This is a genomic window from Acholeplasma sp. ORD1043, assembly GCF_057808485.1.
Window position 1 is genome coordinate 1 of record NZ_JAQLOJ010000008.1, and the last position, 54,681, is coordinate 54,681.

General features: G+C 33.5%; 77 protein-coding genes, 2 tRNA genes and 1 other annotated feature (1 of these 80 only partly in view). Of the genes, 4 read left to right on the top strand and 75 right to left on the bottom strand.

Annotated features, from left to right (window positions below; genetic code table 11):
• Positions 1 to 47: 47 nt before the first annotated feature.
• The 7 genes from PG914_RS03670 to rplM all read right to left on the bottom strand — a co-directional run bounded on the left by PG914_RS03670 (position 48) and on the right by rplM (position 5,207).
• A complete protein-coding gene (locus PG914_RS03670) occupies positions 48 to 1,622 on the bottom strand; it encodes a hypothetical protein (RefSeq protein ID WP_488822357.1) in 1,575 nt (524 codons plus the stop codon).
• A gap of 3 nt (positions 1,623 to 1,625) precedes the next feature.
• Positions 1,626 to 2,966 carry a glutamate--tRNA ligase gene (gene gltX / locus PG914_RS03675; RefSeq protein WP_488822358.1) on the bottom strand — a complete coding sequence of 447 codons (1,341 nt, stop codon included), beginning with the start codon at positions 2,964 to 2,966 and terminating at the stop codon, positions 1,626 to 1,628.
• A 162-nt stretch (positions 2,967 to 3,128) separates the two neighbouring features.
• A complete protein-coding gene (locus PG914_RS03680) occupies positions 3,129 to 3,608 on the bottom strand; it encodes a hypothetical protein (protein WP_488822359.1) in 480 nt (159 codons plus the stop codon).
• An 82-nt stretch (positions 3,609 to 3,690) separates the two neighbouring features.
• Positions 3,691 to 3,939 carry a hypothetical protein gene (locus tag PG914_RS03685; protein WP_488822360.1) on the bottom strand — a complete coding sequence of 83 codons (249 nt, stop codon included), beginning with the start codon at positions 3,937 to 3,939 and terminating at the stop codon, positions 3,691 to 3,693.
• 132 nt (positions 3,940 to 4,071) lie between these two features.
• The gene (locus PG914_RS03690; protein WP_488822361.1) at positions 4,072 to 4,224 is read right to left on the bottom strand and encodes a helix-turn-helix transcriptional regulator; all 153 of its coding nucleotides are present in this window, start codon (positions 4,222 to 4,224) and stop codon (positions 4,072 to 4,074) included.
• A 151-nt stretch (positions 4,225 to 4,375) separates the two neighbouring features.
• Positions 4,376 to 4,774 (bottom strand): 30S ribosomal protein S9, encoded by a 399-nt coding sequence (gene rpsI, locus PG914_RS03695; RefSeq protein WP_488822362.1) that lies wholly within the window; start codon positions 4,772 to 4,774, stop codon positions 4,376 to 4,378.
• A 4-nt stretch (positions 4,775 to 4,778) separates the two neighbouring features.
• Positions 4,779 to 5,207, bottom strand: coding sequence for a 50S ribosomal protein L13 (gene rplM / locus PG914_RS03700; protein WP_488822363.1), 429 nt, complete (start codon positions 5,205 to 5,207; stop codon positions 4,779 to 4,781).
• Positions 5,208 to 5,419: 212 nt separating this feature from the next.
• Here rplM and PG914_RS03705 point away from each other — a divergent pair, with 212 nt between their 5' ends.
• Positions 5,420 to 5,800 (top strand): hypothetical protein, encoded by a 381-nt coding sequence (locus tag PG914_RS03705; RefSeq protein WP_488822364.1) that lies wholly within the window; start codon positions 5,420 to 5,422, stop codon positions 5,798 to 5,800.
• Between the two features lie 83 nt (positions 5,801 to 5,883).
• Here the strand turns inward: PG914_RS03705 and PG914_RS03710 are convergent, their stop codons facing one another.
• The 10 genes from PG914_RS03710 to PG914_RS03755 form a co-directional block, all read right to left on the bottom strand.
• Positions 5,884 to 6,858 (bottom strand): YitT family protein, encoded by a 975-nt coding sequence (locus PG914_RS03710; RefSeq protein WP_488822365.1) that lies wholly within the window; start codon positions 6,856 to 6,858, stop codon positions 5,884 to 5,886.
• Between the two features lie 6 nt (positions 6,859 to 6,864).
• A complete protein-coding gene (gene metG / locus PG914_RS03715) occupies positions 6,865 to 8,415 on the bottom strand; it encodes a methionine--tRNA ligase (protein WP_488822366.1) in 1,551 nt (516 codons plus the stop codon).
• Positions 8,416 to 8,453: 38 nt separating this feature from the next.
• Positions 8,454 to 8,654: a binding site (T-box leader), on the bottom strand.
• 42 nt (positions 8,655 to 8,696) lie between these two features.
• Positions 8,697 to 9,542, bottom strand: a complete 846-nt coding sequence (gene rsmI / locus PG914_RS03720; protein WP_488822367.1) for a 16S rRNA (cytidine(1402)-2'-O)-methyltransferase — start codon at positions 9,540 to 9,542, stop codon at positions 8,697 to 8,699.
• Positions 9,539 to 10,255: a tRNA1(Val) (adenine(37)-N6)-methyltransferase gene (locus PG914_RS03725; protein WP_488822368.1), complete on the bottom strand. Its 717-nt coding sequence runs from the start codon at positions 10,253 to 10,255 to the stop codon at positions 9,539 to 9,541. Before PG914_RS03725 ends, rsmI begins: the two co-directional genes overlap by 4 nt.
• On the bottom strand, positions 10,252 to 11,196 hold the full coding sequence (locus PG914_RS03730) for a hypothetical protein (protein ID WP_488822369.1): 945 nt from the start codon (positions 11,194 to 11,196) through the stop codon (positions 10,252 to 10,254). The genes PG914_RS03725 and PG914_RS03730 overlap by 4 nt, the downstream gene beginning before the upstream one ends.
• Entirely contained in the window at positions 11,193 to 11,798 is a 606-nt protein-coding gene (gene tmk / locus PG914_RS03735) for a dTMP kinase (RefSeq protein WP_488822370.1), read from the bottom strand. Before tmk ends, PG914_RS03730 begins: the two co-directional genes overlap by 4 nt.
• Before the next feature lie 29 nt (positions 11,799 to 11,827).
• The gene (truA, locus tag PG914_RS03740; RefSeq protein WP_488822371.1) at positions 11,828 to 12,553 is read right to left on the bottom strand and encodes a tRNA pseudouridine(38-40) synthase TruA; all 726 of its coding nucleotides are present in this window, start codon (positions 12,551 to 12,553) and stop codon (positions 11,828 to 11,830) included.
• The gene (locus PG914_RS03745) at positions 12,543 to 13,538 is read right to left on the bottom strand and encodes an energy-coupling factor transporter transmembrane component T family protein (RefSeq protein ID WP_488822372.1); all 996 of its coding nucleotides are present in this window, start codon (positions 13,536 to 13,538) and stop codon (positions 12,543 to 12,545) included. The genes truA and PG914_RS03745 overlap by 11 nt, the downstream gene beginning before the upstream one ends.
• A complete protein-coding gene (locus tag PG914_RS03750) occupies positions 13,535 to 14,377 on the bottom strand; it encodes an energy-coupling factor transporter ATPase (RefSeq protein WP_488822373.1) in 843 nt (280 codons plus the stop codon). The genes PG914_RS03745 and PG914_RS03750 overlap by 4 nt, the downstream gene beginning before the upstream one ends.
• Positions 14,353 to 15,162, bottom strand: coding sequence for an energy-coupling factor transporter ATPase (locus PG914_RS03755; protein ID WP_488822374.1), 810 nt, complete (start codon positions 15,160 to 15,162; stop codon positions 14,353 to 14,355). The genes PG914_RS03750 and PG914_RS03755 overlap by 25 nt, the downstream gene beginning before the upstream one ends.
• A gap of 96 nt (positions 15,163 to 15,258) precedes the next feature.
• Between PG914_RS03755 and PG914_RS03760 the strand changes: the two genes are divergently transcribed.
• Genes PG914_RS03760 through PG914_RS03770 form a run of 3 tightly spaced genes read left to right on the top strand, consistent with a single transcriptional unit; the run spans position 15,259 to position 16,833 of the window.
• Positions 15,259 to 15,570, top strand: coding sequence for a thioredoxin family protein (locus PG914_RS03760; protein ID WP_488822375.1), 312 nt, complete (start codon positions 15,259 to 15,261; stop codon positions 15,568 to 15,570).
• Positions 15,567 to 16,439, top strand: coding sequence for an NAD(P)/FAD-dependent oxidoreductase (locus PG914_RS03765; RefSeq protein WP_488822376.1), 873 nt, complete (start codon positions 15,567 to 15,569; stop codon positions 16,437 to 16,439). Before PG914_RS03760 ends, PG914_RS03765 begins: the two co-directional genes overlap by 4 nt.
• A complete protein-coding gene (locus PG914_RS03770; RefSeq protein ID WP_488822377.1) occupies positions 16,420 to 16,833 on the top strand; it encodes a DUF1801 domain-containing protein in 414 nt (137 codons plus the stop codon). Before PG914_RS03765 ends, PG914_RS03770 begins: the two co-directional genes overlap by 20 nt.
• A gap of 30 nt (positions 16,834 to 16,863) precedes the next feature.
• Here the strand turns inward: PG914_RS03770 and PG914_RS03775 are convergent, their stop codons facing one another.
• From PG914_RS03775 to hprK, 58 genes are all read right to left on the bottom strand, one after another.
• On the bottom strand, positions 16,864 to 17,784 hold the full coding sequence (locus PG914_RS03775) for a carbohydrate kinase family protein (protein ID WP_488822378.1): 921 nt from the start codon (positions 17,782 to 17,784) through the stop codon (positions 16,864 to 16,866).
• A 3-nt stretch (positions 17,785 to 17,787) separates the two neighbouring features.
• A complete protein-coding gene (locus PG914_RS03780) occupies positions 17,788 to 19,482 on the bottom strand; it encodes a M3 family oligoendopeptidase (RefSeq protein WP_488822379.1) in 1,695 nt (564 codons plus the stop codon).
• Positions 19,483 to 19,497: 15 nt separating this feature from the next.
• The gene (locus tag PG914_RS03785; RefSeq protein WP_488822380.1) at positions 19,498 to 20,067 is read right to left on the bottom strand and encodes a DNA-3-methyladenine glycosylase I; all 570 of its coding nucleotides are present in this window, start codon (positions 20,065 to 20,067) and stop codon (positions 19,498 to 19,500) included.
• Between the two features lie 86 nt (positions 20,068 to 20,153).
• Positions 20,154 to 20,909 (bottom strand): hypothetical protein, encoded by a 756-nt coding sequence (locus PG914_RS03790; protein WP_488822381.1) that lies wholly within the window; start codon positions 20,907 to 20,909, stop codon positions 20,154 to 20,156.
• 122 nt (positions 20,910 to 21,031) lie between these two features.
• Positions 21,032 to 21,391, bottom strand: coding sequence for a 50S ribosomal protein L17 (gene rplQ, locus PG914_RS03795; protein WP_488822382.1), 360 nt, complete (start codon positions 21,389 to 21,391; stop codon positions 21,032 to 21,034).
• 6 nt (positions 21,392 to 21,397) lie between these two features.
• The gene (locus PG914_RS03800) at positions 21,398 to 22,390 is read right to left on the bottom strand and encodes a DNA-directed RNA polymerase subunit alpha (protein WP_488822383.1); all 993 of its coding nucleotides are present in this window, start codon (positions 22,388 to 22,390) and stop codon (positions 21,398 to 21,400) included.
• Between the two features lie 28 nt (positions 22,391 to 22,418).
• Positions 22,419 to 22,817 carry a 30S ribosomal protein S11 gene (gene rpsK, locus PG914_RS03805; protein WP_488822384.1) on the bottom strand — a complete coding sequence of 133 codons (399 nt, stop codon included), beginning with the start codon at positions 22,815 to 22,817 and terminating at the stop codon, positions 22,419 to 22,421.
• A 2-nt stretch (positions 22,818 to 22,819) separates the two neighbouring features.
• Positions 22,820 to 23,194 (bottom strand): 30S ribosomal protein S13, encoded by a 375-nt coding sequence (gene rpsM, locus PG914_RS03810; RefSeq protein ID WP_488822385.1) that lies wholly within the window; start codon positions 23,192 to 23,194, stop codon positions 22,820 to 22,822.
• A gap of 15 nt (positions 23,195 to 23,209) precedes the next feature.
• Positions 23,210 to 23,326 carry a 50S ribosomal protein L36 gene (gene rpmJ / locus PG914_RS03815; RefSeq protein WP_035368597.1) on the bottom strand — a complete coding sequence of 39 codons (117 nt, stop codon included), beginning with the start codon at positions 23,324 to 23,326 and terminating at the stop codon, positions 23,210 to 23,212.
• Between the two features lie 14 nt (positions 23,327 to 23,340).
• Complete coding sequence (infA, locus tag PG914_RS03820; RefSeq protein ID WP_205735255.1) at positions 23,341 to 23,559, bottom strand: translation initiation factor IF-1; 219 nt, start codon at positions 23,557 to 23,559, stop codon at positions 23,341 to 23,343.
• Between the two features lie 2 nt (positions 23,560 to 23,561).
• Positions 23,562 to 24,317 carry a type I methionyl aminopeptidase gene (gene map / locus PG914_RS03825; RefSeq protein WP_488822386.1) on the bottom strand — a complete coding sequence of 252 codons (756 nt, stop codon included), beginning with the start codon at positions 24,315 to 24,317 and terminating at the stop codon, positions 23,562 to 23,564.
• Positions 24,318 to 24,968, bottom strand: a complete 651-nt coding sequence (locus PG914_RS03830) for an adenylate kinase (protein WP_488822387.1) — start codon at positions 24,966 to 24,968, stop codon at positions 24,318 to 24,320.
• A 3-nt stretch (positions 24,969 to 24,971) separates the two neighbouring features.
• Positions 24,972 to 26,264, bottom strand: coding sequence for a preprotein translocase subunit SecY (gene secY, locus PG914_RS03835; protein ID WP_488822388.1), 1,293 nt, complete (start codon positions 26,262 to 26,264; stop codon positions 24,972 to 24,974).
• Between the two features lie 7 nt (positions 26,265 to 26,271).
• Complete coding sequence (rplO, locus tag PG914_RS03840) at positions 26,272 to 26,709, bottom strand: 50S ribosomal protein L15 (protein WP_488822389.1); 438 nt, start codon at positions 26,707 to 26,709, stop codon at positions 26,272 to 26,274.
• A gap of 11 nt (positions 26,710 to 26,720) precedes the next feature.
• On the bottom strand, positions 26,721 to 26,897 hold the full coding sequence (gene rpmD, locus PG914_RS03845) for a 50S ribosomal protein L30 (RefSeq protein ID WP_488822390.1): 177 nt from the start codon (positions 26,895 to 26,897) through the stop codon (positions 26,721 to 26,723).
• 10 nt (positions 26,898 to 26,907) lie between these two features.
• A complete protein-coding gene (rpsE, locus tag PG914_RS03850; RefSeq protein ID WP_488822391.1) occupies positions 26,908 to 27,417 on the bottom strand; it encodes a 30S ribosomal protein S5 in 510 nt (169 codons plus the stop codon).
• A 14-nt stretch (positions 27,418 to 27,431) separates the two neighbouring features.
• A complete protein-coding gene (rplR, locus tag PG914_RS03855) occupies positions 27,432 to 27,782 on the bottom strand; it encodes a 50S ribosomal protein L18 (protein ID WP_488822392.1) in 351 nt (116 codons plus the stop codon).
• A gap of 12 nt (positions 27,783 to 27,794) precedes the next feature.
• Positions 27,795 to 28,334 carry a 50S ribosomal protein L6 gene (rplF, locus tag PG914_RS03860; protein WP_488822393.1) on the bottom strand — a complete coding sequence of 180 codons (540 nt, stop codon included), beginning with the start codon at positions 28,332 to 28,334 and terminating at the stop codon, positions 27,795 to 27,797.
• A gap of 16 nt (positions 28,335 to 28,350) precedes the next feature.
• Entirely contained in the window at positions 28,351 to 28,746 is a 396-nt protein-coding gene (gene rpsH, locus PG914_RS03865; RefSeq protein WP_488822394.1) for a 30S ribosomal protein S8, read from the bottom strand.
• Positions 28,747 to 28,758: 12 nt separating this feature from the next.
• On the bottom strand, positions 28,759 to 29,028 hold the full coding sequence (rpsN, locus tag PG914_RS03870; RefSeq protein ID WP_488822395.1) for a 30S ribosomal protein S14: 270 nt from the start codon (positions 29,026 to 29,028) through the stop codon (positions 28,759 to 28,761).
• Between the two features lie 11 nt (positions 29,029 to 29,039).
• Positions 29,040 to 29,579, bottom strand: coding sequence for a 50S ribosomal protein L5 (gene rplE, locus PG914_RS03875; protein ID WP_488822396.1), 540 nt, complete (start codon positions 29,577 to 29,579; stop codon positions 29,040 to 29,042).
• On the bottom strand, positions 29,579 to 29,995 hold the full coding sequence (gene rplX, locus PG914_RS03880) for a 50S ribosomal protein L24 (protein WP_488822397.1): 417 nt from the start codon (positions 29,993 to 29,995) through the stop codon (positions 29,579 to 29,581). Before rplX ends, rplE begins: the two co-directional genes overlap by 1 nt.
• Positions 29,996 to 30,009: 14 nt before the next feature.
• Positions 30,010 to 30,378, bottom strand: a complete 369-nt coding sequence (gene rplN, locus PG914_RS03885; RefSeq protein WP_488822398.1) for a 50S ribosomal protein L14 — start codon at positions 30,376 to 30,378, stop codon at positions 30,010 to 30,012.
• 14 nt (positions 30,379 to 30,392) lie between these two features.
• Positions 30,393 to 30,656 carry a 30S ribosomal protein S17 gene (gene rpsQ, locus PG914_RS03890; RefSeq protein ID WP_488822399.1) on the bottom strand — a complete coding sequence of 88 codons (264 nt, stop codon included), beginning with the start codon at positions 30,654 to 30,656 and terminating at the stop codon, positions 30,393 to 30,395.
• A 14-nt stretch (positions 30,657 to 30,670) separates the two neighbouring features.
• On the bottom strand, positions 30,671 to 30,859 hold the full coding sequence (rpmC, locus tag PG914_RS03895; RefSeq protein ID WP_488822400.1) for a 50S ribosomal protein L29: 189 nt from the start codon (positions 30,857 to 30,859) through the stop codon (positions 30,671 to 30,673).
• Entirely contained in the window at positions 30,856 to 31,272 is a 417-nt protein-coding gene (gene rplP, locus PG914_RS03900; RefSeq protein WP_488822401.1) for a 50S ribosomal protein L16, read from the bottom strand. Before rplP ends, rpmC begins: the two co-directional genes overlap by 4 nt.
• Before the next feature lie 5 nt (positions 31,273 to 31,277).
• Positions 31,278 to 32,036 carry a 30S ribosomal protein S3 gene (gene rpsC, locus PG914_RS03905; RefSeq protein WP_488822402.1) on the bottom strand — a complete coding sequence of 253 codons (759 nt, stop codon included), beginning with the start codon at positions 32,034 to 32,036 and terminating at the stop codon, positions 31,278 to 31,280.
• A gap of 7 nt (positions 32,037 to 32,043) precedes the next feature.
• A complete protein-coding gene (gene rplV / locus PG914_RS03910; protein WP_488822403.1) occupies positions 32,044 to 32,379 on the bottom strand; it encodes a 50S ribosomal protein L22 in 336 nt (111 codons plus the stop codon).
• Positions 32,380 to 32,389: 10 nt separating this feature from the next.
• Positions 32,390 to 32,671: a 30S ribosomal protein S19 gene (gene rpsS / locus PG914_RS03915; RefSeq protein ID WP_488822404.1), complete on the bottom strand. Its 282-nt coding sequence runs from the start codon at positions 32,669 to 32,671 to the stop codon at positions 32,390 to 32,392.
• A 12-nt stretch (positions 32,672 to 32,683) separates the two neighbouring features.
• Positions 32,684 to 33,514: a 50S ribosomal protein L2 gene (gene rplB / locus PG914_RS03920; protein ID WP_488822405.1), complete on the bottom strand. Its 831-nt coding sequence runs from the start codon at positions 33,512 to 33,514 to the stop codon at positions 32,684 to 32,686.
• Between the two features lie 32 nt (positions 33,515 to 33,546).
• Positions 33,547 to 33,849, bottom strand: coding sequence for a 50S ribosomal protein L23 (gene rplW, locus PG914_RS03925; RefSeq protein WP_488822406.1), 303 nt, complete (start codon positions 33,847 to 33,849; stop codon positions 33,547 to 33,549).
• Positions 33,849 to 34,472 (bottom strand): 50S ribosomal protein L4, encoded by a 624-nt coding sequence (gene rplD, locus PG914_RS03930; protein WP_488822407.1) that lies wholly within the window; start codon positions 34,470 to 34,472, stop codon positions 33,849 to 33,851. The genes rplW and rplD overlap by 1 nt, the downstream gene beginning before the upstream one ends.
• Before the next feature lie 11 nt (positions 34,473 to 34,483).
• Positions 34,484 to 35,122: a 50S ribosomal protein L3 gene (gene rplC, locus PG914_RS03935; RefSeq protein ID WP_488822408.1), complete on the bottom strand. Its 639-nt coding sequence runs from the start codon at positions 35,120 to 35,122 to the stop codon at positions 34,484 to 34,486.
• A gap of 42 nt (positions 35,123 to 35,164) precedes the next feature.
• Complete coding sequence (gene rpsJ, locus PG914_RS03940) at positions 35,165 to 35,473, bottom strand: 30S ribosomal protein S10 (protein ID WP_045749857.1); 309 nt, start codon at positions 35,471 to 35,473, stop codon at positions 35,165 to 35,167.
• A gap of 492 nt (positions 35,474 to 35,965) precedes the next feature.
• Positions 35,966 to 36,403: a MarR family winged helix-turn-helix transcriptional regulator gene (locus PG914_RS03945; protein ID WP_488822409.1), complete on the bottom strand. Its 438-nt coding sequence runs from the start codon at positions 36,401 to 36,403 to the stop codon at positions 35,966 to 35,968.
• A gap of 10 nt (positions 36,404 to 36,413) precedes the next feature.
• The gene (locus PG914_RS03950) at positions 36,414 to 37,262 is read right to left on the bottom strand and encodes a DegV family protein (protein WP_488822410.1); all 849 of its coding nucleotides are present in this window, start codon (positions 37,260 to 37,262) and stop codon (positions 36,414 to 36,416) included.
• Between the two features lie 117 nt (positions 37,263 to 37,379).
• Entirely contained in the window at positions 37,380 to 38,237 is an 858-nt protein-coding gene (locus tag PG914_RS03955) for an NAD(P)-dependent oxidoreductase (RefSeq protein WP_488822411.1), read from the bottom strand.
• 11 nt (positions 38,238 to 38,248) lie between these two features.
• Positions 38,249 to 38,605, bottom strand: coding sequence for a YccF domain-containing protein (locus PG914_RS03960; RefSeq protein WP_488822412.1), 357 nt, complete (start codon positions 38,603 to 38,605; stop codon positions 38,249 to 38,251).
• Between the two features lie 12 nt (positions 38,606 to 38,617).
• Positions 38,618 to 39,454 carry a hypothetical protein gene (locus tag PG914_RS03965; protein ID WP_488822413.1) on the bottom strand — a complete coding sequence of 279 codons (837 nt, stop codon included), beginning with the start codon at positions 39,452 to 39,454 and terminating at the stop codon, positions 38,618 to 38,620.
• 18 nt (positions 39,455 to 39,472) lie between these two features.
• Positions 39,473 to 39,949 (bottom strand): hypothetical protein, encoded by a 477-nt coding sequence (locus PG914_RS03970; protein ID WP_488822414.1) that lies wholly within the window; start codon positions 39,947 to 39,949, stop codon positions 39,473 to 39,475.
• 21 nt (positions 39,950 to 39,970) lie between these two features.
• Positions 39,971 to 40,480, bottom strand: coding sequence for a hypothetical protein (locus PG914_RS03975; protein ID WP_488822415.1), 510 nt, complete (start codon positions 40,478 to 40,480; stop codon positions 39,971 to 39,973).
• Between the two features lie 10 nt (positions 40,481 to 40,490).
• A complete protein-coding gene (locus PG914_RS03980) occupies positions 40,491 to 40,994 on the bottom strand; it encodes a hypothetical protein (protein ID WP_488822416.1) in 504 nt (167 codons plus the stop codon).
• 127 nt (positions 40,995 to 41,121) lie between these two features.
• Positions 41,122 to 41,532 (bottom strand): SRPBCC domain-containing protein, encoded by a 411-nt coding sequence (locus tag PG914_RS03985; protein WP_488822417.1) that lies wholly within the window; start codon positions 41,530 to 41,532, stop codon positions 41,122 to 41,124.
• Positions 41,533 to 41,544: 12 nt separating this feature from the next.
• Entirely contained in the window at positions 41,545 to 42,282 is a 738-nt protein-coding gene (locus PG914_RS03990; RefSeq protein ID WP_488822418.1) for a sugar nucleotide-binding protein, read from the bottom strand.
• A gap of 136 nt (positions 42,283 to 42,418) precedes the next feature.
• The gene (locus PG914_RS03995) at positions 42,419 to 43,633 is read right to left on the bottom strand and encodes a DNA glycosylase AlkZ-like family protein (RefSeq protein ID WP_488822419.1); all 1,215 of its coding nucleotides are present in this window, start codon (positions 43,631 to 43,633) and stop codon (positions 42,419 to 42,421) included.
• Complete coding sequence (locus tag PG914_RS04000) at positions 43,630 to 44,268, bottom strand: DUF1810 family protein (protein WP_488822420.1); 639 nt, start codon at positions 44,266 to 44,268, stop codon at positions 43,630 to 43,632. The genes PG914_RS03995 and PG914_RS04000 overlap by 4 nt, the downstream gene beginning before the upstream one ends.
• On the bottom strand, positions 44,261 to 45,106 hold the full coding sequence (locus tag PG914_RS04005) for an HNH endonuclease (RefSeq protein ID WP_488822421.1): 846 nt from the start codon (positions 45,104 to 45,106) through the stop codon (positions 44,261 to 44,263). The genes PG914_RS04000 and PG914_RS04005 overlap by 8 nt, the downstream gene beginning before the upstream one ends.
• Before the next feature lie 111 nt (positions 45,107 to 45,217).
• Positions 45,218 to 46,156 (bottom strand): VOC family protein, encoded by a 939-nt coding sequence (locus PG914_RS04010; RefSeq protein ID WP_488822422.1) that lies wholly within the window; start codon positions 46,154 to 46,156, stop codon positions 45,218 to 45,220.
• Positions 46,157 to 46,280: 124 nt separating this feature from the next.
• Complete coding sequence (locus PG914_RS04015; protein ID WP_488822423.1) at positions 46,281 to 46,808, bottom strand: hypothetical protein; 528 nt, start codon at positions 46,806 to 46,808, stop codon at positions 46,281 to 46,283.
• A gap of 101 nt (positions 46,809 to 46,909) precedes the next feature.
• A tRNA-Glu gene (locus PG914_RS04020) sits at positions 46,910 to 46,985 on the bottom strand.
• Between the two features lie 4 nt (positions 46,986 to 46,989).
• Positions 46,990 to 47,081, bottom strand: a tRNA-Ser gene (locus PG914_RS04025).
• Positions 47,082 to 47,145: 64 nt separating this feature from the next.
• Positions 47,146 to 49,320 (bottom strand): Tex family protein, encoded by a 2,175-nt coding sequence (locus PG914_RS04030; protein ID WP_488822424.1) that lies wholly within the window; start codon positions 49,318 to 49,320, stop codon positions 47,146 to 47,148.
• A 55-nt stretch (positions 49,321 to 49,375) separates the two neighbouring features.
• Complete coding sequence (locus PG914_RS04035) at positions 49,376 to 50,086, bottom strand: hypothetical protein (RefSeq protein ID WP_488822425.1); 711 nt, start codon at positions 50,084 to 50,086, stop codon at positions 49,376 to 49,378.
• 64 nt (positions 50,087 to 50,150) lie between these two features.
• Entirely contained in the window at positions 50,151 to 50,507 is a 357-nt protein-coding gene (gene acpS / locus PG914_RS04040; RefSeq protein WP_488822426.1) for a holo-ACP synthase, read from the bottom strand.
• Between the two features lies 1 nt (position 50,508).
• Positions 50,509 to 51,429: a DNA-binding protein WhiA gene (whiA, locus tag PG914_RS04045; protein ID WP_488822427.1), complete on the bottom strand. Its 921-nt coding sequence runs from the start codon at positions 51,427 to 51,429 to the stop codon at positions 50,509 to 50,511.
• A gap of 4 nt (positions 51,430 to 51,433) precedes the next feature.
• Entirely contained in the window at positions 51,434 to 52,345 is a 912-nt protein-coding gene (locus PG914_RS04050) for an NAD(P)/FAD-dependent oxidoreductase (protein WP_488822428.1), read from the bottom strand.
• An 8-nt stretch (positions 52,346 to 52,353) separates the two neighbouring features.
• On the bottom strand, positions 52,354 to 53,883 hold the full coding sequence (lgt, locus tag PG914_RS04055) for a prolipoprotein diacylglyceryl transferase (RefSeq protein WP_488822429.1): 1,530 nt from the start codon (positions 53,881 to 53,883) through the stop codon (positions 52,354 to 52,356).
• Positions 53,876 to 54,681 carry the 3' portion of an HPr(Ser) kinase/phosphatase gene (hprK, locus tag PG914_RS04060; RefSeq protein ID WP_488822430.1) on the bottom strand. Its footprint extends 145 nt past the window's final position, so the window shows 806 of its 951 coding nt (coding positions 146-951); the start codon falls outside the window, past its right edge — the gene reads right to left on this strand; it ends in the stop codon at positions 53,876 to 53,878. Before hprK ends, lgt begins: the two co-directional genes overlap by 8 nt.

Below are 54,681 nucleotides of genomic sequence, written 5' to 3' on the forward strand. Positions count from 1 at the left end.
GGAGGTTAATACCTCCATCTATTTTAAAGGGCCAAAATTTATTGTTATTAAGCTACGTAAGCTTTGACGAAGTCTGATGTTAAGAATGAAGATGCATCAGCAATTACTTCATATTGTGCTAAGTCAACTGCAACATCATTGAATTTAACTGATGCAGCACCGTTTAACTTAACGTTTGCTGCTTTATTCCAAGCACCAAATGATAAGTAGTTGTAAACATCAATAGTGTTTAAGAATGATTCGGGTGCAGTGATTTGGATTGAACCTTGTGCAACAACTAAGCTAGCTGATCTAGTTGTGTTTGCAACGATTAATGCTGATTGGATTTCAGCAATTTTAGCGTCTAATGTAACATCAATAGAACCATAATAATATACGTTAGAGATTTGAGCCTTTAATAATGAACCCATGATACCACCAACATAGATTTTATCTAGTTTTTCAGCTTCAGTGTCGGCATGTTTCTTATAATCGATTGTGATAACTGCGTTTGATACTAATTCTGAAAGGTTTTTATCTGAACGGTTCGCACCAAAGATACCACCAACATAAAGTAAGCCTGAACCTAATGATTTCTTATCTTGGTTAACGTTTACGTTAATTTGAGTGTCAATTACTGCTAATTTAGAAGTACTAACACCTTTATCTTGTTCGATTAAACCTGCGATACCACCGATATATGTACCAGCAGTTGACATATCAGTACCAGAGTAAACACCATTTACACCATTTTGAGTAACGTTTAATGATGAGTCAACAACAGTAATGTTTGATAATTTACCTTGTAGTGAACCACCTACTAAACCAACATAAAGGTTTCTGTTTAATGCTGATTGATTAATGTTATGACGTAATGTAATTTCTGAGTTAGAAATTGTTACGTTATCTAATACGAAATCATTGTTTGAAACTTTAGATACAACAATACCTACATAATGAATACCTGTATAGGGTCTTGCATCATTATCGATTGTAATGTTATCAAAGTTTACATTCATAATCTTACTCTTTGATGCATAACCAAAGATTGATAAATATGATTTATAAACATCATTTGATTCAGTAAGTTGAATATTTTTGATTGTATGACCATTACCATCAAATGTACCATTGAATGGCGTACCTGATGTAAATAATGGAGATAATGAAGCATTATTGAAATCTAAGTCAGCACCTAGTTTGTAATGTTTCTTAGCATTCATATCCTTGAATTGGTCAACAGAAACGATAGTGATTGGATCTGATTCCTCATCACCTTGTGCTAATGTCTTAAATGCTGTTGCTGATTTATATAATTGTAAGTCAACACCATCTTTAGTACCAACAACTGTGATGATGTACTCAGTTGAACGAGCAAGACCGTCAACTGTAACTGTCTTAGTTACATTTTTGTTAATTGTCTCCGTTACTTCTTTTGAAAAATCATCATTTGCAATAGTGATTCTAACTTCTCTTGTATCAAGTTCAGTATCTGGGTCTCTGACTTCGATCTTGAATGATACGCTACTTGTTGTAGGATTGATTGCTGATACAACTGCTCTTGCATTTGTTTGCACAGTTTCTGTACAAGCAACAAGAAGTAATGTAGCAATCATTGATAATAATACGAGTACTTTTTTCATGCGTTAACTCCCTTTTTTCTCTAGAATTTGATTTAGTCGAGCGAGCACTTTTTCTTTACCTAGTAATAGTAGAGAAACTGGTAAGCTTGGACCGTGTGCCTCACCTGTAGTTGCAATTCTCACTGGCATGAATAGTCCTTTACCCTTAACCCCTAATTCTTTGCCAACTGCTCCAATGGTTTGATTAATTAAATCAGCATCATTGAAGTCTAAGTCTTCAAACTTTTGTTTTAATAAATTCAATACCGGTAGGTAATCAAATTGTTCCATTTCTGCCATCACTTCTTCGCTGATAACAAAGTCATCATGGAAGAATTCTTGGTAGTATTTAACAATTTCTTTACCATATGATAATCTATCTTTTAATACACTTAATAGATTTTCAAACCATACTTCGCTTGGAATTTCAATTCCTGCTTCAATAAAGAATGGTCTTGTTAAGTCTTTCATTTGTTCCATAGATAAATTCTTTAAGTATCTTGAGTTAATATAAGCTAACTTTTGTTTATCAAAGTAACTTGGTGCAGCTGATAATTTGTTTTCATCAAATAACTTAACTAATTCATCATGAGATAGAATTTCATTCTCACCAGATGGTGACCAACCAAGTAAACTTAAGAAGTTTAACATCGCTTCTGGTAAATAACCCATCTTGTGATACTCACCAATAAATTGGATTGTTCCTGTATCACGTTTAGATAATTTCTTCTTGTTTTCGTTAACAATGATTGTCATATGACCAAAAGTTGGGATTTCCCATCCAAATGCTTCATACACCATAATTTGTTTTGGAGTATTTGTAATATGTTCTTCACCACGGAATACGTGAGTGATTTCCATAAAGTGGTCATCAATAACAACTGCGAAGTTATAAGTAGGAATACCATTATCTTTCATGATGATCCAGTCTTCAACTTCTTTTGATTCAAAAGAAAGTTTTCCACGGATTACATCATTGAATGCATAAGTTTTACCTTGTGGCACTTTAAATCTGATTGCGTATTTATCGCTACCTTCTTTAAAGTCCTTATAGGCTAGTCCCATGTCTAATAACTTTTGAGCATATTCGTTATATAAGTCTAATCTCTTTAATTGATGATATGGGCCGTATGGTCCACCAATATCTGGACCTTCATCCCAGGTAATACCTAACCATTTTAAATATTGTAATTGTGATGCTTCTCCACCAGGAACGTTTCTTGCAATATCGGTGTCTTCAATACGGATAATAAAGTCTCCGTCATTGTGTCTTGCAAATAAATAATTGAATAATGCAGTTCTTGCATTACCGATATGTAGAAGTCCGGTTGGTGAAGGCGCGTATCTAGCACGGATTTTTTTCATACTATTCCTCTTTTCGCAAGTATAATTATAAGTTATTTATACTAAATAAACAAGTTTATTTTAATCAAACACATCGTATAGCACATATAAAAAAGAAAGTTTGGTATTTTTCAACCAAACTTCCTTTTAAAGTTATACTTTAATCAATTAATTAAAAATATTTTATTTCTTGTTGTAAACTTCAGCAATTAAGAACATTGATGCACTTGTCAATGTAATTAAGAAAGTCAAAACAACGATTGGTTCGGTGATTAAATTAATTGAATCCCCATCTGTTGTAACAACATAATTAGATGAAGTAATAACAATGATTGATGCAGCAACTAATAATATGAATGCTAAATAGGATGTTAATTTTAGTTTTCTACATGATTTAACAGCTAACTTCATAATAGCTGAAACGATACCTAATCCAACAAAGACAACTCCAAGCAAATTAACCCAACTTAGTTCAAGTAATTCACGATTGGCACCTAATACATACTTCGTTGAACCAAATGAGATATCCATGAAGGTAAAGTGTATTTCACCAAAGATAGACAAATCAACCTTATAGTATGTTAATGAATACATAAAGGTCAATGCTATAAACGATAGAATCAAAGAAACGATCCATGGGATTTGCATCTTAGTTAAATTCATTTAGTGATCCTCCTATTAGTTTTATTACCTTCATTATACCTATATATAAGAAAAGATGCTAGTACTTGCGTACTAACACCTCTTATTGATCTTTCTTACTTAATAAGTAAATAACTAATTTTTTTACTGTTTTACTATCCATAAATGGGTAGAGTGAATTCACATTAACATGTTGATATTGACCTTTAATATAATAATCAACAAATTTATCAAGTGCTTCTTCACTTAAGAATGGTGCAATCGATGAAATACTCGTTGTTTTTCCTGACTTATCTTTTTCAAGTAAAGTTAAGAACACTTTTTCTGCTTGTTCATTTGATAAGAAAGGCATTATTGATGATAATGATAAATCATTAAAATTATCTGGATTACTAATTAAAGCATCTACAAACTCATCTAAATCTTCTTCATCTAAACATAATAGTTCTTCAAATGAAGTATTAAATAGTTTCGCAAGGTCTAGTCATGCGCCAATTGTTGGAAAACCTAACCCTAACTCCCATTTAGAAACAAGTTGTCTTGTGATTGAAAGTTTATCAGCAAGATCGTCTTGAGTCATACGAAGTTGTTTTCTATAATGTGTAATCTTTTTCCCAACAGCTATAAAATCTATCAAGTCTATCTCCTCCTTACACTTTCAATTTTAGATGAATAAATAAACGATGTCACTCAACTATTTGTTGCATATTCATGAGTTAATTTTAGCAGTTTTATTTATATTCTTAATTAAAACAAAAAAAAAGAAGCCGAAGCTTCTTTTTAAAACATTATCTCTTAGAGAATTGTGATGCTCTACGAGCTTTCTTAAGACCGTATTTTTTACGTTCTTTAGCACGTGGGTCACGTGTTACTAAGCCTGCAGGTTTTAATACTTTACGTAAATCTGCATCGACTTCCATTAATGCGCGAGTGATACCTAAACGGATAGCACCAGCTTGTCCTGTTAAGCCACCACCATTAACGTTTGCTGACACATCAAATTTACCTTCGTTTGAAGTTAAAGTTAATGGTTGTAAAACGTCTAAGCGAGTTGCAGCTGATGGAAGGTAATCTTCGAATGTTCTACCATTGATTGTGAACACACCTTTACCTGGAGTTAATACGACACGAGCAACAGAAGACTTTCTGCGACCTGTACCGAAATATTGAACTAATTCTTTTGCCATCGGATTACACCTCTAAACTTTCTGGTTTTTGTGCTTGATGTTTATGTTCAGAACCAGCATAAACGAATAGCTTTCTTAAAACTTCTGCACCTAATCTATTGTGAGGAACCATACCTTTGATTGCTTTTTCAACAATCGCAGTTGGTTTCTTAGCCATTAAATCTTTAGCAGCAGTTTCAGATAAACCACCATTGTAACCTGAATGAGAATAATACATCTTATCATTCCATTTGTTACCTGTTAATTTAATTTTGTCTGCATTAATGATAATTACATAATCACCAGCGTCTACATGTGGGGTGTAAGTTGGTTTATGTTTACCACGTAAAACTGATGCAACCACAGTTGCAAGACGACCTAAAGTTTTACCTTCAGCGTCTACGATGTACCATTTTCTTTCAATGGTAGCTTCATTTGCCATAAATGTTTTCATTGTTCGTTACCTTCTCCTTATAGTTTTGTTATAAGGGCTGTGTGGAAAATAAGGTTAATACTGTACCGCAAAATATCTTACTATACTTTAGTATATAAGTCAATAACTTTAACAAAAATATCTGTTTGATTATGATTTGGAATGAATTTCAATAAAACTCCCATAAACTACGTTTAATATGCTACAATTAGTGCATAAAGGAGATTACTTATATGAAAGTTCTAAATACATTAATCCAAACTAAAAAGGTTTCAATTGTAAACCATAACTTAAAGGGTAACTTCCAGATGCAACCAATCTATACGAAACAATTAGAAAAGTTATCAAATACTGAGTATGTTGTCTCAATCACATTTGCAGTCTTTTCAACTCCTGAACATCCATTCCCAATTGACTTATCAGCAACTATTTCTGGTAACTTCACTTTTGAAGCGTCCGTGCCTGATATTGAGGCAGAAAACTTCATGGCAGGACCGGCCATTCAAATACTTTATCCACACTTAAGATCCGTTGTTGCATCACTTACTGCAACTTGTTATCTACAGCCATTATTACTACCACTTGTTGATCCTAGAATCTTTAAAGATGTTTAATCATTAAATTATAATAAACCGCTTAATAAGGCGGTTTTTATTTTTAATAATTAATATAAAACCCCTCAAATGAGGGGTCGTTGTTAAGCGATTGTTTTCTTTTTAAAGTTACCGTAAACGTGTTTAACTGGTTGCGTTGAAATAAATGCTTTAGGGTCTACTTGATGAATCATTTGAACTAAACTTGTCAGCTCATATGATGAGATAATAACTAAAATTAACGTCTTATCTTTTCTTGTATAACCACCTTGAACATTGATCATTGTAACCCCACGATAAACCTTGACTAAAATATCATTTACGATTTCATCTGGGTTTTCAGTAACAATATCAACCTTTAAGAATTGATAACCAGTATGTAGACGATCCATCACGACTGTTGAGACGATAATTCGTAAGATTGTATAAGAGATGACAACCCCTGCAACAATCATCATATTGTTCTCATCAAAGATATGACCGTTTGTAATTAAGCCACCTAATACAGCAATTGAGAGGTTCATAATCAGTGATATAAAACCAACTGATTGACCTTTTTTAAGTGATACATATTGTGCAATAATATCTAGTCCACCGGTTGATGTACCATAACGAAGTGCACCACCTGCACCAATACCAACTAGAATACCACCAAGGATTGTTGCTGTTAATGCTTGAGCAGGACTGGTTAAGCCTAAATCAATTTGTGGGATGTAACCAAGCATAGTTGCTTGAATTAGGACTGAAATTAATGAGTAGACAACAAACTTTTTAGAAACACCAAACCAACCTAGGATAAGGATTGGTATATTGGCTGCAATAACAAATCCACCTAAGAATAAGTCTTGCCATTGATCAACATTAGGGATTCCTAATGTGTATTTCATAAAGTCACGGATTAACTGTGCAATACCTGGAATACCACCTGTATACATTGGAACAACTGAAGCTTCTAAGAACCACTTAACACCAAATCCATAGAGCACAGTGAAAAATACAACTGCGGCAGTTCTCTTTACTTCCGGTAAAACTTTTTGTTTAAATGCATCAGACTTCAAATAGTCCATTAGTCTTTTCATTTTAACTTATCCTATAATTTCATTTAATTTTTTGATTGGATCAAATCTTTCAAATAGAACTTTAGCAACACCAATTTTGCCTGATTTGTAAACACCCCAAGTTTTAACTGTTTCAAAATCTTTATCATTTGAATTTAATTGTTCAAAGATTGATTCTGCAGTCTTAGGAATAAATGCTTGTAAGTAAACTGCTAGCACACGGATTGTTTCAACAAGTGAGTATAACACATGGCTTAACTTTTCTGTTTCACCATTTTTATTTAAGTTCCAAGGCTCTGATAAGTCGATATACTTATTCGCTGCTCTTGCTACTGAAATAAGTTCTTCTAGTGCATCGCCCACTTTTAATTCATCCATTAGCTTTGTTACTTTTTGTTCTAATGCTAAACATTTATCTTTTAGACTATATTCGAATGGTTCATCAATTTCTACTTTAATGACATCTCCATTTTGATACTTATTAATCATACCAATTGTACGATTCACAAGGTTTCCTAATGTGTTGGCAAGATCTGAGTTTGTGCGTTCAATCATTAACTCATATGTGATGTTACCATCTTGAGCAAAAGGAATCTCATGTAATACGTAATATCTTACCGCATCTACACCAAAATGTTGTACTAATTTATCAGTATACATAGTGTTTCCCACAGATTTACTCATTTTGTTCTTATCAACTAAGACCCAAGGATGACCAAAGATTTTCTTTGGTAGTTCAACCCCTAAAGCCATTAAGATGATTGGCCAGTAAATAACGTGGAATCTAATGATATCTTTACCAATTAAATGGACATCAGCTGGCCAATATTTACTAAAGAAATCACCAGGGTTATCTAGATTATACCCTAAACCAGTAATATAGTTAGATAATGCATCAACCCAAACATATACAACGTGTTTTGGATCAGTTAATACTGGAATACCCCATTTAAATGAAGTACGTGATACGGATAAATCTGGTAATGTATCTTTTAAGAAGTTTTGAATAACTTCATTTTTTCTTGATTCTGGTTGAATGAAATCTGGGTTTTCTTCAATGTGTTTCATTAATCTTTCTTGATATTTTGAAAGTTTTAAGAAATAAGCATCTTCACTCATCCAAACAGGGATATCACCTGATGGACCTTTGCCATCAACAATTTCATCTTCACTTAAGAATGCTTCATCGGCAATTGAATACCAACCTTCATATTTACCTAAATAAATATCACCTTGAGCAAGTAGTTTTTCAAAGATTTGTTGAACGACTGCTTTATGGTTAGTGTCTGTTGTTCTAACAAATTTATCATATGAGATATTAACTAAATCGTAAATACGTTTGATTTCAGATGAAATCATATCCACATAAGCTTGTGGAGCTAAATCTTGTTGACCTGCTTTATTTTCAATCTTCTGACCGTGTTCGTCAGTACCTGTTTGAAAATAAACGTCAAATCCAGTTAAACGTTTATAGCGTGCAATAGCATCCGCTAAAATTGCTTCATACACATTCCCAATATGTGGAATGGCTGATGCGTATGCAATTGCTGTTGATATATAGAATGGTTTCTTTTCCATAATTTCCTCCAATAAAAAATCCTTAGATTAAAAAATAATCTAAGGACGAATATAATCCGCGGTACCACCTTAGTTCTAGATTGCTCTAGCCCTCTTAGCTTGTAACGTAAGCAACTACGTCTTATTCTACTTATCGAACAAGATACTCAAAAGCCATATGTATATTCCATATATCTCTTCTCACCCACCAGAGACTCTCTTAAATACTTCCTATACGACCTCTTTATCATCGTATGATTGAATTCATGTTTATTATATATTAAATATTTATATTTATCTAGTTATTCTTTAACGATTTTGTATGCTTTATAGATTTCTGATTTATGAACACCTAAGACTTTTGCTACCTTTTTCATAGCATCTTTCTCAGATAATCCTGCTTCCATATAAATATTTACTTGAGAGACGATATCTAAGATTAATTCCTCTTTTTTGAATTCACCTTCTAGGATAATGACGTACTCACCTCTAGTATCAAATTCGAGTGTATACATTTCTTTTAGGTTACCTCGATAAAAGGTTTCAAATTTTTTAGTTAACTCTCTGCCTAATGATAATCTTCTATCACCTAAGACATCATACATTAACTCTAATGTTTTTGAAACTCTCAAAGGGGATTCGAAAAATATAAGTGTTTCTGATCTACCTTTATAAAACTCTAGTGTCGTTCTTGCTTCACTTTGTTTTCTTGGTAGAAAACCAATAAAGGTAAATGGCTGTGGCAAAAGTCCTGATGCAACAAGCGCAGTTAACATTGAAGATGCACCTGGAATTGGTACAACTGGAATATCATTTGCAATACATTCTTTGACCAAAATAAACCCAGGGTCATTAACTAGTGGTGTACCAGCATCAGATACTAATGCAATTTTTTTACCTTCTTTTAAGTAGGCGATAATTTCATCTAACTTTTCTTGTTCGTTAAACTTTTGATAACTTTCAAGTGGTGTTTTGATTTCATAATGAAAGAATAGTTTTGAAGTGACTCTCGTATCTTCACATAAAACTAAATCGGCAGTCTTTAAAATTTCAAGCGCACGAAAAGTTATATCTGATAAGTTACCAATTGGGGTTGAGACCACATATAGTCCGATAGATTCATCTTTAAAACTTTCTTGTACTTTCATTTCTTATAACTTCTTCCTTCATAAATTGAATTCATTTCCTCACTATAAGTTTGACCATCATATTGGAATAAAGGTGGCATAACGGTTAATTGTCCATTTCCTTTATATCTTGCTTCAACCAATACTTGATTAGGTTCTGCTGATGCATTAGGGTGAATGAAACGAATTCTTTTAACTTTAAAATCATATTTATTTAAAGTGATGATGATCTCTTCTAATCTGTCAGCTTTATGAACCATGAAGAATAAGCCACCATGTTTAATATTGTTTTTTGCAGCTTCTACTAATTTTTCTAAATTAAGCGTTAACTCATGTTTAGCAATTTCCATATCTAAATCAATACTTCTTTTAGTTTCATTATTAACTTTAAAGAACGGTGGGTTAGATACGATAATGTCAAAAACTGGTTTATGTCTTAACGTTTTTACATCACAATTGAAAACAGTAAGTCTATTTTCTAAGTTATTATCTTTAATGTTTTTAAGTGCTAATTGGTATCTAGATTCTTGAATTTCGGCACCATAAATTAAACCTTCAAATTTTTGTGATAAATAAAGCATAATCGCCCCATTACCACATCCTATATCAAGAATTGATTTTGTCCCTTTAGGGATTCTAACAAAATCACTAATCACAATTGTATCTAAATTAAAGGCTTTACCAACATCACTTGTTATTAAAAGGTTCGTTCCTAGTAAATCGCGTGTTGTCATTTAATAATTTCCTCTAACCTTATCGCTAGACTTTGTAGTGTCATAGAAATATTAACAGGTAATCTAAATGTTTTGGTTGTATCATGGAGTATTCTAATAACCGTTTCTGCTTTTTCAAGCGAGAACTTTGGAACCAGTTGTAGAATTTTTTCTTTATGAACTTCAAAATCTAACTTTTGATTCATATGGGTATGAATGACATCTAGCATGATTCTTGATAATAATTCAAAAATATAGATTAACCAATCTTTTTCATTATAAAAGTTTTTCTCTAAGTCAAACATTAAAAGCGATAACGGCAGTTTTGGTTCAACAAGATACTGAAGTAGCCCCTCAAACGATGAAGATGCCTTCTGATAATTTGGATCTTCAATAAGTAGCGTTGCTTCTTCAAAGTCTTTAGTTAATGTCGTTAAATAATATGCATCTTTTAATGCAATATCATGTTCAAGTAATAATTCAATAAACTCTTTATCCGTATCTTCTTCAAGTAAAACCACTTGAGCACGAGAACGTATCGTAGGTAGGATCAATGATTGGTCTTCAGTTAATAAAAAACCAATGGTTTGACCATCTTTTGGTTCTTCTAGAAATTTAAGTAAGGAATTAGCAGCAGCATTACTCATCGTTTCAGCTGCTTCGATAACATAGATTCTATATCCTGCAACTAAACTTGATTTACTAAACTCTTCTTGAAGTGCCAGCACTTGTTCTTTTTTAATTGAAAGACCATCTTTAGCAATATATAAAAAGTTAGGGTGATTGTCGTGCTCTAACTGAGTTTTAAGTTGCGGATAATCATTATCCGCCTTAAAAATCATGTAGGCTAATTCCCTAACAATTCTTTTTTGACGAAGACTTGAGCCACCACTCAAAATATATAAGTGGCTTAAGCGTTTCTTTTCAATTGTATAGCTAAAGTTTCCAAGGATATCTTTCATAGTCTCTCTTTAATAAAGCCTAAAATTTCTTGATAAATTGTTTCAATATCTCTATTACCATTAATAACAATAAATCTGTTTGGTTCTTTAAATGCAATGTCTAAATAACCATTTCTAACTTTATGGTGGAAATCATTTTGTTCAGAATCCAATCTGTCTTTCTTATGACTTCTACCTTTTGATACTCTGGCTAAACCAACCTCTGGTTCAAGATCAATATAGAAAGTTAAATCAGGCATATGACATAATGCATAATCATTTACCTTTTTAACAAAATCCATACCTAAGTCTCTGCCATATGCTTGGTAGGCAAAGGATGAATCAATATAACGGTCACATAAAATAACCTTATCTAAATTAGGGATAATCACTTCATCTAAGTGTTGGGCACGACTAGCAGCAAAAAGTAATGCTTCAGTATGTGCTTTTAAATCCGTATTTTTATTATCAAGTAGAACATTTCTGATTTGTTCTGCAATTGATGAACCACCTGGTTCTCTTGTTGTTACGACTTTGACACCTTGATTTTCTAAGGTTTCTTTAAGTTTGGCAATAATGGTAGTTTTACCGCTACCTTCGCCACCTTCAAATGTGATAAACATGAATGATTCCTCCCTATATAATAATCATATCATCTGTAATATATGTGTGTTAAGTAGAGACCACAGGCAGGTGCAGTCTTTGCTGTTAGTAATCTATTCTTAGTTTCTAACATGGTTTTTAAATGTCCTTTAGGTTTTTTATCGGTAGCAATTGCTATCACATTCCCCATGATTGAACGAACCATATAACGTAAGAAATGATTACCATGAATCTTAAATATATAATGTGTTCTTGTTTCTTTGTAATCAAAAGCGTAGATCGTTTTGATTGTTGGTTTGTCTTCTTTGTTTGGAGAGAATGCAGTAAAGTCATGTTCTCCAACAAGATCATTTAGTTCATTTTTAACTAAATCGATATTAAAGTTGGGTACATAGACTTCATGATTTGCTTCAAACGCTGAAACTGGCTTCTTAGCTATCTTATATGTATAAATCTTTGATTTAGCATCAAATCTAGCATGGAAGGTATCTTTTACTTTGGTGACCTTTATAAATCTTATATCACCTGGTAAGCGAAGGTTTAAACCATATAACCAACGCTCATTAGGAATATCCATTGGAGCATCAAAATGTAATACTTGATGCATCGCATGTACACCTTTATCCGTTCTACTTGCAGCAAATGTAGGAATATCAAGCCTTGTCATTAAACGTAATGCTTTTTCAATTGTCCCTTGAATAGTCTTTTCGTTTTCTTGGATTTGATATCCAGAATAATTCGTACCTTCATAGGCGATAATCGCTTTATATCGCATATATCGTCACCACAATTCCCACTAATAATAAGGCAACTAAGACTAGTGTTACGATGTCTTTAGTACCAATCTTATAAGTGTCAATCTTAGTTCTTGGCTCTCCAATAATATAGCCTCTTGCTTCCATTGCATTAGATAAATCTTCTGCTCTTGTAAATGAGATAACAAATACTGGAACTAAAAGTGCAATAATCTGACCAATCTTATCTTTAAAACTTGATTCATTAAAGTCAGCACCGCGTGATGTTTGTGCTTTTAAGATTTTTTCTGTTTCTTCTAAAAGTGTTGGAATACTTCTTAATGTTAATGAGATCATCATTGAAAATACATAAGTTGGTACTTTGATTAAACGCAGTGGTTTAAGTAATGAATCAAGTCCATCATTAAGTTCAATGGTTGATGTTGTAAAGGTTAGTAGTGATGCAATAATCATCACTGCAATAATTCTAATAAAGATAAATCCAGCTCTTAATAAACCAGAAGGTTTAACAATGAACTGATAATCAAAGTCTAACCCTGTTCTTGGTAGGTACATGACTCCAAACTGTATAGCAAATGCTAAGATAACATAAATGAAGAACCATGTTGTTTTCCATTTAATCTTACGTTTAACGAGTTGATAAACAACTGTTAATAAAATGATTAATGGAATCGAGATAATTGATAATGTCATCGGTAAATCAACTAATGCAGCTTCTTCTGGTGGTTGAATCGTAAATAATTGAATTACAAATGTAAAGGTTAATAAGAAAACAATACCTTTAATACCTTGCATCACTTTACCTAGTGGTACACCAGATAAATAAGTTAATCCAAGTGATAGTACGAATAACCCTATCATCCAGTAAATGTATGCTGATTTTAACTCTACTGGTATAACAAAGATTGTAATAATTAAGAGTAACATTGAAAGAAGTTTAATTCTTGGATCTAGCTTATGTAAGAAAGAATCTCCTGGTATATATTGACCAATTCTTATATTCATTTTGCTGCCTCCTTAAGATGCTTAAGCAGGCTATCTTTATCAAGTACTAATTTTTCTTTAGTACCTAAAGTCTTGTTCAAGTGCTTCATAATCTTCATTGGTGTTGGATAGTCTAAATGGAATTTTTCAACATCTTGTGAGAATAACTCTTCTTTAGTACCATCAAAAACAATTTGTCCTTTATCTAAAACAACGACTCGTTTTGCATATTTTGCAACAATATCCATATCATGAGTGATTAGAACAATTGATTTATTTTCTTTTACATGAATATCATTAAATAAATCCATGATATCATCTTTACCTTGTGGATCTAAACCTCTGGTTGGTTCATCAAGCACTAAGATTGAAGGTTTCATTGCAAGAATCCCTGCAATTGCTACTCTTCTCATTTGACCACCTGAGATTCTAAATGGTGATTCTTGCCATAATGATTCATCTAGCCCTACAGTTTGTAGTGCTTCTTTTGCATATGTTTTAGCAAAACTTTTGGTTTCTTTGAAATTAGTTGGACCAAACTCAACGTCTTTTTCAATTGTTATTTCAAATAATTGGTATTCAGGAAATTGGAAAACAAGACCAACCTTTTGTCTTAAATGGTTGACCTTAGTCTTTTTCTTACTAGGTAGAATCGTACCTAGAATATCAACTGTACCTGAGGTTGGTTTAAGTAGTGCATTCATGTGTTGAACTAAAGTAGATTTCCCACTTCCAGTTTGACCCGTGATTGCTACAAACTCTCCTGTTTCAGCAATATCTAAATTGATATCTTTTAATGCGTGATAAACTTTTTTGAAGCCTCTATAGCCGTAACCTACTTGGTTAAATTGAATGCCCATAATGCCTCTTGTAGTTCTTTATTTTCTTTTAGTACCGGATCTTTTAAAACGTCTAGGTAAACTTGTAATCCTTCTGGAATATTTAGCTTTGAACTCTTTAATAGGGCTTCATCTAAAAAGAGTTCAGAAGGTTTACCTTCGCCGATTAATTCGCCTTCTTTAAGAATGAATGCATAGTCACTCTTTAAGGCAAAGTCAAGATCGTGCGTAATTGTAATAATCGTTTGATTAAAATTAGTGTTTAAGTTTTTGATCAGGTTTGTAACTTCTCTAACCCCTTCTGGGTCTAACATTGAAGTCGCTTCATCAAAGATGATAACATCTTTGTGCATTGCAAGTGCCCCTGCAATAGCAACTCTTTGTTTTTGTCCACCAGATAATTGTTGGGGTTCTTTTGATAGATATTCACCCATACCAACAAGTTTGGCATATTCTTCAACTCTGTTTACAATCTCTGGTTGAGGTAACTGCATGTTTTCTAAACCAAAAGCAATATCATGTTTAACTGTAACACCAACAAATTGGTTATCTGGATTTTGGAAAACAATACCGATTTTTTTTCTAATTTGATGTACATTTTGTTCATTCATCTCAATGCCATCAACAAAAATCTCGCCACCTTCTGCTTTTAATAATCCTACAAGCAGTTTGGCAAGGGTAGATTTTCCTGAACCATTATGACCTAAAATAGAAACCCAATGACCTTTTTTTATCTCTAAACTTAGGTTATTTATGACTTCTTTTTTATCATCATATTGAAATTTTAAATTATTTATCTTAATCAAAATTACTCACCTGTCTTATCTTTACTATTATATCATTATTAAATGATATTTTAGAAGCAAGATAAAGTATAATAAATAGTTGAGAGGAATACAATTATGCTATTTGAATTAGATAAGGAATCTTTCCAAAATTTAGTACTGGATGAAAGTATTCATGTATTAGTAGAATTCTTTGCACCTTGGTGCAGAGGATGTGATTCTTATGAAACAATCTTAGAAGATATTTCAGACGAATATTTTGGAAAATTAAAAGTATATAAACTAAATGTCGAAGATAATAGTGAGATAGCCGATGCCTATGATGTCTTCAGTCTACCAACTTTACGATTATTTAAAGATGGTAAAGTTATCAATGAACTTGATGGTTTACAAAGTGAAAATTCTCTAAAGAAATGGTTAAAATTATGAAGGATACAATCATTGTAGGGGTTGGCCCTGCTGGCATAAGTGCCGCAATCTATTTAAATCAATTAAATAAAGATGTTTTAGTTTTAGGTAAAGACTTAGGTCAATTAACGACTGACGATGTCATTACTAACTTTTATGGACAAGACCCTATACGTGGTCAAGACTTAATTCTTAAAGGCATTAAGCAAGCTCAAGACTTAGGCATTGACGTAAGAATGGAGGCAGTCTTATCTGTCCAAAAGATTGGTTCACACTTCGAAGTTAAGACAATTAGAGAAGTTTATGAAGCTAAAACTGTCGTACTTGCGACCGGTAAAAACAGAATTCCATTAAAGGTTCCAGGATACAGAGAATTTAAAGGTAAAGGCATACATCTTTGTGCGACTTGTGATGGCTACTTCTATAAACATAAGAAAGTTGCTATTATCGGTAGTGGTTCTTATATGGAACAAGAATTATCTATTCTAGAAAACTATACTGATCAATTCGTTATCTTTACCGAAGGAGATTCCTTCCAACACCCAACCTATCAAACAGTTTCATCTAGAATCACTTCATTTAAAGGTGATAAGAGAGTACGTCAAATTGAAACAATAGATGGCAATGTATATGATGTTGATGGTGTTTTCCTAGCAATTGGGTTCCCTACAGCATCTGAGCTTTCATTAAAGTTAGGTGTCGTGATGGAATACTCCAATATTTTGATCGATGAAAATATGTCCACAAACATTAAAGGGATTTTTGCTGGTGGTGACTGCACTGGTGGTAAACTTCAAATTGCTAAATCTGTGCACGATGGCTTAAAAATATCTGATGGTATCATTAAATATCTAAGAGGGCTAGCCAAAAATGGAAATAACCAATCATAATATTACTGAATTTCTAGCATCAATAAAAGAACCAAGAAAAAGTGAAATCTCAACTATAGTTGATTTAATGCATGAAGTCACAGGCAAAGCACCAAAACTTTGGGGTTCAATTATTGGGTTTGGAAATCTACATTATAAGTACGAATCAGGAACAGAAGGCAATATGCCTTTGCTTGGGGTTGCTAATCGTAAACAAGCAATTACACTCTACATCACTTATTCGATTGATAAATACCAAGAAGAGTTTAGTAAACTCGGTAAGTTTGCGTCTGGTAAGAGTTGTCTATACGTAAAAAAACTAAGTGATATTGATTTAGATGTCTTAAAAGAAATTATGATTAAAACTTCTAAAGACACATTAAATATAAACTTCATATCAGATAATGATGAATAAATTAAAAGAGAACATCGCTGTTCTCTTTTTTCATGGTTTCATTAACTTACCCTTATAGAACTGATAACTAGTAATGGCACCTTTTTTAGTTACTGTATAACTTGCAAGATCTACACTAAACTTTAAAATTTCATCCCATTTAGCGTCTTTATAATTATGCAAAGTAACTTTTCTTTTTTCCATTTGATAGAGGATTGAACCAATTAATGCATCACCTGCGCCAGTGGTATCTATAACATCTACTTTTGGGGCATCTTGATGAAAAGATTTATCCTTAATATAGATGGATGCGCCATTTGCACCATCTGATATGATAACCACTTTTGTAAAACCTTCAAATATCTCAAAAACGGCCTCTTTTAGAGGTTTTTCAAATAGAAACGATAATTCATCCAAGGAGAGTTTAACAATTGAACTAACCCCTATAAACTCTTTTACAACAAACTTTAATTCATCTTTGTTTTCCCATAAATTATGTCTTAAATTTACATCAAAACTCACCCATGCTAAAGCTTCGTTGGCTTTCATAATTAACGATTTATGATAGATTTGATTATTATTTCCTTTAAGGCTTACTGAACAAAAGTGAATAAAATCATTTGGGTTAAACTTAAGATCTTTAACACTATCGAAATCAAGGTTTAAGTCTGCCGTTTCGTTACGGAAAAACTCAAAACTTCTATCCCCATTATTTAACCTAACAAAAGCTTTCATTGAAGGATTTGAAACTCTTTTAACATAAGTTAAGTTAACGCCTTCGTTTTTTAAAAAGTTATATAACAACTCTCCATCAGTATCTTTAGAGATAGAAGCCAAAAAGGAGGAGTCTCCTTTAAGTCTTTTAATTAAGACTGCGACATTCGCAGGAGCTCCACCTTCGTTTTTTTCTATTTTATTGGTTTTAGTATCGATTAAATAATCGAATAATATTTCACCAATTGAGTAAATCATAAATTAGAATTTAGAATCATCAATTGATTGAAGATAAGCTTTAATTGGGTCCATAACTTTCTTTAATGAACCTTCAGTAAATGGTGTATCAAGTCCATTCTTTGTTAGTAGTTCAACAAAACTCATTGCACCACCAATTTGGCAAAGCTTGTAGTATTTATTCCAAGCATCAGCAAAGTCATTTCTTGACATGACCCAGAATTGGAATGCTATTGTTTGTGCTAGACCGTAATCAATATAATAGAATGGAACTTCAAAGATATGACCTTGTCTAAACCAGAATGCACCTGATTCTAAGAATGGATCATCTTCAAAGACTTTCCATGGTTGATATTGTTTCTCTAATTTTCTCCATGTAGCTTTACGCTCTGTCGGTGACATTGAAGGGTTTTGATATACTTCATGTTGATAGTGGTCAACCAGTGCAATCCAACATAGAATTTCAACACCATCTGCAAGGTGAGAGAATTTATACTTATTTGTATCTTCTTTAAAGAATTTGTCAATCCAACGCCAAGCTAAGAATTCCATACTCATAGAGTGGATTTCTGCACCTTCTGCTGTTGGCCAACGTAATTCAGGTAAGTTATTTCTTGAAGTATATACTTGGAATGCATGACCTGCTTCATGGGTTAAGACATCAACATCATCTGCTGTACCATTGAAGTTAGCAAAGATAAATGGTGCTTCATATTGTGGGATATATGTACAATATCCACCACCCATTTTACCCTTCTTAGCATCTAGGTCAAGTAATTCTCTATCTACTAACATACGGAAGAATTTAGATGTTTCAGGGCTCATTTCATCATACATTTCAATTGCTTGGTTAACAGCCCATGCACGGTCCCCTTTTGGTGTTGGGTTACCGTTTAAGAATGTTAAGCCTAAGTCGTATGATTTTAATTCTTTAATACCTAAGCGTTTAGCACGACGTGGCATTAACTCATTTTGGACAAATGGAACAACTTCGCTTAAGATTTGTTCTCTAAACTTTTTAACATCAGCTTGGTTATAATCTAGACGTCCCATGTTATAGTATGCAACTTGAATATAGTTTTCAAAACCTAATCCAACTGCAATATCTTGACGAACTTTAACCATTTTATCGTATAAATCATCAAATTCTGCTTCATGCGCTTGATACCAAGCAGAAACTGCTGCTGCTGCATTTTTTCTTGTTGCGCGATCAGTTGACGAACTAAATTTTCTCATTTGAGAAAGATTATATACTTGATCTTCAAACTCAATTTGAGCTGATGCAGATAATTTACCATAAGCTGAAACAAGTTTATTTTGTTCTTGTAGTAATGGGATGATTTCTGCTTTAAAAGTCTTTTCTTTTAATTCATTTTGTTTAAAGATTAAAGAACCTAAAGATTTTTCAAGTTCAGCTTTAAATGGTGATTTATTTAAAGCTTTTGTAAATTCTACTGAATATTCTTGTAGTTCAGGCATCGCCTCATCTAAAAACTCTTGTTCCTTTTGTATGAACTCATCGGTTGTATCAATTGAGTTTTTTATATATACAATTTGGAAAGTACTATCTACTTCATCTGCGATTTTGTTAAATGTTTTAACAATTTCTAATTGTTCAGCTGCAGATTTTGCTGAAATTAATTTTTCTGTTAAATCTTTATACTGAGATTTAATTAAATCTAAGTCAGGTCTAACATATTTAAATTCTGAAAATTTCATTATTTTTCTCCTCATTTATTCAGTCTTTAATATTTCAGGGTGACAGAAACAATCTCTGTAGTGATCATTATAGATTCCAACTGCTTGTAAGAATGCATAGATAATCGTAGAACCAACAAATTTAAATCCTAATTTTTTAAGTTTTAAACTGATTTCATCAGAAATACTTGAAGTTGCAGGTATTCTTGAACCGGGTAAAAGATTAGAATTTATTGGTTTATGGTTTACATGTTGCCATAAGAAGTTAGTAAAACTTCCCGGTGTACTAAAATATTCTAAATACATTTTAGAGTTAATAATCATGGCTTTAATCTTTAGACGATTTCTAACAATGCCAGGGTTATTCATTAACTCTTCTACTTTAGCATTATCGTATTTTGAAACGATAGTTGGATCAAAGTTATCAAAAGCTTTTAGGAAATTTTCTCTTTTGTTTAAGATAATTGCCCAAGATAGTCCTGCTTGTTGACAATCTAACATTAACTTTTGAAATAACTTTAAATCATCCTTAATGGGTCGGCCCCATTCGTTATCGTGATAATCTAACATCATGGGTGATATATTGCTCCAAAAACATCGATTCATCTTGCATCATCCCCTTATTACTTATATATAATTTTATCATAAAAAAAATGAGTAGAATATGCATTATTCTACTCAAATCATGTAAGTTATTCTAAATCTTCGTCTTCCGCTTTAGTTTTCTTAGATTGTTTCTTGGCTTTAGCAGCATCTTTCTTTTGAGCTTTAGCTGCAAGTTTGTCTGCTTTAGCTTGTTCTTTAGCTAATACTTTGTCTGCTTTCTTTTGAGCGATTGCAGCCAATCTATCAGCTTCTGCTTGTTCTTTTTGAGCAATAGCAAGACGACGTCTTTCATCTTCTGCACGTTGCGCGATTTCTTTGTCTGTTAAGAAGACTTTAGTTCCAAGTCTTACTTCTTCTGCATTAACAAAGTCAAATGTAACTAATTGTCTTTCAATTGATGAGTTCTTAGTGATCTCATCACCTTCAGTTGTTACAATGATTTTCTTAACTGTTTTTGCTGCAAAAATAACTTTACCAGCAAGTACTGGTGCATCACCTTCAACTGCTTTTAAGTGTTCAGTTCTACCTTGTTGATCAACATGGAATGCTGAACCACCTGTAAAGATTAATACTTCACCATTTGAAGCTGTATAAATACGTTTAGATGTGCCAACAGCAAATTCTTGTGATCGCGCTGTTTTACTTACATTAGGTTGTACTTTCTTTGAATGTTTCTTTCTTCTAGCAAGTCCAATTGGTAGAATAACAACTAAAGAAATAACAATAACAGCTAATGAAATCATAATAGCCCAGTCTAATTCTGACCAAGTCATAATGTCTGTAATCTCAAACCATTCTGAAAATGGTGGGTTAGCTAAAAAATTACCAAATATTGACATCATAAATATCCTCCCCGAGTCTTCCGACTTTCTCATACATATTATAGCATGATAACCTCTAATTTATTCAAATGATGAACAATAAAAAACCTCTACCAAAAGTGGTAGAGGTGTTTATTAATTCATTAAATGAATTCGATGATTGCCATCGGAGCTGAATCCCCACGACGAGGAACAGTCTTGATGATACGAGTGTATCCACCATTGCGGTCTGGATAACGCGCTGCAATTTCAGTAAATAATTTTTGAAGAGCGTTTTGTCCTTCTTTTACTTCTTCAAAGCGAACAGTCTTAGCTGCTTCTCTTTGAGCTGCTAATGTACCAGTCTTTGCTAATGTAACCATTTTGTCAGCTAATCTTTGAAGTGATTTTGCTTTTGCTTCAGTAGTCGTAATACGATCGTTGATGATTAAGTCAGTGATTAAGTCACGTAGTAAAGCATTTCTTTGATCGGTTGTACGACGAAGTCTTGATGGGATTGCCATATGTCATTACTCCTTATCTTCGTCTGAATCAAATTCGAATTTAGATTCTCTTGTAGAAGAATGTTCGAATTCAAGTCCATGTTCTGCTAATTTTTCTTTTAATTCTTTGAATGATTTACGTCCTAATGATCTTAGACGCATAACTTCTTCTTCTGATAACTTTAATAATTCACCAACGGTAGTAATACCTGAACGTTTAAGTGAGTTAAATAAGCGAACAGAAAGATCAAGTTGTTCAATCTTAGTATCTGATTTCTTGCTTGCTGGTTCTTCTTCTTCATCACGAATGAAGCTTTGAGATTGAGCTTGGTCAGAAATACTTACTAAGACTTGGAAGTAATCCATTAACATCTTGCCAGCTAGTGCTAAAGCTTCTTTAGCTTTAATTGAACCATTGGTTTCGATTTCCATCGTTAATTCATCTAAATCACCACGAGTTTTTTCGACATGATAAATCACACGTTCAACTGGTGTGTAAAGTGAATCGATAGGGATTACACCTACTTCATATTTTGAGTATTGCTTATTTTGATCAGCTGGAACATAACCAATACCGCGACGTACTGTCACTGTCATTGCTAATTTTGCACCCTCTGATAAAGTTGCGATGTGTTGATCTGGGTTAACTACTTCTAACCCGTCAACTAAATTGAAATCTCCCGCTTTAACAGCTGTTGGGCCTTCAACGAAGAGTTCTAATTTTTGTTCGTAGTGCGGATCTTGTGAATCGGCTCTAAACACTATTCTCTTTAAGTTAAGAACAATGCCCATCACATCTTCATATACGCCATCAATTGTTGAAAATTCGTGCTCAACGCCCTCGATTTTAACATTAACAATAGCAGCTCCTGGTAAAGATGATAGAAGCACGCGACGTAATGCATTACCTAGGGTTAAACCGTAACCACGTTCAAGTGGCTTGATTAAGAAACGTCCAAGGTTACCTTCCTTAGAAATTTCTTCTACAGATGTTGGTTTTTCAAATTTTAAATCTTTCACAAGTATACCCTCCTTTTAATACCACGAATTAGTTACGTGGACGTTTAGGTGGACGGCAGCCGTTATGAGGAACTGGCGTCACATCTTTGATTGCTGTGATTTCTAACCCTGCAGCTTGTAAGCTTCTAATTGCAGCTTCTCTACCAGGACCGGGTCCTTTTACGAAGACTTCAACTTTAGCCATACCGTGATCCATAGCAGCTTTAGCTGCTGCTTCTGAAGTTAATTGAGCAGCAAATGGTGTAGATTTTCTTGAACCTTTAATGCCTAATGCACCAGCTGATGACCAGGAAATTGCGTTTCCTGCTGTGTCTGTAATTGTAACAATTGTGTTGTTAAAAGTTGTATGAATATGTGCAACACCTGTTGGAATATTCTTTCTAACTTTTCTTTTAGTTGTTTTTCTCTTAGTTTGTTGTGCAGCCATGATTACTTACCTACCGGTTTCTTTCCAGCAATTGGTTTTGCTTTACCTTTTCTTGTACGTGCATTATTTCTAGTGTTTTGTCCACGAACAGGTAAACCTTTACGGTGGCGGATACCACGGTATGAACCAATTTCCATCAATCTTTTGATATCTAATGCGCGTTCTCTACGTAAATCACCTTCAGTAGTACGTTTAGCAACTTCTGAACGGATAGCAGCTAATTGATCTTCTGTTAAGTCTTTAACGCGAACGTCTTCTGATACATTGGCTTGTGCTAAGATATCTTTAGCTTGTTGAGCCCCAATGCCATAAATATATTGTAACGAGATTATTACTCGTTTTTGAGTTGGAATGTCAACTCCAGCTATTCTTGCCATAGTTATATAATCTCCTTAACCTTGTCTTTGATTATGTCTTTTATTTTTTTTGTTGATCACGTATACGCGACCCTTGCGGCGCACGATGATGTCATCTGCACTACGTTTTTTTACTGATGCTCTAACTTTCATGTGTTCAGTTCTCCTTATTTCTTGCGGTAAGTAATTCTTCCGCGGGTTAAATCATATGGTGATAATTCAACTGTAACCTTATCACCAGGTAAAATGCGAATGTTGTTAATTCGGATTTTACCAGATACGTGAGCTAAAACGATATGTCCATTGTCTAACTCAACTTTAAATTTTGTATTGGGTAGTACTTCAATGACTTTAGCTTCTACTTCAATTAGATCTTCTCTTGCCATAATTACTCCTTTATTTCTGTTAAGATTTCGTAGCCACTCTCGGTAACTAGAATAGTGTGTTCAAAATGTGCGCTATAGCTTTTATCTTGAGTCACTGTTGTCCAGTTATCTTGAAGTATGCGGACACGTTTAGTGCCTAAATTAACCATTGGTTCAACACAGAATGTCATACCTGGTTTTAAGGTCACTTTAACCAACTCTCTTCCAAAGTTTGGAATTGGTGGGTCTTCATGTAGGCTGGTACCAATACCATGGCCAGTAAAATCTTCTACAATACCAAACCCATAAGGTTTGATTGAGGATTCTACAGCATGAGAGATATCAGATACAGTAATACCTGGTTTAATCACTTCGATACCTTTAAATAAGGCTTCTTCGGTAACCTTTAAAAGCTTTTCAACTTTAGGGTCAACCTCACCCACTTTAAAAGTCCAAGCGCTATCTGTATGATACCCTTTGTAGTTTACACCAAGGTCGATTGTGATGATATCGCCTTCTCTAAGAACTTTTTTCTTAGATGGAATACCGTGAATCACAACTTCATTAACAGATGCACAGATTGAACCTGGAAATCCATTGTAGCCTTTGAAAGATGGTGTGGCACCTTGACTTCTGATGAAATTTTCTGCGAGTTTATCAAGCTCATGCGTGGTAACACCTGGTTTGATATGGGGAACTAAATGTTCTCTAGTTCTTGCCAGAATGTTACCCGAAATGCGCATAAGTTCAATTTCTCTTGTGCTTTTAATTGTAATCATTTATGCTCCAAGAATTTTTAAAATGTCTTTAGTAATACCTGCTAATTCGCGGTTACCATCAACATCGATTAAAAGCCCTTTGTCTTTATAGTATGCAATCAATGGGAAAGTCTCTTCATTGTAGACACTTAAGCGACGTTTAACCGTTTCTTCTGTATCATCTTTTCTTTGAACGAGCGCTGCACCATCATTATCACAGATGCCATCAACTTTTGGTGGATGGTTTTCAACATGATAAATTGCACCACATACTGGACAAGTTCTTCTACCCGTAATACGTTTGACGATAATATCGTCTTCTGAAGTAACATTTAAGACTACATCAATGTTCCAATTCAAAGATGCTAACAACTCATCTAAATATTGGGCTTGATTTGGATTTCTTGGATAACCATCTAAGATAAATCCGGTCTTAACGTCTGCTTCTTTAAATCTTTCTTTCACCATGTCATTAGTTACAGAATCTGGAACTAACAACCCTTGGTCTGTATAGCTCTTAGCTAATAGACCAAGTGGTGTTTGATTTTTTAGATGCATTCTGAACATATCGCCAGTGGAGATATGAGGAATACTCAAGTTTTCCGATAGAATTTTTGCTTGAGAACCTTTACCTGCACCAGGAGGTCCTACAAAAATCATTCTTTTTTTCATTTTTTAAAATAATCCTTGATATGTTTCTTGGTTTGCTTGTGCTTCAAGTTGTGAAGTCGTATCGGCTGCAACCCCAACCACGATTAATAACCCTGTACCACCTAAAGTGATGTTTGATGCTGCTGCACCAGTGAAACCAAATGCCCAAGCAGTAATAATAGGTAATGCTGCAAGTACTACTAAGTAAACTGTACCAACAACTGTAACCTTGAATAAGATACGAGCAATATAGTTTTTAGTATCTTCCCCTGGGCGAACCCCTGGAATGTATGCATTTGATTTTGATAGATTATCAGCAATCTTGTGTGGGTTAGTCATCATGAATGTATAGAAGAATGCGAATACAACAATTAAGATCACATATAGGATAAATCCGATAGGTTCACTTGAACTAAAGATTGAATTAATCCAAGATTGTGCATTTGCATCAATTGAATCTCCTAAGAATCCAATGATTGAAAGTGGAACTGATAGTAATGTAGAAGCGAAGATGACTGGTAATACCCCTGCAGAGTTAATCTTTAATGGGATATTTGAATCAGTTCTCATTGCGCCACCGCCACGGTTTGAATATGAAATAGGAATTTTTCTTTTCGCAATATTCATATATACAACGCCTAGGAGGATTAACACGTATAACACTAGGATAGCGATGAATGCAACAATATCCCAACCGTTATTTGTACCTAAGTATTTTTGACTTAGGGTATCGATCATAACTGGAATTGATGTTAATACACCAACAGCAATTAAGATACTTGAGCCGTTACCAATACCTTTAGCAGTAATGGTGTCAGCAATCCAAATAGCAAATGCAGTACCAGCAGTAACAGCAATTGCCATATATAGATAAGTGAAGAAGCCAGAATCAACGCCTACTTGGATTTGTGATCCACGTACGCCTGTTCCTAAGATTAATAATAATGCTTGTGCTAAACCTAATACGATAGCAAGAATTCTTGTAGTTCTTGCAGTTTTAGCTTTACCAACTTCGCCTTCTTCTTGCCATTCCTTCATTTGAGGAATGATCATTTGTAATAATTGAACAGCGATAGATGCAGTGATGTATGGTGAGATCCCTAGTGATAACACTGAGAAACGTGATAGTGCTTGTCCTGTATAGCTATTTAAAATACCTAAGAATCCTGTGCCCCACTGAGTATTACCTACAAAAAGTTCAACGTTAAAAAGTGGAATTGGAATAAAGCTTGCGATTCTAAATACTAAGATAAGAAGTAATGTGATTCCTAAGCGGATCATTACTGATTTATTTGCTAATACATTCTTTATACGCATCAACACGTTAGATCACCTCAACTGTCCCACCGGCATTTTCGATAGCTTGTTTAGCACTTTCAGAGAATTTAGCTGCTTTAACAGTTAATTTCTTTTCAAGTGTTCCGTTAGCTAACACTTTAACTCCTGATAATTCTTTAGAGATGATACCTGCATTTAATAAGACTTCAGGTGTAATTACGCTGTTATCTTCAAATAGGTTTAAATCGCCAATGTTGACAATTGCGTATTCTTTTCTTGTGTGATTGTTGAATCCGCGTTTTGGAATACGTTGGAAGAAAGGAATTTGGCCCCCTTCAAAACCAGGACGAACGCCGCCACCAGTTCTTGCTAATTGACCTTTATGACCTTTACCGGCTGTTTTACCAGTTCCGCTACCAGGCCCGCGACCAAGTCTTTTCTTTGAATGTCTTGCACCTGGAACAGGTTTTAAGTTACTTAACATGGTCTTCCTCCTTATACTTCTTTTACTTCAACTAAATGACCAATTGTTCTGATCATTCCGTCGATAGCATCATTTTTTTCTTTTACAACTACTTGTCCAATTTTTCTTAAACCTAAAGCGTGAGCGGTTGCGACTTGGTTTGGACGACGACCAATTAATGATTTCTTTAATGTAATTTCTAATGCCATGATTATCACCTTACACTAAGTTCTCTACAGCTACACCACGTAGTTTTGCAACTGATTCTGGTGTGCGTAAGTTCTTTAATGCATCAAATGTTGCACGCACAACATTGATTGCTGTTTTTGATCCTAATGATTTAGATAGAATGTCGTTAACACCTGCTAAGTCGAAGATGATACGAGCAGCACCACCTGCGATTACCCCAGTACCGGCTGAAGCTGGTTTTAAGATAATCTTAGCAGCACCGAATTCTCCTGTAATTTCATGAGGAATTGATGATTTAATCATTGGAACTTGAATCATGTTTTTCTTAGCTGCTTCAACGGCCTTTTTGATTGCTTCAGGAACTTCTGTTGCTTTACCAGTACCGAAGCCAACCATACCTTGTTTGTTACCAACAACAACAAGTGCTGCGAAACGGAAGCGGCGTCCACCTTTAACAACCTTTGTTACACGGTTTAAGGCTACGACTTTTTCGTCGAAAACTACTTGTTCTTCTTGTTTTTCAAATGTTTTTTCTGCCATGATAGACTCCTTTCCTAGAATTCTAAGCCAGCAGCTCTTGCTGCTTCAGCTAATGCTTTAACGCGTCCGTGGTATAAGTAACCACCGCGGTCAAAGACAACTTTTGTGATGCCTAATTTGATAGCTGCTTCAGCGATAGCTTTGCCTACTGCTGTTGCTGCTTCTGTATTAGCACCTAAATTTAATGCTTTAGAATTCGCACTTACTAATGTGTGTTGAGCTTCATCGTCGATAATTTGTGCATAGATTGCAGTATTTGAACGGAAAATATTTAATCTTGGACGAAGTGGTGTACCAACAACATGTTTTCTGATACGTAGATGTCTCTTTTGTCTTGTGACATTTGATGATGTTTTATTAATCATATGTTATACTCCTTACTTCGCAGTCTTACCAGCTTTACGAGCAACGTATTCATCAACATAACGAATACCTTTGCCTTTGTAAGGTTCTGGTTTTCTGAATTCTCTGATTTCAGCAGCAAATTGACCAACTGCTGCTTTGTCCATACCTGATACGATAATATCCGTGTTCTTTGGAACTTCTACTGTTAATCCTGCAGGAATCTCAAGTTCGACGTTGTGTGAGAAACCTAATTGTAATACTAATGTTTTACCTTGAAGTTGAGCTCTATAACCAACCCCACGGATTTCTAATTGTTTCTTGAAGCCTTCTGATACACCTTTTACCATGTTGAATAGTAAAGCTCTTGTTGTACCATGAATTTTTCTTGAGAACATTTCATTGTTTGGACGTGAAATTTTAACTTCATTTCCTTCAACAACGATTGATAAATCTTTATTGAATGCTTGTTCTAATTGACCTTTAGGGCCTTTAACAGTTACAAAGTTGTTTGCTGCAACTGATACAGTAACACCAGCAGGAATTAGAATGACTTTATTACCTATACGGCTCATCTTTTATTCCTCCCTATTACCATACGTACGCAAGCACTTCGCCACCAACTTGTTGTAGGCGTGCTTCGCGATCTGTTAAAATACCTTTTGAAGTTGAAATTAATGCAACACCTAAACCGTTTAACACTTTAGGTAATTTTTCTAATGTTGCATAAACTCGAAGACCTGGCTTCGATATCCTTTTCAATCCTTTGATGACACGTTCATTAGATGCTGAGTATTTTAAAGAAACAACAATTTTAGGTTGTTTGTCATTAGTTACTACGAAATCTTTAATGAACCCTTCTTGCTTCATAACCGCTAAAATTTCAGCTTTTAATTTTGAAGCAGGAATTTCAACTTTAGGATGACGCGCTTTATTAGCATTACGGATACGCGTTAATAAGTCCGCAATTGGATCAGTCATAACCATAGTTCTTCCTCCTTACCAACTAGCCTTTTTAACACCAGGTAATTCACCTTTGTGTGCTAGTTCTCTAAATGTGATACGAGAAACACCAAATTTTCTCATAAATGCTCTTGGTCTACCATCTAATGAGTCTCTGTTCTTTAAACGAACTGGAGATGCATCTTTTGGTAATTTGGCTAACCCTTTATAGTCACCAGCTGCCTTTAATGCTGCTCTTTTTTCAGCATAAATTTCAACTAGTGCTCTTTGTTTTTTGTCTTTAGCAATTTTTGATTTCTTCGCCATGGGTCGTCTCCTTACTTCTTAAATGGGAATCCAAATGAAGTTAGTAAGCTCTTCGCTTCTTCATCTGTATTCGCAGTAGTTACGATTATGATATCCATACCGCGTACTTTAGTTACTTTATCAAGGTTGATTTCTGGGAAGATTGTTTGTTCTTTAACGCCTAAAGTATAGTTACCACGGCCGTCAAACGCATCACCTGAAACCCCACGGAAGTCACGTACACGAGGAAGTGCTACTGAAACTAATTTTTCAAGGAAGTAGTACATTCTATCGCCACGAAGAGTTACCTTAGCACCGATAGCTTGACCTTCACGTAATTTGAAGTTCGCAATTGATTTCTTAGCTTTCGTAATAACAGGTTTTTGACCTGCTAATGTTGTTAATTCTTCAACAGCGATATCTAACGCTTTTGAGTTATTAACTGCGTCACCAACACCGATGTTGATAACGATTTTTTCTAATTTAGGAGCTTCCATAACAGATTTGTAGTTGAATTTTTCTACAAGTTCAGGTGCGATCTTAGTTAGATATAATTCTTTTAACGCTGTCATTATTCGTTAGCTCCTTCTTTTTTAGATTTTTTAGCTGCTTTTGGAGCGGCTTCTTTCTTTTCTGCTTTCTTAGCTGGTTTGTCTAAAACTGCACCAGATTTCTTAGCGAAACGAACTTTAACACCATTTTCAAATCTGTAACCAACACGCGTTGGAACATTTTCTTTTGGATCTAAGATCGCAACGTTTGAAACATGGATTGGAGCTGGTTTTTCAACAATTCCACCTTTGTCGTTAGCAGTCTTTGGACGTTCATGTTTTTTAACAATATTAACGCCTTCAACGATAACTGTTTGTTTTTCGTTGTTAACTTTTAATACACGTCCAGTTCTTCTTGTTTTGATACCTTTTTTGTCAGTTGTAAATTGATCGCCACCAGCAATCACTACAACTGTATCACCAGTTTTAATATTCATATGTGGCTACCTCCTTACAACACTTCTGGAGCTAGAGAAACGATCTTCATGAAGTTCTTTTCTCTTAGTTCTCTCGCAACTGGTCCAAAGATACGAGTACCTTTTGGATTTAAATCGTCTTTAATAATTACAACTGCATTTTCATCAAATTTAATGTATGAACCATCAGCTCTTCTTAAACCTTGTTTTGTTCTGACAATTACTGCGTTTACAACATCGCCTTTTTTAACTGCGCCAGTTGGAGTTGCTTTTTTAACTGCAACAGTCACAATATCACCGATGTTACCGTAACGACGACGTGTACCGCCTTGTACTCTAATTACAAGTACTTCACGAGCACCAGAGTTGTCAGCAACAACTAATCTTGTTTCTTGCTGTATCATCTTTTACGTCCTCCTTACACAATCTCAGCTTTTTGAACCACTTTGACTAAACGGAAACGTTTTAAAGCAGAAAGTGGTCTTGACTCAACGATTTCAACGATATCGCCAATTTTAGCAATATTTTCTTCATCATGAGCATGGAACTTCTTTAATGAACGAACACGTTTACCATATAGTGGATGTTTCTTATGAGTTTCTACTAATACAGTAATTGTTTTGTCTCTCTTGTCAGATACAACTTTTCCAGTATAAACTTTCTTGTTATTTACTCTTTCCATGGTTATATCCTCTCTTATTCGCCACGCTCAGCAATGATTGTTTTCATTGTAGCGATAGTCTTTTTAATAGTTTTTAAACGTGCAGTGTTTTCAAGTTGACCAACAGCGTGTTGAAAGCGTAAGTTGAATAATTCAGCTTTCAGTTCAGCAATCTTCTTGTTTAAATCTGCAGTTTTGATTTTTCTGATTTCAGCTGCTTTCACGCTTCCTCACCTCTCTTAACGATTTTAGTTTTAACTGGTAACTTGTGTGATGCTAGACGTAACGCTTCTTTAGCGATTGCTTCACTCACACCAGCGATTTCAAACATAATTTTTCCTTCTTTTACTACTGCAACCCATGAATCTGGAGCACCTTTACCGGAACCCATACGTACTTCAAGAGGTTTCTTTGTTTTTGCAAGGTGAGGGAAGATATTGATCCAAACCTTACCAAGACGTTTCATTTCACGAGTCATCGCGATACGAGCCGCTTCGATTTGGCGGTTGGTTACCCAAGCACCTTCTTTTGCAACTAAGGCAAACTCACCATTAGCGATGTAGTTTTTACCTTTTGCTTTTCCTTCGTAGGAAACGCGATGAGGACGTCTATATTTAGTTCTTTTTGGCATTAACATATGAATTAGTCCTCCTGATTATTTTGCTTTTGACGTCTGTCATTGTTGTTACGTGGACGTCTGTCATTATTTCTTATAGGTTGATCAGCTTCAAATGGTTTTCTTGTATCTAAGATTGATTGACCTGGTAATACTTCACCGTGGTAAATCCAAACTTTAATACCTAAGATACCATAAGTAGTTTTAGCTTCAGCTGTAGCATAGTCAACGTCTGCTCTTAATGTATGAAGCGGAACGCGACCTTCTGAATAACCTTCGCTACGTGCGATTTCTGCGCCGCCTAAACGACCAGATACTAATGTTCTAACACCTTTAGCACCAGCTTTTAAAGCGCGTGAAATAGCGATTTTTTGTGCACGACGGAATGATGCACGTTGTTCTAATTGTTCAGCGATTGATTGCGCAACAAGTAGAGCAACTTTTTCAGGACGTCTTACTTCAATAATATTTAATACGATTTCTTTCTTAGTTAAATATTGTAAAGTTTCAACTGCCTTGTTTTTGTCTGCTGCTTCTTTACCTAATGCAATACCAGGTTTAGCAACATGCATTTTGATTGTAACGCGTTCTTTGTTTTTAACTTTAACGCGTTCGATTTCGATTTGAGCAACACCAGCTTTTTTGAAGCTGTTGTTTAAGAAGTCACGGATTAATGCATCTTCTTTTACTAGTGCTGGCACATCGTTTTTGCTTGCATACCACTTAGATTCCCAAGTGCGGATGATGCCTAAACGTAAGCCATTTGGATTAGTTTTTTGTCCCATGCGTTAATTACTCCTTCTCTGCAACAACCACAGTGATGTGTGATGTTCTCTTTTTAATTAAGTTACCAGTACCTTTAGCACGAGGTAACATTCTCTTCATAGTCATTGATTCGTTAACGAATACTTCTTTAACGAATAATTTTGATTCATCTAATGAATAGTTGTGAGTTGCATTCGCGATTGCTGAGTTTAAAACTTTAGTAATAATCGGAGATGCAGCTTTTGGTGTGAACATTAAGATAGCGCGAGCTTCTTTAATATTTTTACCACGAATTAAGTCGATAACGAGTCTCGCTTTTCTAGGAGCGATTCTCACAGTTCTTGCTATTGCTTTAACTTCCATGATTTCTCTCCTATCTCTTGCTTACTTTCTTATCTTCTTTTTTGTGACCGTAGAATGTACGGGTTGGTGCGAATTCACCAAGTTTATGACCTACCATATCTTCTGTGATATAGACAGGAACGTGTTCGCGACCGTTATATACAGCAATCGTAAAACCGATAAACTCAGGGAATATAGTTGAACGTCTGCTCCATGTTTGAATTACTTTTTTATCATTTGATTTCGCTTGTTTTAAAACCTTATCTAGTAAATGTTGATCTATGAAAGGTCCTTTTTTCAATGAACGTGCCATGTTTTTCCCTCCTTATCCATTTCTACGTCTTACGATTAAGCCGTTAGACGATTTCTTGCTGTCACGAGTCTTAATACCACGTGCCTTCTTGCCCCAAGGGGTCATTGGTTGCTTTCTACCAACTGGTTGTTTACCTTCACCACCACCGTGCGGGTGATCAACTGGGTTCATAACAGAACCACGAACAGTTGGTTTCACGCCCATGTGGCGAGTTCTACCTGCTTTACCTACACGCACTAATTCGTGTGATTCGTTTCCGACTTCACCGACTGTAGCACGGCAAGCACCTAAAACTTTACGTACTTCACCAGATTGTAAACGTACTAATACATATTTGTCTTCGCGGCCTAAGATTTGAACTGATGTACCAGCTGATCTTGCTAATTGACCACCACGACCTGGGTTTAATTCAACGTTGTGTACAACTGTACCAACTGGGATGTTAACGATTGGTAATGCGTTACCAACTTTAATATCTGATTCTGGACCTGAAATAATTTCAGTTCCAACTTTTAAACCTTTAGGTGCTAAGATGTATCTCTTTTCACCATCTAAATAATTAATTAATGCGATGTTAGCTGTTCTGTTTGGATCGTACTCGATTGAAGCAACACGTCCTGGGATGTTGTCTTTATCACGTTTAAAGTCAATAACGCGGTATTTACGTTTTGCTCCACCACCGATGTGACGTACAGTAAGTTTACCTTGATTGTTACGTCCACCTGTTTTAGTAATTGGCGCAAGTAGTGACTTTTCAGGAGTAGATGTTGTAATTTCGTCGAATGTAAGAACACTCATGTTACGACGACCGTTAGTCGTTCTCTTATAAATTTTAACTGCCATAAGTTAAGTCTCCTATATCTTTCACTTACAAGTTACACTGCGAATGCAGGTATCTTTTGTCCTTCTTTAAGCTGTACAATAGCTTTCTTGTAACCAGCTTTAAAGCCTTCGTATTTTCCAACCTTTTTAGATTTTCTTAATACTGTAATTGTGTTTACTTTAATTACTTCTACGTCAAACACAGCTTCAACTGCTTTTTTGATTTCTACTTTGTTAGCAGTTTTTGGAACCTTGAATGTATAACGATTCGCAGTTTCTACTAATTTCATAGACATTTCAGTAATAATTGGCTCACGTAATAATTCGTAGTATTTAACATCAACTGTTTTAGCCATTATCCTAATACCTCCTCGTAGTATTTAACTGCATCAGCTGTTAATACAACGTTGTTATACTTTAAGATTTCATAAACTGATGCTTGTGAAACTTCTTTTAATAAAGTTGTAGGTAAGTTAGCAGCTGATAACATTAAGTTTTCTTCTAATGAACCAACTAATACTAATGTTTTACCTTCAATATTTAAGTTCTTTAATACTTCAACAAATAATTTTGTTTTTGGTTGTTCTAATGAGATAGAATCAACAACTGTAATTTTGTTTGCTAATGCATGGAATGATAACGCTGATTTTAAAGCTAATTGCTTAACTTTTTGGTTAACTTTCACTGAGTAGCTTCTTGGGATTGGACCGAATGCGATACCACCGTGTCTCCATTGTGGTGAACGGATAGAACCTTGTCTAGCACGACCTGTTCCCTTTTGTCTCCATGGTTTCTTACCACCACCAGAAACTTCTGCGCGAGTCTTAGTCTTTGCAGTACCTTGTCTCATTGCAGCTAATTGAGCATTTACGACATCGTAAATAACTTGTTGGTTAGGTGTAATACCGAAGATTGCATCGTTTAAAGCAACTTCAGATACTTTTTGACCTAATTGATTATAAACATTAACTGTTGCCATAATAATTATCCTTAGTTACCTTTCTTTACGCTAGTCTTAACGATTACGTAACCTTTTTTAGGTCCTGGGATTGAACCTGCGATTAATAATAAATCATTTTCAACGTCCACAGCAGCAATTCTTAAGTTTTGAACTGTTACTTGTTCGTTACCCATATGACCAGGTAAGTTCTTACCTTTCATATTACCTTTAATAGCACCCATTGAACCCGGAGCTCTGTGGTACATAGATCCGTGAGTCATTGGTCCTCTTGATTGATTGTGGCGTTTGATCGCACCAGCATAACCTTTACCTTTTGAAGTTCCAGTTACGTCGATTTCTTCGCCTGCTTGGAAGATATCAGCTTTAACAGCACTTCCCACTTCTAATGCAGTTAATTCATTGTTAAGCGCTTCAAATCTAATTTCTTTAACGAAGCGCTTAGGTGCTGTATTAGCTTTTTTCACGTGCCCTAATTCAGGCTTGTTACTTAATTTTTCACGTTTTGATTCGTAACCGATTTGTGTTGCAACATAACCGTCTGTTTCAACAGTCTTTTGTTGTAATACTACGTTTTCGGCAACTTCAACAACTGTGACAGGAATTAAATTTCCGTTTTCATCGAAAATTTGAGTCATTCCTAGTTTTTTACCTAAGATTCCTTTGGCCATTGTATTTCCTCTTTCTTTTTATTTTTAGCCTTTTGTTTCAGCTTACTTCTTTAATACGATGTCGATACCTGATGGTAAGTCAATACGCATTAATGCATCGATTGTCTTAGAGTTTGGATCTAAGATTTGGATTAATCTCTTATGAGTTCTTCTTTCGAATTGTTCACGTGAATCTTTGTTTACGTGTGGGCTTCGTAAGATAGTGAAGATTTCTTTCTTAGTTGGAAGTGGAATTGGACCTTGTACTGTTGCACCTGTCTTTTCTACACTTTCAACAATCTTCTTAGCAGCTTGATCGATTAATCTGTGATCGTATGCTTTTAAACTGATTTTGATGATTTCTTTTGCCATTTTTAGTTCTCCTTTCGCCTATAATCTTGCATAGACTTTACTCCCTGGAAAAATTCGTCACACTGACAACGGCAGTCCGTGTACCAATAACCTTCCAGATCAACGCTTTACTTGTATGTACGCAAGCCTTCTTATTATATAAAAAAAGATTTTCCATTGCAACCCTTTTTTGCATAAAATCTTTTAAAAATAATATTTTTAATATATATGTCCTAATTTTACTGGATTATGTGAGCAAAACCAGTCAAAATTTTCATGATTTTGTTTATTTTTTTCCGGGAGTATTTTACCACATTTCCCATAAACTCCAAAGTGTTCCTATTATCTATGATAATAATACCTTATTTAAGATTATCTTAGTTGGATTTAAGTAACTTAAAATCATTGTGTTATTTAATTACTTTATTAAACTTTGAGTACAATATCTTTTCTATGATTTTATGTGTTTTAACATAAAAAAAGAAGCACAGATAACTGTACTTCTTGTTAAATTTAATATCTTTCTCTGAAGAATTTAGAGATGTTTTCTAAGGACTTCATCAATACTTCATCTTTGTCAATTTCTAGTTCCGCAAAGACTCTTTCAATCATTTCATTGTGGAATTGATCATGTATTTTCAAGACTCTTTGAGCTTCTTGAGTTAGCTTTAAATAGACCTTTCTACGGTCTGATTCATCGGTATATCGATGGACAAATTTCTTACGTGATAAAATATGGATCGCTGTAGTAAGCGTACCTAAGGTAATTCTTAATTTCTTCGCTACTTCACCCATCGTTGGTGTTTGTGAATTTTGAATCGCTTCTAAAACGTGTACCTCACTCATTGATAGTGTAACACCACGTTCTTTTAATGTGCGTTCTTCAATACTTAAAATTTGATTGAATACATCGACTAATAGGTTGTTGATAATTTCCTTAGATGATGCCATGTAAATCCTCCTATTTGACAGAATATCCTAAACCTAGAGTACCAGGACCAGCATGAGCACCAACAACTGGTGTTAGTGGATAAAGTGTTACATGTGCACCTGGTCTCTTTGTTTCTATTTCCTTTTTAAAGAATTCTGCTTTATCTAAATTTGTAGTATATGCAACAAAGTATTCAACGTCATAGCCTTCGGTTTCTTGTAAAATCACCTCTAAGATGCGTTGTTGAGCTTTGGTTGTAGTTCTAATTTTTTCATATGGTTTTAAGGAACCATCTTCCATAATCTTTAATAATGGTTTAATCTTAAGAAGTGTACCAAGTAAACCAGCGGTGCTTGATAAACGACCGTTTTTAACTAAATATTTTAATGTGTCAACTAACACATAAATCTTCGTATGATCACGTACTTCTTCTAACTTTTTAACAATTTCTTCTATAGAAGCACCTGATTTTACCATTTTTAGTGCGTGTTGCGCAAGTATCGCTTCACCATATGATACACTTTTGGAATCAAATACTTCAACTCTTAAGCCCGGAACTAACTCTTTAGCTAAAATTGCCCCTTGATAAGTACCTGAAAGTTTAGATGAAAGCGTGATGACAAGTAATTCATCAAAACCATCTTTCTTCACTTTTTCAAACAGTTCAGCAAATTGTCCTGTTGATACTTGTGAAGTATGAATGTCAGCATTTGGACTTGCTAACATCATTTGATAGAAATCATCTGCTTTGATTTCTGTATAATCTACAAACTCTTTTCTGTCAAAAGTTACTGTCAAACGTGCAGTTAAAACTTGATCTTTTTCTTTAAGATAGTCTACCCCTGATGTTGAAGTAACTGCAACTGCAATTTTCTTCATATTTTTCTCTCCTCTAAAAAATAGTTTGATAATCAAACAATTTGTATATTTAGTGTACTATATTTTTTAGAAGTTGTATCCACCAAAATATTAAAAACCCTCAAAAAAGAGGATTTTTTAACTATTCTGAAGGTTTTTGTTTAAATAATAAAGAATTAATGCTTGTGTACCTTTATTTTCATAACCTTGATCAACCATTAATTTAATCATATCTCTTACTTTGGTTGCGATAAATAAGGGTTCATCGATCGATTCTATAGCTAAATTTAGATCTTTTAAGAAATGTTTTAACATAAAGCCTGGTTCATAATCTTTTAAAATGATTTTCTTACCGTTACCAATTAATTGATTACTAGCGGCTGAACCACCTGATAAGACTTTATGAACACTTTCTATATCTAAATTTTTGTTATAAGCAAAGAATAGACTTTCAACAACACCAGATAATGCTCCAGCAATTGCTATTTGATTTGCTAATTTAGTATATTGACCAGTTCCAGCTTTACCAGTATATGTAATTGTCTTACCTAAAAGTTCCAAAAGCGGTAAAACTTTTTTAAAAACTACTTCTTTTCCACCAACCATAATAGATAATGTTGCATTAAGAGCTCCAACATCACCACCAGTTACTGGTGCATCTAATAATTCAAATCCTAAATTTAAACCTTTTTGATATAAGTCTTCAGCTAATTTTGGTGATGATGTTGTCATATCAATAATGACCGTACCAGGTGTAGCATATAAGAAGACTTCTTCAATCACTTCTTTAGCGTCTTTTGGGTAACCTACAATAGAAAATATTACATCTTTATCAAATGCTAATTCTTTTAAACTATATGCAACTTTCACTTCAGGTTTTAACGCTTCTGCTTTAGATATCGTACGATTATAAACCGTTACATCATGTCCAGCACGTGCTAAATGGAGTGCCATTGGCGCCCCCATAATACCTGTTCCAATAAATCCTATTTTCAATTTTAATTCCTCTATCTAACTTCAGCAGCAAACGGTATGAAGACAAGTTTTGCGATTTTAAACCATTGTAATCCAAATGGAATCCCAATGATTGTTATGCATAAACAAACTCCAATAAATCCAGTATATATCAGTGCATACCAACCAACAAATATCATCCAAAGAATATTCATCAGTGGATTATTAAAAAAGTTAGTTTGAACATCTTTACCAAAAGGTGTTAATACCAGTTCAGCTAATTTGAAACATTGTATACCAATAGGTATACCGATAATTGTGATGCAAAAGAAAATGCCTAAAATTAAGAAACCTAATGCTGAGGATAATCCACCAAAGATTAACCACAAAATATTGCCCAATATTCTCATGATCTTTACTCCTTATACATTATTTTCTTTTAAAGCAAGCTCCGCTCTAAAGTATTGTTTTATATAAACAATTTCAAAAATTGTTATAACTAATGATACACCAAAAGTAAAGAATAATAGAAATAATTCACCTGAATCTTGTGTCATATTACCAGCAATAAGGTAGATGATAAATAAGAACCCTGTAAAATTACCTATGATAAATTTAAGGATTAAAGTAAATGTTGGAACTTTTGAAAAGAATTGGGTATTTGAAAGAATAAATGCAATCAAGAATTGTACGATGAGAACAACAAAAGCAAAAATTGCATTTTGATCGTTCATTACAATTAACCCTTCTGCAAAAGAACCAATAAAGATAATTGATAGATTAGCAATCATTAATGTATTAACGATCGTGTAAATCGAAGCCTTTTTCTTTACTCCAGTTAATACTTCTTTTTCCATCTGCCCTTTTTTAGCAAAAACAGGTTGTGGTTTATAGTTGAACCATTTTACTTCAATTAGGTAGATTACAAATAAACATATTACAAACGGTACTGTATAAACAAATTCAGGACGAGTTGGATCAAATCCTTCATAACTAATTGCCATCGCACCATAAGATAGAATCACTGTGATGATACCTAGTATGAGTTTTAAATGCAGTAACCAACGCTTTATAAGTCTAAACTGCAGCATATTAACAACTAATACAAGGCCTACTGGCACTAAAAATAAAACGTATGTTTCAGGTGTTGCATTTGATAAACTATCTAAGAAAACCAGATGCATTAAAAGTACAAAAATAAAAAAAATCCATCTCACTGTGTAATAGATAATATTTTGGTAATAGTTTTTTGTATTCATCAAAACACCTCTTTTTAACTAGAAAAGGATTGCAACAAAGATGAATGCAAATACAGACGCAGCCGATAGTGCAATACTTAATAAAATTTTTAAAAATAGCTTATTAGTCTCTCTAATTAATGATGCGTTTAGGTATCCAAATAAAATACCAATAAATCCAGATATAGCACCTAAAATAGCTCCGCCACCATTAATGATCATGAAGATAAATGTTAGTAATAACGGTAGTAATACAAGTGTATATTCAAAGCTTGAAAGCTTTTTATTTAAGTCAACAACTTTACCATTAATTACTGCTTGTAATCCCCTAAGATCATTACCTTGAAGTTTAATAAGACTATTTTGATTATCTTTATCAACATATGAAAACTCAAGTCTACTCAATTTCTTCGTTTCAATCCCATCAACTTTGATAATTGTTTTTCCAGTCCAAATACTACGGTCAATTTCAATGAGTTGTTCCTTGGTTGCTGCATTCTTGAGTGTAAATTTCATTTAGTAAAATCCCCTTGGTTATTATTCAATTCTTAATTTTATTTTATTTCTTTTTAATTGTTCATTAATCGCTTCAATCGCCTGATCATTTAAACTCATAACAATTGGTTTTTCTTTGTGGTTGTATAAATGAAGTGGTCTTGTTTCATCACCTTTAAAAACTGCAATTACCGGATGAGAAAAACCATTGGACACATAACTAATTTCATCTTTTCTAATTGAAGCAATTTCCTGCCAAGTATATTTTTTAATCAAACCTAGTCTCGAATATACTTCAATACCTTGATCAGTAATTTCGACCCATTGAATCATCGATTGAGTTAAATATAATTGATTAAATAATAAAAAGCCGATATTAAGTGTGATTAATGAAGCAATAATAATGAGGAACTCTACTGTCATCGTTCCATCATAAATAAAGTAAATCGTTGCAACTATAAAAATCAAATCAACAATCAGTGATAAAATCAGTGAATTTTTTTTATTTTTAACAACTTGTTCATACGTTGGTGCATTTATAATAGTTTTCAATTTTATGTCCTTACTCCTGAATAATTAAACCATATTCTTGTGCATAATACTCTATTACACTTAAGCCTTTTTCCGTTAAAGGCATCGAAATGATTGAATTTTTTGTGTTAGATATTAACTGTTTATAACGCGGGTTTTCAAGTCCGTTTGAGATTTCAATGTTTTTAAATACTCTTCCAAAATCAGGAAAACCAATGATTTCAATTTTCTTAATTTCTGTCCAAACATATTTTTTAATGAGCTTATTCCCGGAAAATAAAGTTACACCATCAAAATTAATCTCAAATCTAAATTTATATCTAGGAAACAAAAATAGTGAAGAGAAAATTGATACGATAATCAATACTCCAATGACTCCAAAATTTAAAATAACTAATTGTTGATCTTCATAATATTCAGGAACAAGAAAGTAAAGTAATCCCATGATCATAAGTAAAATTGCTGGTGAACCAAAAACGGTCAATCTAAGTAAAAATAACTTGTCGTGATTACGATCTAAAACTTCTGCTTTCAATTTAACCACCGCTTTCTTTGAATAGATTTTAGCATTTTTCTATTTGATTAGAAAAAAAAGGGCTATCACTTTATATATCTATTATAGACTAATAATAGAAAAATGAAAACCCTTTCTTAATTGAATATTATAAACTATCGCAGTACTTCTTAAAGTTATCTAGAATCGCTTGCCAACCTTGTTGTTGAAATTCTGCTGGGTAAGTATTTTCTGCATCAAACTCTATTGTTATGTGTGTATGACTGTCATATTCATGGAAGTTGACATCTACATATCTACCGTCATCCATCAAGTACTGAATGTGTTCTTTAGTGACTATTTTATAGACACCACCAAAATCAAATCCATCTGAACCATCACGGGCTTCCATTCGGTAAGAAAAACTTCCACCTACTCTTAAGTCATTTGTACCACCTGGTGAATGCCAATCAGGTGATGCAAAATTCCAATGCTTGACTTGTTTAGGATCATTATATGTTTTATAAACAAAGTCAGCCGGTTTATGAATAACAGCTTGGACAGTTATTTTTTGTCCCATCTTTAAACCCCCTTATTTTTTAAAGATTTCTGATAATTTTGGTATTTCTACCCTCTCGTCAACCATTCTGTGGTCGGCTTTAAAATCATTTGATTTTTCAACTTTAAAATCAGGATAAATGTTTGATAGGTTTTTAACAATTTCATAAAAAGTTAAATGATCATTGCTGTTAACATGGTATAAACCATAATTTAAATTAGTTACAATTTGGAAGATGGCTTTAGCTGTATCTTTAATAAATGATGTTGAAGGAAACCACTTTTCAGATGCACGAATAATACCATCTTGTTCCATTCGTTTATATAAGAAATCAATCATGTTATTACTTCCTTTTTCATAACCAATTTGCCAGCCTAAACGTATGATATAAGCAAGCGGATTGACTTTCTTAACAACTTCTTCTGAGTTTCTCTTATACTGACCATAATCATCTGTAGCATCTGGTATTGCTAAGATATCATGCGGTCCAAAATTATCGTTAGAAAATACCGATACAGTTGAGATATACACAAACTTTATATTCTTCTCATAAGAAAGTCTAGCTAATACTGCTGTCCAAGATACAGCCCCCATAGCAAAGTGAATAACTAAATCTGGGTTGACTTCATTAAAAAAAACACGAATCTTTAGATCATCATCAATTGGCACTTTGTTTCTATCATATGGAATAACTTCGTATCCATGGGCTTCAAAGTATTGTTTAACATAAGGAGCGACGGTCCCATTTAGACCAGTAAAGATAGCTTTCATAGTTTACCTCTTTTTATTTATTATATTAAATTGATTAATTTTTGAAACGAATATGCAAGGAAAAAATAAAAACTCCATTTTAATGAATAGAGTTTGTTCATTCTATATTATTGCTCAATCAAATCTTATTTTAGAGTCAACTTTTTAAATTCAACTTCTTTTCTAATTGTTTTCTATTTAATGGTTTATGACCTAAAAAGTCCGTTAACCTATTAAAAGCTTGAATGACTTCTTCAATTAATTCACTAGATGGTTGAACCCCTTCTTCCCACCACCAGTTTTTAACCGAAAAATCCTTTTTTGATCTTGTACCATCTGGTTCAAATCTAGCAATGAATTTATCACCATATAATACTGGTATAACATAATATCCATATTTACGTTTATCTTCTGGTACATAAACTTCCCAAGTATAATCAAAATCAAATACTTTTTGAAGGAATTTACGATCCCACATTAAGTTATCAAGTGGTGCGATAAATTTAACTAACTTTTCTTTTGAAGTGGGTCTATCTAATACAGAAACATCTTTAGTTCTTATATAGAAGTTCTCTTTTAATCCTTCCACTTTCACCAAGGTTAGTCTTTGATCTTTTACTAATCTTTCAATTACAGGTTTTCTATCCTCATCTTTATAGATATAGTGAGCTTGCCAGATTGGTCCCGGTTTATCCCAGTAAATTCCAAGATGTCCTATTTTTCTTATAACATACCATTCTTTAAATTTTTCAATATCATTTAGTTGATCTTCATTAATTAAAGAATTATCAATTAAGTTCTCAATTAAATCATATTTTTTAATAACATTATTCTTTTCATAAACACCAATCAAACCAATATTCCATAGGTAGTCACTAACTACAGATGAAATTTTCCCATGTCCCCATACACTTTTTGATACATTACCTAATTTAATATCTTTAGGATAAGTTGGTCCATTTTCTTTGATAAAGTTTAAAACATCATCCTTAAAGTCTAGTGCTTCTAAATGATTTCTATGTCTTAACATGTTTTTGATTTCTCTTTCTTTAACATCTCTAATACGGTGAAAGTTAGAGAAATCTTTGGTTAAGTAAATACTCATCATTTTATCCCAACCATCAATTAAAGTTCGATCTTCATAAAGCATTTCTGTAAGTGTTTTTTCTTTATAGTTAGGTATTCTAGCTTGTAGTACTAAATCAGCATTTTTTCCAATGATATTTAGTGGATCAAATTGGATGGTTCCAATTCTATCAAATAGCTTTATGATGCCATCTTTACCTTCAAATTCAGAAGGGTCAGATAAACCTTGATAGTTCATTAGAAATGTTCTTAATTGTTGTTTAGTTAAATGGATTGTATTCATCATAATCTTCTGCTTTCTTTATTTGAGTTTATGATATCTAAGGTCTTTTGGTCAAAATCTCCATTGAAAAAATGATCTAAATACTTTTTATATGTTGTATCAATCATACTAAAAAGTGTAAGTGAAGATTTACATTTGACAACATCTATCGGATTATTGAAAAACGAATTTAAGTTTTTATCAACTAAGTTATCTAATGCATACTTATAATATTTTGAGTAATACTTTAAATACTCTTTAGCCTCATCTAGATTCTTAATCGCATACTTCATACTCATCATGCTAAATCCTAAGCCATCAATTTGAGGGAAGATATACCACATCCAGTGGGATTTTTTCTTATCCTCCTTAATTTCTTTTATAGCAAGTCCGTAAAGTGAATGTTCGCAATATTCTGTTGTCATACCTGCTTCATAAAAGATTTGAGCATACTTTTCAATTAACTCAGGATAAGAAAAATCTAAGTTATCGCCTTCTTTTTGAGATACAAGCTTATAACCCAAACTTAAAAAGGTTTTAACAATCTCTAAATCATCTGTTAATAAATCGTAGATGATTTGATGATGGTTTTCTGTTTTACCGATATAGTAATGATTAAGTTTTGTATCGAATCCAATTTCTTTTATTTGATTATTCATAAGATTTTTGAAGGTATTCACTTTCTAACTTATTTGATTTTCCGATATTACATCTTTCGCATAAAGTTTGAAGATTATTTATATGGCTCTTACCACCTTTAGACACTGGAATTATATGATCAATGTGAAGTCTAGCTCCTTCTCTTCTTGATACACCACAAATTGCACATCGATAACCATCTCTTGCAAGTACATCATATCTTAAAGAATCACTAACTTCTCCTCTTTCAACAGCAATTAATGCTTCATATGTATCTCGATCTAAAGTAGATCTTGAAATACTTTGGAATGCAGCATACATGTCATTATAATCAAATACTGCACGTTTTTCTAAGTTCACATGTCCTTGAGCTGACCTATATGTCATAGCAACAACACATTTAACATCTGTAGTTGGACGAAGTATTTTTGATTTAAAGAGTTTGTTTTCTCTTTTTATATAGGATTTTTTTGACATTTTTAGAATCAAATGATCATCTTCAATTGGTTTAATATGAATCATTTTGACATCTTCTTTATAGGCGGATAACTTTTCCCTATTATACTTTATTTCTTGAAGAAACTTAGCTATATATTCCATATGATCTCTAAAATAGGCTGTCATCAAATAACCTGGTTCAACTCTCGTAAAATTTGATTTACTATCATATTGTTTATATATTTTGATATCATCATCAATATTTAGAAAAACAATTCGATTATTCAATTTTATTAATTGATGAATCTTCTTACTGGTAGCAAGAATCTTTTTATCAATTATCTTACTCCTAATAGATAAAACTAAAAACAAAATTAAAGCAACACCAAATATCGATAATAAAATGTAGATTGGTCCCATATTTTTACGCTCAATCTAATTGAGTTTTCCCCTTGTTAAATCATGATTTACACATTTATAATATCACACAAGAAAATAAAAACCCTATCTTCACGGACAGAGTTTAATTGATTATTTATCTAATTTTCTTATCACTATTTTAGGTAATACCTGATTTAATTGTTCACGATATTCTTCATATTGGAGTGGAAGTTTTAATGCTTCACCTAAAGTATCGGTAGATTCATCAATAGCAAACCCAGGTGGGTTAGTTGCTACTTCAAATAATATATCACCATGTTCTCTAAAATAAATAGCATTAAAGTAGTTTCTATCTCTTACATTTGTCACACTATACCCGTCGTTATGGATAAGCTCTTGCCATTCTAATTGATCTTTATCATCAAGCGCACGCCATGCTATATGATGGACTGTACCAACACCACTTAATCCAGGTCTTACATCTGCTTTTTTTAAATCAATAATATTACCAATATCAGATGTACTTTGATATCTTATATATTCATCATTTTCATCTATTTTTATTAAGCCTAGTGTTTTAGTGAGTGTTTTTTCAGTTGCAAGATAGTTTGTACTAAGGAGGATGGATCCTCCAAAACCCTTAATAGCAACATCACTTGTTATATCACCAAATGACCAGCTATTTTGTAAACTTGTTTCTCTTTCAACAAGTTCAAGTTGTAAACCGTGGATATCATTAAATGAGAGGTATGTTTCACCAAATCTTTGGGTAATCGTTGTTTTAACATTAAATCTAGTTAATCTTTCTAACCAAAAAGGCATTGAACCTCTTGGAATAAGGTAGGTTGTAACACCAACTTGGCCACCACCAATGATTCCTTTTCTTGCACCAACCCATGGGAAGAAGGTAATAATTGTGCCTGGATCTCCGTTTTTATTACCAAAATAAAAATGATATGTATCTGGATCATCAAAGTTAACAGTTTTCTTAACTAGTATTAATCCTAATACACCTGCATAAAAGTCTACATTTTCTTGTGGATTACCAACAATTGCAGTAATATGGTGAATTCCTTGAGTCTTTTTCATATCCTCACCTCTCAAACAACTAAAATTTATTTCGAATTCGAAATAATTTTATACGAATACGTAATTAAAGTCAAATTGTATGCAATATAATGAAAGATTCAACAAATTTAGTCGTATTCGCTTTCTAGACAGTAATCTGAAACCCTTCTGTAATTATTTCATCAAGGCTTTTGTTGTTGTATAACACTTCAATGAACGAAAAGTCATTTAATCTTACAATTAACTTCTCTGGTGTGAAATTTAAAAAATAAATCTCTTTATTTCGTTTACCTTGAATATTAAAGAATTCATCGTTTTTTATAATGCTATAATCATATTCTTTAATTTCAAATGAGTATTTTTCAAACAATTCATTTAATTTTCCTTCATTGTATATTCTAAGTAAATCCATAAACTGCGATTTTATATCTATTTTTTCAATTTCTTTACCCAATTCATTATCATGTAGTTCATCGATAGTTTGTTTTAAATGACTCATTTTTCTTTCAACATTAGAAACATACATCAAAAAGTATATATTAAAAACTATAAATGCAAATGTCGTTAATAGAGTTAAATTACTAATTTGATTATCCCCTCCAACAATAAAATTAATGATTATTAAAACGACATATATGAAGAATACTAATACATACGAACCATTTTTTCTCATTTATTTTCCCCTTATTTAATTTATTAACTTGATTTTATCATATGTAAAAAACTAAAATAAAAAGCTCTATCCAGTACTGAATAGAGCATTAATTTATTAGATGGTGACCCGTATGGGATTTGAACCCATGAATGCATGCGTGAAAGGCATGTGAGTTAACCGTTTCTCCAACGGGCCATTCTGGCGGAGTGAGAGGGATTTGAACCCTCGCACGGTGATTAACCGTCTAACGCGTTAGCAGTGCGCCCTCTTCGGCCTCTTGAGTATCACTCCATCAATAAGACATGACTAAGTCATGCCTTTATATGTTAACTTATTTTTATATTGATGTCAATTACTAATTTGCTGTATTAATCATCGTTAGACCAACTTTTTCTTTTTGTAGGTCTACATTTAATACCCAAACCTTAACAATCTGTCCAACGGATAGGACATCCTTTGGATGTTTGATGAATTGTTTAGATATTTTAGAGATGTGAACTAACCCATCATTTTTTAGTCCGATGTCAACAAATGCACCAAAGTCTGTTACGTTTCTGACAACACCTTCTAATTCCATACCTAATTGTAAGTCCTCAATATGTAATACATCAGACTTTAAGATTGGTTGAGAAAATTCGTCACGAGGGTCACGAAGTGGTGCAATAAATGCATCTAGAATTAAATCTAATGTGTATTTATCTGTATGTAGTTCTTTAACTAGTTTTTCACGATCTAGTGACTCAACCCAAAGTCTCATCGATACTTTACCAATTTCTTCTGGATTAATGTTTAATTTTCTCATGATTTCTTTTGCTAGTTCATAACTCTCAGGGTGGATTGAAGTCATATCAAGGATTTCATCCCCTTCTGGAATACGTAAGAACCCAATTGCTTGTTCATAAGCTTTTGGTCCAAGTTTTGGAACCTTTAAGATTTCAGTTCTGTTCTTGAATCCACCAACTTTATTTCTATATTGTACAAAGTTTTCTGCAGCAGTTTTATTTAAGCCTGCTACATACATTAAAAGTGACTTAGAAGCGGTGTTTGCATTCACACCTACTTGGTTAACAACTTGGGTTACAACGAAGTTTAATGTCTCATCAAGTTTCTTAGGTGTAACGTCGTGTTGATATTGTCCAACACCAATTGATTTTGGATCGATTTTAACAAGTTCAGCTAGTGGGTCTTGTAAACGACGTGCAATTGATGCAGCTGAACGTTCTTCAACAGAATAATCAGGGAACTCTTCTCTAGCAATATCGGATGCAGAATAAACTGAAGCACCAGCTTCTGATACGATAACATATTTAGCATCCATTGCTTCTTCTTTTAAGACTTTAGCAATAAAACTTTCAGTTTCACGTGATGCAGTTCCATTACCAATGGCTACTAATTCAAACTTGTATTTTTTATATAAAACTTTTAATTTTAATCTTGCTTCAAATACTAATTGGTCATCCGCTTTAGCACCAACTGATTTTTCATGTGGATAAATAACACCTTTTTCAAGGACCATACCGTTTTTATCGACAATACATAACTTACAACCTGTTCTAAAGGCTGGGTCAACACCTAAGATAACTTTACCTTTTAGAGGTGGTTGTAATAGTAGTTTTTGGAGATTGTCAGCAAAGACTTCAATTGCTTGGTCTTCTGCCTTATCATCAAGTTCAGAACGAATTTCACGTTCAATTGATGGAAAGATTAAACGTTTTAGAGAGTCGGCGATTGCTTCTTCTAAGTATTTATCAGCTTTTGATGGTTTAGAAATGACTTCACGTTTTAAGTATGATTCCATACCTTCTTTAGTACCTTCTAATTTAACAGAGACAACTTTCTCTGATTCAGCACGATTTAAGGCTAAAATTTGGTGTGGTTTAATTTTAGATATTTGTTGAGTAAAATCATAATATACTTCATAAACTGCTTTTGGATCTAATTCTTTACCATCTTTTTTCACAGAGGATGTGATTACCCCTTGATTAAATAAGTAATCACGAAGTGCTTTTCTGTAATTAGCATTATCAGAAATAGCTTCTGCAATAATGTACTTAGCACCTTCTAATGCTTCATCCACTGATTTTACTTGATCATTTACATAGTTTTTTGCTTCTTCAATTGGATCAGTTGCTGGGAATGACATGATAAAGTCTGCTAGTGGTTGTAACCCCTTAGCAACCGCTTCTGTTGCTTTAGTCTTTTTCTTTTCTTTAAATGGACGATATAAATCCTCTACTTCAACTAACTTCTTAGCATCAAGAATCTCTTTCTTTAACTCTTCTGTTAGCATACCTTTTTCTTCAATCAGACGCATCACATCTTCTTTACGTTTTAAAAGGTTTTGTGCATATTCAAATGCTTGATTAATTGCAAAGATTTGTTCCTCATCCATACCACCAGTCATTTCTTTACGGTATCTTGCGATGAAAGGAATTGTTGCACCATCTGCTAAAAGTTCTAATACAACTGAAACTTTACTGATTGGTAGTTTCAAATCTCTTGAGACTTCATTTATTAATTGTTCATTCATGATTATCTCCTTCTCTTGATAAAAATAAAGGGGAAAAAATCTCCCCCTATATGATTTATGCTAAACTTGCTAATACTTGTTCTAACTTTTCTAAAGTTGAAATGTTAGAGTCAACGCGTGACCAAGCACCATACCAATTAATATCTTCACCATTGTGAACTTCTAATAAAGTTGGAACTTGAGCTGTAGCAGCTTGACCTTCTGAAGTATCTACTGATGAAATCCATTCTGAGTTAGATGCTAATGATGTATCTAGGAAGAAGAATGCGATGTCATCATTAACTACAACAAAGATATAGTCTTCATCATTTACTGTTAATTTGATTTCTTCAACATCAGTTGCCATGATGTCATCCATTACAGCAAGCGCTGCATTTTGACGATCAAGAGCAGATGATGTTAAGCCATCTGTGTTTTGATCTGCATAGAATAAGATATATACATATTCGTATCTATCTAATGCATATTTTAAACCTTCATGAGCAATGTTCTCAAAGTTATCTAAATTAGCAACTTGAGCAACTTGAGTTGATGTTACATAATTGTTCTTACTATAACGTTCTTCATATGCTTGGTTATCATCACCAATTAAAGCATCAACAACGAAATAAATAATTAATCCAAATAATGCAACAGCCATAACGATTAAGACCATCTTGAAGAATAACTCACCTTTTTGAGATTCTTCCTTGATTCCAGTAATTCCTGATTGTTCAACAACTACTTTTTCTTTTTTTACTACATCTTTTTTGTTTACACGAGCCATTTTTTCCACATCCTTTTAAAAATTACGCATTATTATTATAACGAAAAGTTATAGGTTTTACAACCTATTCAAGAGATTCTAAAATAACAAACGCAATTGCGTGATAATCTGTGTGCGTGATTGTTATATGAGAAATCAAGTCTTTAATGAATTTTGATTCAATATATGGTGCGCCATTGCTATCATTTAAGATTTCAAAATCTTTATAATTTGCAGTTTTATCACCTGTTTTGAAACATTTAAAGATTGCTTCTTTACCAGCAAACCTACCTGCTAAAAAGGTAAGTTTTCTTGTATCATTGGTGATTGTTGAAAATAGTTCTCTTTCTTTTGGAGAAAGAATTCTTTCAGCAAAACGATCCACACCAATTTTTGTGATTCGATCTAATTCTACTAAATCAACACCTATGGATTTAATCATCTTAACCCTTCCTTAAATTGTCAGCTAATTCTTTAAGTTTATTAAATCTGTGATTTAGTCCTGACTTAGTGATTTTTTCTTTGTATTCATCTTCAAAAATATCAACAAGTTCATTCAATGAGACATCAGGATATTGCTTTCTTAAGCGAATAGCCTGCTTTAATTTAGGATTTAATTCAAGTTTAAATTTTTCAATTAACTTAATATCATCTAATTGTTGATTGGCAGCAATAATCGTCTTTTTTTCATTAGCAATTTCACAATTCATAATACGATTAATTGAATTATTAAAGTCTCTTTTAATTCTGATATCTTCAAAACTAAATACTGTATCTGAAGCACCAATAATACGCAAGAAGTCTTCAATTGAGTTCACATCTTTTAGGTAGCAAATGTAGCCGGAACGACGGGTTGTAATCTTTGCATTTAAATCAAAGTAATTCATCGTTTGCTGAATACGAAGAATTGTATCTTTACTCTCAGCATAAATTTCTAAGTGGTATTCACTTGTCTTTGGATCATTGACAGAACCACTAGATAAAAATGCTCCTCTTAAATATGCACTTTTGGTTTCACGCGTTTGAATGAGTAAGTCAACTTCATCATTATCGGTAAAAATACCATGTTCTTGTCTAATTTCTTCAATTCCGTTTTTAATACCCAATTGTATTTGATAACCTTTTTTGAAATTTCCTTGTTTTTTGGTTAATAATGTTTGACCAACATTATATAGTTTCTTAAGTAGTGTTAAAAAACGTCTTGCAACAGTTGGGTTATTTGATTTAAACCATAAGATTGGTTCCCCGCCTACAATATGTAGTTCGGTTGCAAGCTCAATCATCGATGCTAACTCAGCAAGTTCTTCTTCTTTGGTTAGATGGAGTTGGATGAGTTCTTCTTTGACGATTTTGGCAAAACTCAAGGTACTATTCTCCTAAATTTTCTAAATATCTTAAAATACTTTGTACGGCAATTGCGCCATCTGATACTGCAGTTACAATTTGACGAATTGGTTTAACATTGACGTCTCCTGCTGAAAATAAACCCGGAACTGAGGTTGTCATATCAAGATTTGCTTTGACATAACCATATTCGTTTGTTACATTTAAATGCTTTAAGAATGATGTTACTGGAACCAGTCCAATATATTCAAATGTTCCTTCTGCTTTAATTTCAAGATCCCCATCTTTTGTTTCAACAACAACAGATTCTAATTGATTGTTTCCTTTAAACTCTTTTACCTTCGCATTAAAGATAAAATCAACATTAGGTAACTTTCTTAAAATATCCTGAGCTTTTTGGTCAGCAGTTAAATGGTCTAAGTTTTGAATAATTGTAATCTTTTTTGCAATATTGCTTAAGAAGATTGATTCTTCAACCGCTGAGTTACCGCCACCTACAACAACCACTTCTTTATCTTTAAATAGTGGTCCATCACAAATCGCACACCAGCTAATACCATTTCTAGTGAAGTTCTCTTCACCTTTAACATTGAGTGTTCTAGGAATTGCACCAGTAGCTACTAAGACTGCACGTGCACGATATTCATGATCAGGTGTTTTAACAACTTTGATGTCACCATCAATTAAAACTTCAATAACTTCTTCCCAAATAACAGGTACTTCTAATTCTAATACATGTTCAAACATTGCTTGTGCAAGTTCAAAACCTTTTGCCTTTTTAAACCCAGGATAGTTTTCAACCTCAGCTGTGTTTAAGATTTGTCCGCCTGGCGCATTTTTTTCAAATAATGCGACATTCAGGTTTGCACGTTTTGCATAGATTCCTGCCGTAATTCCTGCAGGACCTGATCCAATAATAAGTAAGTCGTATAGCATGTTAACTCCTAAAGTATATATAATAGTTTTTCTAAATCATCAACAATAACATCTGGTTTAGATGCAACTAACTTATCATAATGAATTGAATAAGCTACCCCTACTGATTTCACACCTGATGCCTTCGCTGCTTCGATATCCCATGCATGATCCCCCACATAGGTTGCATTCGCACTACCAATACTTAAAGCTTTTAAACATTTAATGATTGGTTCTTTATCTGGTTTATGTTTTGTAACATCATCAGAGCCAATAACTACATCGACATACTGTAACATATCGTTTTGTTTTAGTCCCATTTCAACTACATTTCTTAGTTTTGATGAAACGATGCCAATGGCATAACCATGCTCTTTTAGGGCCATTAAGACCTCTTTTGCATGTGGATAGGCCTTAACCCCTTTTTCATGGTTTTCAAGGTTGATCTTGCGATAATACTCAACCATTTCCTCAATGATTTTAGGATCTGGTTGATACCATGCAAAACTGTGGTGAAGCGTTGGACCAACAAATTGTTTTAATTCATCTTCACTAAATTTTTTATCTGGTAAAAACTTAGCAAATGTCTTTCTAATGTTGTCATAAATGATTTCAATGGTATCAAGTAGTGTACCATCTAAATCAAATAAAACTGCCTTTTTGCCGTAATCCATATAATAACCTTCATCTTTTTTAATGAATCGATTATAGATAATAACTGCGGCACCACCGACGATAAATAATACCGATGTAGCAATTGAAACTGGCATACCTAGGAACATTAATGGTTCGTTTACTCCACTTTGAAGTCTTAGAATTTCAGTAGGAATTCTACCAACGCCATACCATAGTAAGTACATACCAAAGATATCACCTAGTTTGAATACCTTCTTCTCTCTTAAAATCACAATAATGATGAAACCGATTAAGTTCCATATACTTTCATAAAGGAAAGTTGGGTGACGGTATTCACCACCAATCTTCATTTGTTCTCTAATAAAGGTTGGTAACCAATCAGCATTTTCTATTACCGGACCATAGAGTTCTCTATTCATAAAGTTACCCCAACGTCCTAATGTTTGACCGATTAAGAACCCCGGTGCAACCACATCTAATATAAACCAATGGCTTACTTTTTTCCAACGACAGAACGGAATAATTGCAATCATGGTTGCAATAATACCACCATGAATACCAAGACCACCTTCGGTTAGATCTAACATTTTTAAGATATCACCATTGTATCTATCTAGATTAAATAGCACATACCAAAGTCTAGTTCCTAAAATTGCAATTGGAACAATGATTAATAATCCATCCCAAAGAATATCGGTATCAATACCCTTTTTCTTTAGTTCAAAGTAACCAAGTACGCCACCAAAAATTAATCCAGTTAAAATGAATACAGCGTACCATTGGACATGGAGTGTTCCAATTGAAATCGCAGTTGCACTATAAGGTGCATCACCTCTTGTTGCAATTAAGACAAGTGTTAAAAACACTAAAATAAAACCTAAATAAATGTAATAATTTAAATATTTCTTAAATGTATCACTCATCGCCATCTTCCCCTTTATTTTGAGCTTTTAATGCAACATTTTTAACCAATTGTTCTGCTGCGTTATATCCTAGGTATTTTAACTTTTGATTCATAGCTGCAGATTCAACTAGTGTTGCATTGTTTCTACCAGGAAGGATTGGAATTGTGATCTTTGGAATCTTTGTTTCGAAGATCGTATAGGTTTCTGTTTCAAGCCCTAGACGATCATAACTCTTTTTATCGTCCCAAACTTCTAACTCAATAACAAGTCTAATTTTTTTATTTTCACGGAATGCTCCAGCACCTAACATCTGAACCACATCAACAATACCAATACCTCTAATTTCTAGATATCTTTCTAGAATTTTTGGTGCTTGTCCAATGATAATACCTGGTGCAGTTTCATATACATCGACTCTATCATCAGCAATTAAAATATGGTTTCTTTTTAAGAGTTCTAAAGCAGTTTCTGATTTACCTATACCACTTTTACCAATAATTAATGTACCCATGCCATAAATATCAAGCAGTGTTCCATGAATAGTTTTTCTTGGTGCTAATACACTTCTTAAATAAGCATATAATTTAGAGTTTACTGGTGTTGTACGTTCCTTAGATTTTAAAATAGGAACATTATATTGATTACCTAGTTCGATAAAATAATCAGGCACTTCAACATTCACTGAAAAAATCACAGCAGGTGGTACGTATTTTAATACGGCATCCACTCTTCTTTTTTGAACCTCTTCATCAAAGAGTTTTAAAAAGTGAGATTCTTTAGATCCAATTAATAAAATACGATCTTTATCATAAAAAT

Excerpts from the sequence above, each read along its gene's own strand:
- PG914_RS03685 (WP_488822360.1), bottom strand. The coding sequence starts at position 3,939 with ATGCCTTTCTTATCAAATGAACAAGCAGAAAAAGTGTTCTTAACTTTA.
- rplR (WP_488822392.1), bottom strand. The coding sequence starts at position 27,782 with ATGATTAATAAAACATCATCAAATGTCACAAGACAAAAGAGACATCTA.
- rpsC (WP_488822402.1), bottom strand. The coding sequence starts at position 32,036 with ATGGGACAAAAAACTAATCCAAATGGCTTACGTTTAGGCATCATCCGC.
- PG914_RS03830 (WP_488822387.1), bottom strand. The coding sequence starts at position 24,968 with ATGAAAAAAAGAATGATTTTTGTAGGACCTCCTGGTGCAGGTAAAGGT.
- PG914_RS04015 (WP_488822423.1), bottom strand. The coding sequence starts at position 46,808 with ATGAGAAAAAATGGTTCGTATGTATTAGTATTCTTCATATATGTCGTT.
- PG914_RS04000 (WP_488822420.1), bottom strand. The coding sequence starts at position 44,268 with ATGAATAATCAAATAAAAGAAATTGGATTCGATACAAAACTTAATCAT.
- rplV (WP_488822403.1), bottom strand. The coding sequence starts at position 32,379 with ATGGAAGTTAAAGCAATAGCAAGAACTGTGAGAATCGCTCCTAGAAAA.
- rplX (WP_488822397.1), bottom strand. The coding sequence starts at position 29,995 with ATGAATATTAAAACTGGTGATACAGTTGTAGTGATTGCTGGTGGCGAT.
- gltX (WP_488822358.1), bottom strand. The coding sequence starts at position 2,966 with ATGAAAAAAATCCGTGCTAGATACGCGCCTTCACCAACCGGACTTCTA.
- rpsQ (WP_488822399.1), bottom strand. The coding sequence starts at position 30,656 with ATGGAAAGAGTAAATAACAAGAAAGTTTATACTGGAAAAGTTGTATCT.
- acpS (WP_488822426.1), bottom strand. The coding sequence starts at position 50,507 with ATGATTAAATCCATAGGTGTTGATTTAGTAGAATTAGATCGAATCACA.
- rplC (WP_488822408.1), bottom strand. The coding sequence starts at position 35,122 with ATGGCCAAAGGAATCTTAGGTAAAAAACTAGGAATGACTCAAATTTTC.
- rplD (WP_488822407.1), bottom strand. The coding sequence starts at position 34,472 with ATGGCAACAGTTAATGTTTATAATCAATTAGGTCAAAAAGTATCTGAA.
- rplF (WP_488822393.1), bottom strand. The coding sequence starts at position 28,334 with ATGAGCCGTATAGGTAATAAAGTCATTCTAATTCCTGCTGGTGTTACT.
- PG914_RS03950 (WP_488822410.1), bottom strand. The coding sequence starts at position 37,262 with ATGAAGAAAATTGCAGTTGCAGTTACTTCAACATCAGGGGTAGACTAT.
- map (WP_488822386.1), bottom strand. The coding sequence starts at position 24,317 with ATGATTACAATTAAAAGCACAAGAGAAATTGAACTTATGCGCATTTCG.
- PG914_RS04030 (WP_488822424.1), bottom strand. The coding sequence starts at position 49,320 with ATGAATGAACAATTAATAAATGAAGTCTCAAGAGATTTGAAACTACCA.
- metG (WP_488822366.1), bottom strand. The coding sequence starts at position 8,415 with ATGGAAAAGAAACCATTCTATATATCAACAGCAATTGCATACGCATCA.
- PG914_RS03985 (WP_488822417.1), bottom strand. The coding sequence starts at position 41,532 with ATGGGACAAAAAATAACTGTCCAAGCTGTTATTCATAAACCGGCTGAC.
- truA (WP_488822371.1), bottom strand. The coding sequence starts at position 12,553 with ATGCGATATAAAGCGATTATCGCCTATGAAGGTACGAATTATTCTGGA.
- rpsE (WP_488822391.1), bottom strand. The coding sequence starts at position 27,417 with ATGGCAGAAAAAACATTTGAAAAACAAGAAGAACAAGTAGTTTTCGAC.
- rpsN (WP_488822395.1), bottom strand. The coding sequence starts at position 29,028 with ATGGCGAAGAAATCAAAAATTGCTAAAGACAAAAAACAAAGAGCACTA.
- PG914_RS03745 (WP_488822372.1), bottom strand. The coding sequence starts at position 13,538 with ATGAATATAAGAATTGGTCAATATATACCAGGAGATTCTTTCTTACAT.
- rpmD (WP_488822390.1), bottom strand. The coding sequence starts at position 26,897 with ATGGCATTAGAAATTACATTAAAGAAATCATTAATTGGTCGTCGTCCA.
- rplQ (WP_488822382.1), bottom strand. The coding sequence starts at position 21,391 with ATGGCAATCCCATCAAGACTTCGTCGTACAACCGATCAAAGAAATGCT.
- PG914_RS03790 (WP_488822381.1), bottom strand. The coding sequence starts at position 20,909 with ATGATGTCAATATTTGGTAATTTTTTAGCTAACCCACCATTTTCAGAA.
- rplW (WP_488822406.1), bottom strand. The coding sequence starts at position 33,849 with ATGGCTAAAACAGTTGATGTTAAATACTACGAATTATTACGTGAGCCA.
- PG914_RS04050 (WP_488822428.1), bottom strand. The coding sequence starts at position 52,345 with ATGCTATACGACTTACTTATTATTGGATCAGGTCCTGCAGGAATTACG.
- PG914_RS04005 (WP_488822421.1), bottom strand. The coding sequence starts at position 45,106 with ATGGGACCAATCTACATTTTATTATCGATATTTGGTGTTGCTTTAATT.
- rplO (WP_488822389.1), bottom strand. The coding sequence starts at position 26,709 with ATGTTAAGTAACTTAAAACCTGTTCCAGGTGCAAGACATTCAAAGAAA.
- tmk (WP_488822370.1), bottom strand. The coding sequence starts at position 11,798 with ATGTTTATCACATTTGAAGGTGGCGAAGGTAGCGGTAAAACTACCATT.
- infA (WP_205735255.1), bottom strand. The coding sequence starts at position 23,559 with ATGGCAAGAGAAGATCTAATTGAAGTAGAAGCTAAAGTCATTGAAGTA.
- rplP (WP_488822401.1), bottom strand. The coding sequence starts at position 31,272 with ATGTTAATGCCAAAAAGAACTAAATATAGACGTCCTCATCGCGTTTCC.
- PG914_RS03680 (WP_488822359.1), bottom strand. The coding sequence starts at position 3,608 with ATGAATTTAACTAAGATGCAAATCCCATGGATCGTTTCTTTGATTCTA.
- rpsJ (WP_045749857.1), bottom strand. The coding sequence starts at position 35,473 with ATGGCAAAAGAAATCATCAAAATCAGTTTAAAAGCATACGATCACAGA.
- PG914_RS03995 (WP_488822419.1), bottom strand. The coding sequence starts at position 43,633 with ATGATGAATACAATCCATTTAACTAAACAACAATTAAGAACATTTCTA.
- PG914_RS03710 (WP_488822365.1), bottom strand. The coding sequence starts at position 6,858 with ATGAAAAGACTAATGGACTATTTGAAGTCTGATGCATTTAAACAAAAA.
- rpsM (WP_488822385.1), bottom strand. The coding sequence starts at position 23,194 with ATGGCAAGAATAGCTGGAGTTGACATTCCAACTCAAAAACGAGTAATA.
- PG914_RS03775 (WP_488822378.1), bottom strand. The coding sequence starts at position 17,784 with ATGATTTACTCAATTGGTGAAATATTATTCGATTATTTAATCGATACT.
- PG914_RS03765 (WP_488822376.1), top strand. The coding sequence starts at position 15,567 with ATGAAGGATACAATCATTGTAGGGGTTGGCCCTGCTGGCATAAGTGCC.
- PG914_RS03970 (WP_488822414.1), bottom strand. The coding sequence starts at position 39,949 with ATGAAATTTACACTCAAGAATGCAGCAACCAAGGAACAACTCATTGAA.
- PG914_RS03705 (WP_488822364.1), top strand. The coding sequence starts at position 5,420 with ATGAAAGTTCTAAATACATTAATCCAAACTAAAAAGGTTTCAATTGTA.
- PG914_RS03730 (WP_488822369.1), bottom strand. The coding sequence starts at position 11,196 with ATGAAAGATATCCTTGGAAACTTTAGCTATACAATTGAAAAGAAACGC.
- PG914_RS03990 (WP_488822418.1), bottom strand. The coding sequence starts at position 42,282 with ATGAAAGCTATCTTTACTGGTCTAAATGGGACCGTCGCTCCTTATGTT.
- rsmI (WP_488822367.1), bottom strand. The coding sequence starts at position 9,542 with ATGAAAGTACAAGAAAGTTTTAAAGATGAATCTATCGGACTATATGTG.
- PG914_RS03725 (WP_488822368.1), bottom strand. The coding sequence starts at position 10,255 with ATGACAACACGCGATTTACTAGGAACGAACCTTTTAATAACAAGTGAT.
- rplE (WP_488822396.1), bottom strand. The coding sequence starts at position 29,579 with ATGACAGCGTTAAAAGAATTATATCTAACTAAGATCGCACCTGAACTT.
- rplB (WP_488822405.1), bottom strand. The coding sequence starts at position 33,514 with ATGGCAGTTAAAATTTATAAGAGAACGACTAACGGTCGTCGTAACATG.
- rpsS (WP_488822404.1), bottom strand. The coding sequence starts at position 32,671 with ATGGCACGTTCATTGAAAAAAGGACCTTTCATAGATCAACATTTACTA.
- PG914_RS03960 (WP_488822412.1), bottom strand. The coding sequence starts at position 38,605 with ATGAGAATATTGGGCAATATTTTGTGGTTAATCTTTGGTGGATTATCC.
- rplN (WP_488822398.1), bottom strand. The coding sequence starts at position 30,378 with ATGATACAGCAAGAAACAAGATTAGTTGTTGCTGACAACTCTGGTGCT.
- rpmJ (WP_035368597.1), bottom strand. The coding sequence starts at position 23,326 with ATGAAAGTTAGAGCATCAGTAAAAAAACGTAGTGCAGATGACATCATC.
- PG914_RS03670 (WP_488822357.1), bottom strand. The coding sequence starts at position 1,622 with ATGAAAAAAGTACTCGTATTATTATCAATGATTGCTACATTACTTCTT.
- PG914_RS03965 (WP_488822413.1), bottom strand. The coding sequence starts at position 39,454 with ATGAATACAAAAAACTATTACCAAAATATTATCTATTACACAGTGAGA.
- lgt (WP_488822429.1), bottom strand. The coding sequence starts at position 53,883 with ATGAGTGATACATTTAAGAAATATTTAAATTATTACATTTATTTAGGT.
- PG914_RS04035 (WP_488822425.1), bottom strand. The coding sequence starts at position 50,086 with ATGGCTCGTGTAAACAAAAAAGATGTAGTAAAAAAAGAAAAAGTAGTT.
- PG914_RS03785 (WP_488822380.1), bottom strand. The coding sequence starts at position 20,067 with ATGAATCGATGTTTTTGGAGCAATATATCACCCATGATGTTAGATTAT.
- PG914_RS03770 (WP_488822377.1), top strand. The coding sequence starts at position 16,420 with ATGGAAATAACCAATCATAATATTACTGAATTTCTAGCATCAATAAAA.
- secY (WP_488822388.1), bottom strand. The coding sequence starts at position 26,264 with ATGCGTATAAAGAATGTATTAGCAAATAAATCAGTAATGATCCGCTTA.
- PG914_RS03945 (WP_488822409.1), bottom strand. The coding sequence starts at position 36,403 with ATGGCATCATCTAAGGAAATTATCAACAACCTATTAGTCGATGTATTC.
- rplM (WP_488822363.1), bottom strand. The coding sequence starts at position 5,207 with ATGAAAACATTTATGGCAAATGAAGCTACCATTGAAAGAAAATGGTAC.
- PG914_RS03750 (WP_488822373.1), bottom strand. The coding sequence starts at position 14,377 with ATGGGCATTCAATTTAACCAAGTAGGTTACGGCTATAGAGGCTTCAAA.
- rpsK (WP_488822384.1), bottom strand. The coding sequence starts at position 22,817 with ATGGCTGCACAACAAACTAAGAGAAAAACAACTAAAAGAAAAGTTAGA.
- rpsH (WP_488822394.1), bottom strand. The coding sequence starts at position 28,746 with ATGGTTATGACTGATCCAATTGCGGACTTATTAACGCGTATCCGTAAT.
- PG914_RS03760 (WP_488822375.1), top strand. The coding sequence starts at position 15,259 with ATGCTATTTGAATTAGATAAGGAATCTTTCCAAAATTTAGTACTGGAT.
- PG914_RS03780 (WP_488822379.1), bottom strand. The coding sequence starts at position 19,482 with ATGAAATTTTCAGAATTTAAATATGTTAGACCTGACTTAGATTTAATT.
- PG914_RS04010 (WP_488822422.1), bottom strand. The coding sequence starts at position 46,156 with ATGAAAAAGACTCAAGGAATTCACCATATTACTGCAATTGTTGGTAAT.
- rpsI (WP_488822362.1), bottom strand. The coding sequence starts at position 4,774 with ATGGCAAAAGAATTAGTTCAATATTTCGGTACAGGTCGCAGAAAGTCT.